We start from the raw sequence: 57,671 nt of genomic DNA on the forward strand, positions 1-57,671 counted from the left end.
AAGGGATGATCGAAAACGTCTATCGGCGGCGTCAGGCGACCGTTGCGCAGTCCGAAGGCGGCACATGAAACCACCGGCGGTCCGTCGAAATAGGATACCTTGGTGCTCAATGGCACCGGCATGAGCGGACCGTTGTGGCAGCCGCGCATGAATCCACCCACAAAGGGACCGATCGAGAAGGGTGCGACAACCTCTCCGGAGGACGGAAAGGGGTCCTGCACGCGTGCGATGGCTACCGGGTCGTCCTTGCCCATGATCTTGCCGGCGATGTTGGACATGCGAATGGTGCTTGCGGCCAAAGCCTGTTCGTCGGTGCCCCGTGATTCGATGCGACGGATGGCGTAGCGGTTCTGTTCCCTCAGCAGCGCCGCCAGGTTGTACAGATCTTCGGGCGCGTCCAGAACGATTTCCCGGTCATACTCCTTGTAGAGCACGTCCATGACGGTCAACCGGAACCCCTTGCGCATGCGCGGGGAGAGCATGAGGCCGGGGCAGTGCATGGGGTCGGTGAAGGCCAGGTAAAAGGGCAGGTTGAAGGCGCCGGGCACCGCCTTGTCCACGGCGAAAACCAGAAACGTTTCGTTGGGGCGCTCTTCGAATTCCATTTCCGCCATTGCCGGTCCCAACCCTTTGACGGCACCGGTTACTCCCGCGTCGCGGATATCCTGCCCTACACCGTAAAGCCCCTGTTCTTCGGCCGCGGCCGCTCCCTCTTCGAAACCGTTCCAGAGGTGCTTGCGAATTTCGGGGTTCTCTTTCCCCGCTTCGTGGGTGCATAAGATGGTGATGTCGTCACCGGTAAAATCGATCCAGGAGTCAATGAGAAGGTCATCCGTTTTCTCTTTGATGGTATCCCGGACGGCAGAGACGATCTTTTCGCTGGGCTGCAGATGCCCGCCCACTGCGCCGAGATCCACCCGTACAGCAGTCAGGGTAATTTTCATGGCTTGCTCCTCCATCGTTATTAATACAGAAACATGGGTTTGCCCTGGATATTGCGGATGTGCGGGCGATAATTATCGGCATCGTAGAGTTCGGCCACGTCCACCCGTTTGGCACCCGCGCTGACGACCGACAGATCCACGGCCGTGTATTGCCCCTTGGCCACGGCGACCATTTTTCCGTAGATGCGTCTGCGGATCAGATCCACCGCTGCGGTAGCATAGTTGAAGGCGACCATCAGATCCAGGGAGTCCGGTGACCCGCTGCGCATGAGATAGAGCAGGGGCTGGAAGATGATTCCGATGCCGGTCCGCTTCTTGATCATCTCGGCCGTAACGGCTCCGATGCCGCCCAGTTTCCGGTGGCCGAAGGCGTCCGCCTCGCCGGAGAGAGCCATTTCTCCCCCTTCCATGACGGCCCCCTCGCTGATGGTCATCATTGCATAGCGGCTGGGGTTGTTTTCCCGGTCCGCCACGAGAAATTGGCACAGGGTGTCGAGGTTGTACGGAACTTCCGATATGATGCAGCGCTCCACACCGGCCAGGTAGCCGGACACCAGCGACGTTTCGCCGCAGTAGCGTCCGAACAGTTCCACCACGGCGATGCGCTCGTGAGAACCGCTCGAGGTGCGCAGGGCATGGATAAAGTTTACGCTGCGGGTTATGGCCGTTGAAAACCCGATGCAGTAATCCGTTCCCGTCACGTCGTTGTCCATGGTCTTGGGAATGGCGATGACGGGAAAAGCCTCCTGATGCAGACGCAGGGCGAAGGAAAGTGTGTCGTCACCGCCGATGGCGACCAGGGCGTCGATCCCAAGGTGGGACAAATTGTCGAGAACATGGGCGGTGCAATCCTCTTTTTCCTCCGACGACCGGAAGCCGCTTCTCAAAAAATCCGGTGCGTCCTTATATTTCAGAGCGGCCGGATTGGTTCGCGAGGTGTGCAGGATCGTACCGCCCGAGCGGTCGATAGTACGGACCCGGGCAGGATCGAGGAGAATGACGTTGGCTTCCCGCGAGGTGGGATCTTCGCTGTTCAATGCCACCAGTCCGTCCCAACCGCGGTAGATGCCCAGAATCGCCATGCCTTCCCGGTGGGCGCCGACGACCAGTTGCTTGATGCAGGGGTTGAGTCCCGGAACGTCTCCGCCTCCGGTCAGGATACCGATGGTGGTTTTAGATGTCGGGGTCATTTTTTGCCTCCTTCCCTTTTTGGGGTGACGAAGGATTCTAATTTCTGCAAAACCAGACGGTGAACGCTCCGCGTGTGAAGGAAGATATGCAGGCAACAGAAAAAACAGCAGGTATGCGAAAGGTATCGACAAAGGAAACAGCAATCCCTGTGCCATTTCCCATGATGATCCTCTACGGGTAATGACTTGGAATGAAAGGATATCATAAGACAGAGGAGCGATTGCCGATTCGTCGGAAATGATCCTTTGTTGTTCCTTTTTACAAAGTGAAAACGATGTTGACAGATTTCCTTTGCCTGGCAGTTCAGGACCAATGTGGAAAGCTTCTATCAGAAGGAGGCGGTCCACCAGGGATGCATTCAGGCCAGGAACCGTGAGGGAGACATCCAGTGCTTCCCGTTGATGACCGTCAGCAGCGTAATCCTGGAGCTTCCCGAACAGATCCATCGGATCTGTTCGCCCGAAGAGATCGGAGCGCTGATCGCCAGGATGAAAAAAGCGGCCAAGCAGTCAGTGGAAAAACTGTCGGTGGCCAGCCTGGCGCATTTCAAAACCGACTCCGCCGACAATCCCGCCACCGTCTGCATGGACGCCAGTTTTCATCTGAACTGAGATAGCAGCCGGATTACCAGTTTTTCAATATTTCGGTAAAATTGCAGGCCACTTTTTTCAGGTTTTCGATCCTTTTTTATGAGCCAACCGTTTGCTTCGAATGTGGCGATCGTTTATAATCAGATAGTCTGCCTGTGGCGATGGCCCAAATCGAAAGCCTTGTCGATATGAAGCGTAATTGTTTCTGATTGTGCATGATTATAATTCTTGCCGTCTTTCCTACCGCTTCGGCAAAAGAGAAAACGGTCTTGAATATTTCGGCATATAACAAGGGCTACAAGTGGACCGATGATTGTGTGAAAGGCATTTCCTCAGTATTGGAAGACCGGTATAATCTTGTTACGATCTACATGAACACAAAGGTGTTATCGAAGGGCCAGCATCAGGAATCGGCAGATAAGTCCTGGAATGCATACAAAGAGATCAAGCCGGATTTGGTCATGCTGGGTGACGATAATGCGCTATATTTCCTTGGACCAAAATTTGCCGATTCAGATGTCCCGGTGGTCTTTTACGGGGTCAATGCCAATCCCAGAAAATATTTCAAAGATAAAAGCATCCCTAAAAATATTACCGGGATATTAGAAAGAGTTCCCATTTATGCAGTTTTGCGCATTGTCAAGCCGCTATTGAAAAATGCAAAAAATATGCTGTTGTTATTCGATGACAGTCCAACCAGTGATGCTGCCATTGAAACCATGCTCGATGGTAAAAATCACATTTCCATTGCGAATTTCGATTTATATTCGAAACGGGTTTGTACGTTTAAAGCGTGGAGAGATACAATTATACAAGCTCAACAAAAATATGACACAATCTATCTATCGACTTTATTTACAATCAAAGATGAGGATGGGCGCTGTATGAATCCTCCGGATGTCCTGGCGTGGAGTTCGAAACATACAAAAATCCCACTTTTCGGTAGTCAGGAATCCATGGTTCATAATGATGGTGTTTTGGGAGCCATTGTGATTGTTGGAGAAAAGCATGGCCAGATGGCAGCAGAAATGGCTTCGCATATTCTGGAGGGTGACAAAATACCGATTCATATCATGCATAAGGATTCTGAAATACTGCTCAATCGGCGTCAATTGGAAAAATTCAATATTGACCTGCCCGACAGCATCAGTAAATTTTCCAGATTGAATTGACCTTAAAATAACGCCATTTTCCACCGGGTACGAAAAAGAACTATTTGATGCCGGCATACATGAACGACTGGACGAACTGGCGCTGGAAGAGAAGAAATGCGATCAGCAGGGGCGCAACGGAGATCAGTGTGGCGGCGGATATGATGGACCAGTTGACGCCCGATTCCGGGGCGCCGAAGATCCCCAGCCCCACAGTCAACGGGCGGGTTTCCACCGAATTGGTGACAATCAGCGGCCAGAGAAAATTGTTCCAGTGGTGGCTGATCGACACCAGTCCGTAAGCCAGGTACGTGGGGCGTGCCAGCGGCACGTATACGCGCCACAACACCCCGAGCGTGCCGCATCCCTCCAGACGGGCGGCCTCCTCCAATTCCTTTGGCGTAGATTTAAAGGCCTGCCTGAGAAGAAAGATCCCGAAAGCACTGGCCATATAAGGCAGCCCGATGCCGAGAATGGTGTCCACCAGATTGAATTGGGCCAGGGTAACGTAATTTTCTACGATGAGAATTTCAGGCGTGATCATCAACTGGACCAGTACCAGGGCGAAGGCGACCTGATGACCGCGGAACCGATAGCGTGCGAACGCATAGGCCGCCAGGGTGCAGAGAACCAACTGCGCGGTAAGAATGGTGGTGACCAGGATGAAGGTGTTCAGGGCGTAACGGGGAAAGGGCGCCTGGGAGAGAGCTTCCCGAAAATTGGCCAGGGTGAGCGGAGCCAGCAGATCGAAATTGACGGCGTATTCTCCGGGATGAAAAGCGGCCCAGAATGCATACACCAAAGGAGAAATCCAGAGAATTGCCAGCAGCCATGCGGCTCCGGTTTCGAGGGAGGCGTAAAACACCCGGGAAAAGGTTCGGGATTCATTCATCGATAGTGCACCCGTTTATCCAGGATAAAGAATTGCAGCAGGGCCATGATCCCCAGCAGGACGAGCAGGACAACTGTGAGCGCGGCGGCGAAATGGGTTTCAAAATAGGAAAAAGCCGTCTCGAAAATATAGTAAAGCAGAAGATTGCTGGCGTTGTCCGGTCCTCCTTTGGTCAGCACGAAGAGATGATCTACCAGTTTGAAGGAGTTGAGCACCGCGTTGATGAGAACGAAAAGCGTGGTGGGCATGAGCAGGGGAAACATCACCCGGCGAAAGTAGTACCAGCGTCCGGCCCCTTCAAGCTGTGAGGCTTCCTTGAGTTCCGGCGGGATGTTCTGCATGGCCGCCAGATAGAAAATCATGAAAAAGCCGGCCTCTTTCCAGATGGTCATCACCATGATGGCCGGAAGCACCGTGGCTGGATCGCCCAGCCAGTTATGCCCGGAAAAGCCCAGCGAGGCGGCAATTTGATCGATCAGGCCGATATCCGGGGTGTAAAAGAACAGCCAGATGTTGGCCACGGCGATCATCGGCAGGATTGTCGGCGTAAAATAGGCCATGCGAACCATCGCCCGGCCGGGAATGGAGCGGTTTACCAACAAGGCCATGACAATGGCCAGGGCGATGGACGTAGGGATGGTGCCCAGTGCGAACCAGGCGTTGTTGGCCAGGACCTTCCAGAAGATCGGGTCGTCCAGCATGCGTTCGTAGTTAAAGGCGCCTACGAATCGGGACGGCCGGATGGCTGTGGCTTTGGAGAACATGCTGTCGATCACCGTCGCCACCGTGGGATAGTGGGTAAAAGCGATCAACAGAATCGCAGCGGGCATGAGCAGCAGCCAGCCCTGGACATGTCTTGATAACCGAGTTTTCATGGATTTCCCATGTGGCGAAGCGCAACAGCGGGCGTTAACAGGGCGCCCGCTGTTGCGCCGATGGAAATCAGCGATATTGTTTCAACAAACGGTCGGCCTGTTTCTGGGCTTCCTTCAACGCCGCTTCGGGCGTCTTCGATCCGGTCAACGCAGCCTGGATGGCATCATCCAGAAGTTTGCGAACCCGGCCGGTCTGGTAGGTGGAAAGCTCCGCCGTGGCGTATTGGAGCTGGTCCCGGGCCACCGCCGCATAGGGGAATCCCTTGACATATTGCTTCAGGGCATCGGTTTCGTAGGCCGCCGGGCTGACGCCCATGTAGCCGGTTTCCATGGACCACTCGGCGGAACGCTCCGGGCTGGTCATGAATTTGATCAGCCGCATGGCAGCCTTGCGTTCTTCCGGTGTCGTCTTTTTGAAAATATAGAAGTTGCCGCCCCCGGTGGGTGTTCCGCGACGCTTGCTGGCCGGCAGCATGGCGACACCGAAGTCGAACGCGGCGTTCTTTTTCACGGCCGTCAGATTGCCGGTGGAGTGCCACATAATCGCGGTTTTGCCTTCGAGAAAATTCTGCCGCAGGGTGCCCCACTCAATGGTTCCCTTGGGCATAACACCGTACTTGCTTCCCAGATCCTTCCAGAACTGCAGGGCACCGATCACCGCGGGGTCGTCAAAATAGGTGGTGTTTCCGTCTCCGTTCATCAGCACCTGGCCGTTTTGCATGGTCAGCGCGCCAAACATCCAGTAAGGATAGCCGGTTGAGGGAATCATCACACCCCACTGGGAACCATCCGGCTTGGTGAGCTTTTTGCCCATGGCCGCCATTTCGTCCCAGGTGGCCGGCGGCTTGTCAGGATCCAACCCGGCCGCCCGAAAGGCATCCTTGTTATAGTACATCACGATCGTGGAGCGCTGGAACGGAATTCCCCAGGTCTTTCCGGCCGTGCGGCCGTTTTCCATGAGGGTGGGGTAAAACGAATCCAGCCAGGCTTTCTCTTCGGCGGTTTCCACTACGTCGTCGAAGGCGACGATGGCATCCTGCTCGATCAGTTCGTAAATATCGATGGAAAACATCACCGACAGTTGGGCCGGCTGTCCGCTTTTCAGCGCCGCCAGGGCCTTGATACGGGCATCATTGTAGTTGCCGGCATAGATCGCCTTGACGGTGATATCCGGATTCGCTTTCATGAAATCGGCCACGATGCCGTCGACGATCTTGGTCAACGGCCCGCCGACGGCTACGGGGTAATACATGGTCAACTCCGTGGCCGCGCCGGTGGTGACGGCAGCCATGAAAAACATCGTCGCCATTATCGCAATACCGAAAAATTTCCATTTTTTACGCATGATACGCCTCCTTGCTTTTGTTGGGGGGTAGGGTTCTAACCGGCTAAGGGAAACTCCATCTGACTGTTGTTTCGTATCCTGTGGACAGGTCAATCGTCGATGCGGATTTCATCGACGCCAAAACGGTGGATGGCCTTTTCGGACCAACGGATGTGCGTCGCTTCCCCTGGGCGATAGTCCCTGCGTCCATCGATCCGGGCGAACAAGGCCTGACCGTCATGGGTCATGCGCAGCACCGTTTCCGCGCCCAGATAATCAACGGAAGAGATCTTAACGGGAAGTCCGGTCGGCCCCACCTGCAGATCTTCGGGGCGCACGCCGATGAAGCCTTCATCCAGGCCGTCTGCCGCCAGGGCGCCGCCGCAGGCCGCAGCCAATGCGTCGCGCTGTTCGATCAGCGCGACGTTCAGCAGGTTCATCGGGGGCGACCCCAAAAACTGGGCGGCAAAGGTCGTGTGCGGCCGTTCATAGAGTTCGTGGGGCGGCCCCGTCTGCTCGACACGGCCCTGCTTGAGCAGCACCACCTGGTCGGCCATGGTCATGGCTTCCACCTGGTCGTGGGTGACATATACCATGGTCAATCCGAGCTTTTGCTGCAGCGTACGGATTTCGTCCCGCATCTCCGCCCTGAGTTTGGCATCCAGGTTGGAGAGCGGTTCGTCCATCAGGCAGACCCGTCGCCGCGATACAATGGAACGGGCCAGAGCCACCCGCTGGCGCTGCCCGCCGGAAAGCTGGGCCGGTTTGCGATCCAGCAGGTCGGCCAAGCCCACCATGCGTGCAGCCTCGTCCAACCGGTCTTTGCGCTCGGTCGGAGAAATCCCCCTGACCTTCAACCCGAACAGAATGTTCTCGCGGACATTCAGATGAGGAAACAGGGCATAGGACTGAAACACCATGGACACACCGCGTGCTGCCGGATCCATGCGGGTCACTTCTTTTCCTCCGATGAAAATGGATCCGGAGGTGATTTTCTCCAGGCCTGCGATCAGCCGCAATATCGTCGATTTTCCGCAGCCGGAAGGACCCAGCAATACGGTCAGACTGCCTTTGGGAACCGTCAGCGACACCTTGTCTACGGCCGTGACAGCGCCCCACTGCTTGACCAGTTCCCGGATTTCGATGCTGCTCATGGCGTTGGATCTCTCCTGCAAAGGATCAGCTGCGCGCCGGATCGCCGGAGCAACTCGAGGATGGGCTCCGGCGGCGTGCGGTCGCAAAAGATTTTGGCAGCTTCGTCAATCCTGCCGCCCCGGACATGGGCGGCTCGGCCGAACTTGCTGTGGTCGAGCACCAGATAGGCTTTGCGGCTGTTCTCACGAATGATCTGCCGCGCCCGCACTTCCTCCTCGTAGAAGTCGAGCAGCGTTCCGTCTTCATCGACGCCGGCCACACCGTAGATGCCGATATCCACTTTATACGCTTCGAAGAGCGCCTCCATTCCGTTGCCCATCACATCCCGATCCTCGTTGCGCAAGCGGCCGCCGGCCACGGTGACCTCGAAGGTCTGATTGCTGCATGCCAGCATGGCGATGTTGAGGTTGTTGGTGAGGATTTTCAAATGGGTGTGCGCCAAAAGTGCTCTGGAAACGATCTCCGGTGTGGTGCCGATGCTGAAGGCAACGGATACGCCATTGGGGACATGGCGGGCCACCTCCAGGGCAATGGCCTGTTTGGCTTCGTGGTTCAGAACCTGACGCCAGGCGTAGGCCATGTTTCCGGGCGTGTTCATCTGTTGAACGCCGCCGTGCACGCGCCGGGCGATCCCCCGTTCGCACAGCAAATTCAGATCGCGGCGAATGGTCTGGGTGGTGACCTGGAATTGCTGAGCAAGATCCTCCACACGGATAAAGTCCGTCTGGCGGATCATGTCGGCAATGTGCGCCTGTCGCTCGGAGAGTGGCATGGATTGCAGCAATTTTTTAATCAATGGAGATTGATGTTCAAATGAACATTAAAACTAATTCTAAACCGATTTGTCACTAAAAATCAAACTAATTGTTGTTCGTTTGACTTTCGTTACGGTATTGTTAGAATTCAATTAGCATTCAAATGAAAATTACCGACAGTCCATTCAACGGTGACCAGGAACAGGGGAGCATCGATGGAAATGCTGTTGGTCTGAGGAGGACAAATGACATTCGACATCCTCAAAAAGCGCTTCGGTGTCGGTCGGCGGGTCGATGATTTCCTGGACAAGGTCAGCGAATCCGGTATGCTTTTCCAGCTTGGCGTTGAGGCCTATCTGAAAGCCAATCAGGAATCCTTCGCCAAGAAGATCGAAGACATCTCCACCGTGGAACATGTGGGCGATGCATTGCGCCGGGATCTGGAAGAGCTGCTCTATACGCAGACGTTGATTCCGGACTCCAGAGGAGATGTGCTGGAACTGCTGGAGAGCATGGACGGTTTGCTCGACCGGTTCAAAGGCTCGCTCTGGCGCTTCGACATCGAACAACCGGACATCTATCCCGAACTTCATGACGACATCCTGGAACTGGCTTCCTGCGCGGTAGAATGCGTGGAATCGATGGTTCGCTCGGCACGCGCTTTTTTCAAGGATCTCACCGCTGTTGCGGATCACCTGCACAAAGTTTCCTACTGGGAATCCCAGTCCGACAAAGTGTCCACCCGCCTGCAGAAGCTGGTGTTCAACAAGGATGACCTGCCCTTGAGCTATCGGATGCAGCTGCGTGATTTCATCCGGCACATGGACAAGATCTCCGACAGGGCCGAGGATGTGGCCGATAAACTTCGCATCTATGTGATCAAGCGGTCGCTCTGAGGATTTGCCGATGTTTGCCTTCTTTCTTTCGAGCGGACTTTTCCTGGGTTGGTCGCTGGGGGCCAACGATGCATCCAACGTCTTCGGCACAGCTGTGGGGACACGGATGATCCGCTTTCGGACCGCCGCAATCTGCTGCGCCGTCTTTATCGTTCTGGGGGCGGTGATCGGTGGTGCCGGCACCTCTGCAACGCTGGGCAAACTCGGCGGAATCAATGCCATCGCCGGGGCGTTTGTCGTGGCTCTGGCCGCCGGGGCAGGCGTGTACCTGATGACCAAGGCCGGCTATCCCGTTTCCACCTCCCAGACCATTGTCGGGGCCATCATCGGCTGGAACGTTTTCAGCGGGTCGCTGACGGACTACCACTCCCTGACCAAGATCGTTTCGACCTGGGTAGCCTGCCCCATATTATCGGCCGCCATCTCCATAGTACTTTACAAGCTGGTGAGCGTTAGCATCCGCACCTTCAAACCTCACATGTTTCACCTGGATGCCCTGACGCGATATGCCCTGCTCGTCGTGGGTGCTTTCGGTTCCTACAGCCTGGGGGCCAATAATATCGCCAATGTGATGGGCGTTTTCCTGCCCGTGGCACCCTTTCCCGAGATCTCCCTTTTCGGGTGGCTGGTGATCTCGCCGGCCCAACAGCTTTTTTTTATCGGCGGGCTGGCCATCGCCACGGGCGTGTTGACTTATTCCAGGCACGTGATGATGACCGTCGGTGAAGGGATTATGAGGCTTTCTCCCGTTGCGGCTTTCGTCGTTGTATCCGCTCACTCTCTGGTCCTGTTTCTCTTCTCTTCGGAGGGAGTCAACCAATGGCTTACCGGGTATGGGCTGCCCGCCATCCCTCTTGTGCCGGTATCCAGTTCCCAAGCCATTGTCGGTGCCGTGATCGGCATCGGCCTTCTGAAAGGTGGGCGTGCGGTCCAATGGCGAGTCCTGCGGGGAATCTCCATCGGATGGGTGGTCACCCCGCTGATCGCCGGCATAATCAGTTTCGTCGCCCTTTTCTTCTTCCAAAATGTTTTCAACCAGCAGACCTATCGGCAGGTGAGCTATTCTCTTACCCGTCAGGCGCTCGATCGGATCGGTCGCGCCGACATCGATGCTGGCCGATTGTCTGATATGACAAACGAAGCCTACCTCGATGCCGTAACCTTTCGTCGAGCACTTGATGCGCGGATACGCCTCGCTTGGGAGCAAAGGGATTTTGTCATGGAATCGGCCAAGGTGGATGAGCTGACCATCAGCAAGGAGAAGATCGAATCCATCACGACCGATGGCAGAATCTCCAAGGCGCAGACTGACGCCATACGGATGTTGGAAGGACGGATTTTTGTCCATCCCTGGCTTCTGGATGAAGCTTTGGCCCATCTCTCGCCTGAATGGCGCATGACCGCCGGTGATGAGGAAAGCAATCGGAAGATTGCCGAGCAGCTCACCTATCTATACAGCCTGTTCAGAGATTGAGACAAGCGCGGTGCTCACGCGGATAAGGAGAAAATGCACGGCAAGGGGGAAAGAAGATCTTGATTTTCGGAGAATTCCGCGTGGATCTCATTGACGCGCCATGAAATGAACGGTGTCGCCCACCGCATCGATCAGGCGGTGCATGTCCTTGGCGTGAACGTCGCCGATATTACCGACGCGGAAGGTCTCGCGGTCGGTCACCTTGCCCGGATAGATGACGAACCCCCGGGATTTCAAACCTTCGTAAAAACTCTGGAACTGCCAATCCACTGATCGGGGGTAGAGAAACGCCGTGATGATGGGGGACTGCCATTGCACGGGCAGCAGGGGCTGGAATCCGATTCGCTGCATGCCTTCCACCAGAATGCGGTGGTTTTCCGTATAGCGGGCATGGCGGGCTTTGATGCCGCCTTCGGCCTTCAATTCACCCAGGGCCTGAGAAAACGCCCGTACCACGTGGGTAGGGGAGGTGAACCGCCACTTGCCGCCATGGTCTTCCATGGTCCGCCATTGGTCGTAAAGGTCCAGGCTGAGGGACCGGGCCTGGCCGCGGGTTCCTTCCAATACCGATCGGCGGGCGATGATAAATCCGAAACCCGGCACGCCCTGGATGCATTTGTTGGCGCTGCTGATCAGGTAATCTGCACCCATGGCTTCCATGTCCATGGGCACACCGCCGAAACTGCTCATGGCATCCACGATAAAGCACTTTTCGGCGGCCTTGACGATCCGGCCGATTTCTTCCACCGGGTTGAGCATGCCGGTGGTGGTTTCGCAGTGCACCACGGCTACATGGGTGATGGCGGCATCGGATTGCAGGGTTGCCTCGATCCGATCCAGGTCCGGCGAAGCGCACTCATCGCCGTCTATACATTCGTGGTTGATGCCCTGGCACCGGGCGATTTCGGCAATCCGCCGTCCGTAAGCGCCGTTGGCGACGACCAGCAGTTTGCCGTCCGGTGGAACGGCCGTCGTAAGGGTCGCTTCCACGCAAAAGGTGCCGCTGCCCTGCATCAGCACGCTGGTGAAGGTTTCGTCTTCGCCGGCTAGGCAGACAAGGTCTTCTCGAATCTGCTGGACGATGGCGTTGTAGTCGCTGTCCCAGGTACACCAGTCCAGATACATGGCGGCTTTCACGGTTCTGGTGGTGCTCAAGGGGCCGGGGGTGAGTAACAGGTATGGGTTGTCGGGCATCTGTTCAGGATTCATGGTTTCTCATTGATTCGGTAAGGGTTTGAAAGGCATCCTCGATGATGTCCAGGGCGAGATCCAGATCGACCTCGTCGATGGTCAACGGCGGCGTCAGGGTGAGAAAACTGCCGTGGGATGTTTTAAAGCTGAGGCCTTTTTCCAGGCAGGCATACAGGATGCGTTCGGCCGAATCCACGGCCGGGGTCTTCGCTTCCCGGTTTTCGACCAGATCCAGACCGAAAAGCAGGCCCCGTCCGCGTACATCGCCGATAAGGTCAAACTGCTCCTTAAGGACTGAAAGCCGCTGGACGGCGCAGCGGCCCAACCGGGCCGAGCGCTCCACCAGGCCCTCTGATTGGATCACGTCGATAGTGGCCAGAGCCGCGGCGCAGGCCACCGGGTTCTTCTCATGGGTGTAATGGCCCAGGGCCTTGTCAGGGGCCATGTCCAGATCCGTACGCGCCACCATGGCCGCCAAGGGAAAGACGCCTCCACCCAGCCCCTTTCCCAAAACGAGAATGTCCGGTACGACCGCGTCATGTTCGAAGGCGAACATTCTTCCCGTTCGCCCCAGGCAGACGGCGGTTTCATCGAAAATCAGCAGGGCGCCGTGGCGGTCGCAGGCCTTGCGGACCCGCCGCCAGTACCCGGGCGGCGGCGGATTGACCGCCGTGCAGCGGATGGGTTCGGCGATGACCGCTGCCACGTCGCCCTCTTTTTCCAGGACATATTCGATGTAGCGGGCGCATTTGAGACCGCAGGTTTCACACCCCCCACTGGAATCCCACAGGCAGCGGTAGAGATCGGCCGGCGGCACATGCTCGCAACCGGGCAGCAGGGGGCCGATGCCTTGCCGGAACAGGGATTCGCCCCCTACGGAAATGGCATCCAGGGATGCGCCGTGGAAGGCATCCCACATGGAGATGGTCTTGAAGCGTCCGGTAACTGTGCGGGCCAGTTTGAGGGCCATGCCCACCGCACTGGTACCGCCGGGGGCCAGCAAAACCTTGCCCAGGGGATCGGGGGTGAGGGCCGCTAACGCCTCGGCCAGTTCGATGGCCGGGATGTTGGTGTAGCGGCGGGGACAGAACGGCATGCGCTCCAACTGCACGCGAATTGCCGCCAAAACCCGGGGATGGGCGTAGCCGATCTGATGGGCGCTGTTGCCGTGAAAGTCTAAAATCGCCCGCCCCTGAAGATCTTTCAGCCGAGACCGGCGGCATTCTGTCAGCACATTCAGGCATGGCGTGGACAGGCTCTGGCGGATGAAACCCCGATTGTCCCGTTCCAGCCAGTGACGGGTCTCATCGTCGATGTGGTGCGACTGCCATTGCCGGCGGTACGAAGTAAGGTTGCTGTCCCCTTCGACGGTCATGGATGCTCGCCGTTTTCCAACCGCCGGGCGATGTCGTCGACCACGTTCAGGCAGTCCCAGATGCCTTTGACCACATAGTGGGCTCCGGCATTCACATAGCGGGCTTCGATGGCCGCAAGCCGCCGGTTCAATTCTTCTTCGGGCAGGGCTGCCACCTGATCTTCGGGCAGCCCCAGTTCGTTTCCCGACTGGGTCAGGCCGACGGTCCACATGCCGGCATTGCGCCCTTCTTGGATGTCGCTGACGGTGTCGCCGATCTTGATCATGGCGGCAAAAGGGTAGATTTGAAGCTGGATGGCATTCTGATAGCACATCCAGGGCAACGGACGTCCGGCGGGAACATCGGACGAACAGACGGAGCAGTCGGGGCGGTATCCCATCCTGGCGGCCTCCGGCACCAGCACTTCCATCATGGGTGCCGTGTAGCCGGTACAGGAGCCGATTTTAATGCCGCGGGTGCGCATGGCATCGACAAAGGGCAGCAGCCCCGTGATGGGTTCGGCATGGTCGACAATGGCCGCCACCATCATGGGTTCGGTTTTCTCATAGAGTTTAGCTACATCGCGATTGTCGGGCAATTGGCCGTATTTTTCCTGCCACTGCCCGGCGATTTCGGGCAGTTTGCACATGCTGCGGATATGCTCTTTTTTTTCAAGGCCCATGAACTGCCTGGCCTCGGCAGTCGTTACGGTAACATCGAAGGCGGCAAACACCTTTACGAACACGTCGGCCGGTCCCATGCAGCCGTAGTCGACGGCGGTGCCGGCCCAATCGAGAACCACGGCCTGTACCGGGCCGGTATAAGAAGATTCGGGAATGGATGTGGACATGATACCCCTTTCTTTTCAAAAAAGCGTTTGATCAGCGGCTGGCCCAGGCCTGGCTGCGGTTTCTAAATTTTCGCGTCAACAGGCCGTACCCGATACGGACCACCAGGTTGGTCAGCAGAATCAGGATGGACATGGCACAGGCGGGCGCCACGTCACCGGCGTCGTCCATATTGGCGACGGCCACAGATGCCAGGGGAAGATCCGCCGAGTAGAGAAAGATGACCGCCGATACGGTAGCCATGGAGTTAACAAAGTAGTACATGCCGATCTCAAAGATGGCAGGGATGCAGACGGGCACCGTCACCCGTGCAAAGGTCTTGGTGAAGGGGACGCCCATGGATTCACTGACCGTCTCGAATTCGCGGTCGAGCTGTTTGAGGGCCGTGGTGGCAGTGAGAAAACTGACCGAGAAGAAGTGAACGATATTGCTGATCACCAGGATGGCCATGGAGGCATAAACGAAATTGAACGGGTTGGGGATATACAGGCTACCTACCTGCCAGCCCAGGGCATTGAAAAAGAAGATGTAGGCCAATCCGATGACCAGGCCGGGAAGGGCCAGCGGAAGAATGGAGAGAAAATAGGCGGTTTGGCGCAGGCTGTTCATCTGGCGCGTTTTTTCGATCAGGTAGGCCGCGCAGAAAGTAATGGCCGTGCCGAAAATGGCGGAGTACAGGCTCATTCGGATGCTGTTGAAAAAAGCGCTATACCCGCCGCCTCCCATTTTCGTAAAATTGTAGTGCCAGAATCCCAAAGTCAGTTTGTAAGGCCATACTTGAATCAGGGAAGCATAAGCCGCCGTGAGGTAAAAGCCGATAATCAAAAAGACGATCAATCCGCAGAAGCCCAGATACAGACGGTCCCGCAGCGGTTGCGGCTGGGGCACCAGGGGGACCGATTTGGCGGCGATCAGGGCCACCTGTTTTCTTTGCACGATGCGATCGACGATAAAGGCGATCACCGTAGGGATCAGCAGAACGACGCTGACTACGGCCCCCATGGTGAAGTTCTGCTGACCGATCACCTGCTTGTAGATGTCCGTCGCCAGAATGTTATAGTTGCCGCCGACAACCTTGGGTGCTCCGAAATCGGTGAACGCAAGGATGAAGCAGACAAATACGGCGCTGAGCAGTCCATAGCGGACACCCGGCAGGGTCACCGTAAAGAAAGTCCGCATCCTGCCGGCTCCCAGGGATTCGGCGGCTTCGTAAAGGCGGGCGTCGGTCATGGTCAGGGCAATGGAAAGAATCAGCACCGCCTGGGGAAAAGTGAACAGGACTTCGGAGATGATGATGCCCACCGGGCCGTACAGATCGATGTCGATGCCTGGCAGGGCGCCGAAGAAACCGCGGGTGATCAACCCCTTGCGACCGAAGAGATATACCAGGGCGATCCCGTTGAGCAGGGTCGGGGCAAACAGGGGCATCATGGCCAGCGCTTTGAAAAATCCTTTGGCCGCGATGGTGGTCCGCGTCAGGGCATAGGCGAACAGGAAGCCGATAGTGACGGAGATGGCTGTCGTAACGGTGGATACGAACAGGCTGTTGTAGAGCGAATAAAAAAGTGCCGGTGTGCTGAAGTAGGTAATGTAGTTGGCCAGACCGACGAATTGGCCATCGGCGTCGTTGAAGCTCTTGGACAGCAGTTGAAACAGCGGCAAAACAACGACGACAGCCATCCAGATGCATAAGAGCAGGATCAGCAATCGCTTGATCCACAGTTCCCGGTCCAGTGAGGACCAGATGGACAGCGGCGGCAGGGTGTCGGCGGTGGTTGCGGATGTGTTCATAAGGGTTTTGTCTGTTTGTTTTTCTCTTTAAGGCCGGTTGGTTTCGTTCGATACCGATCCCGATACCGATACCGATTTCGATTGTGGTCCTTCTTCTTCCCTCTTCACTCGTCCCTCATCCATCGGTCACGGAATACACCCGCAGCCGATCGACAGGAAGATATACGGACAACGGTTTTTCCGGGACAATATCCAACCGCCGGACAGTCTCTGCGGGTACATCCGCCGTGATGGTGGCCGCCTTATCCAGCGTGGCGGGCCATGACAGGTCGATGCGAAAAAGGGAACCGCGGTATTCCATGCCCGCCACGCGGGTCTCCAGAAGGTTGATCGCCGTGGGATCATGCCGCAGCATGACATCTTCGGGGCGGATGGCGATGGTCACCCGGCTTCCGGCCGGCAGCCGGCTGGTGCCGTTCTCGCCAGTGACCGCAAAACGCGTCTTGCCGATACCGTAGACACCGCTGTCGATTTTCTCGGCCCCTTCGATGAAATTCATGGCTCCGATAAAATTGGCCACGAAAGGGGTTGCCGGTCTGTCGTACACTTGATTCGGACTTCCGTCCTGGACCAGACGCCCCCGGTCGATCACCAGGATGCGGTCGGCCATGGTCAGAGCCTCTTCCTGGTCGTGGGTGACCATGATGGTGGTAATTCCCAGGCGCTGCTGAAGCTGCCGGATTTCGCTGCGCAGCTTGATCCTGACCTTGGCATCCAGGGCGGAAAGGGGTTCGTCCAGAAGGAGCAGATCCGGAGAGACGGCGATGGCGCGGGCCAGGGCCACACGCTGCTGCTGACCACCGGAGAGTTTGGCCGGATGCTTGCGCCCCATGCCCCGCAACCCCACAAGATCCAGCAGTCCGTCGACCTGCTGCCGGATATCCTGGCGGGATTTCCCCTGACTTCTCAAACCGTAGGCGATGTTTTCCCGGGCCGTGAGATTGGGAAACAGGGCGTAGGATTGAAAGACGATGCCGACATTGCGCTTGGATACCGGCAGTGCAGAGACATCCCGGTTTTCGATGAAGACCTTGCCCCGGGTCTGTTTCTCCAGTCCGGCCACCACCCGCAGCAAGGTGGTCTTGCCGCAGCCGCTGGGGCCGAGAATGGAGAGAAACTCACCGCGGCGGGCCTCGAAAGAGACGTCGGCCAGGGCCGTGAAATTTCCGAAGTTTTTGGAGACATCTCTCACCGTCAGGTAAACCGGGTTTGCATTCATGGTGGTTCGCTTTGGTTTCAGGTCCTTGGTTGGCTGCCGCTGATTGTGCAGGGACACGGTGTGTCATGTCCCTGCATGGTCAGCGAATTAAAGTATACGAATCAGCTTTGACGCTATTTCGCATCGCTCTTGCCGTCATACCGTTTGGTCCACTCCGCCAGGATGCGCATCCGATTTTTGGCGGCCCAATTAAAATCATTGGCGATCAACTGGCCTTCGGGATCGGCGGGGAAGCCGTCAGGAATGGCAACGCCGGTGGCATAGGCGGTGACTGGATAGACCTGGGCATAGGCTTTCATGACCGGTTCGCTGATGGCCCAGTCCAGAAAGGTTTTGGCGGCGGGCTTGATGTTGGCTTTTTTAATCAGACAGTTGGCTTCCACATCCCAGCCGGAACCTTCCTCGGGAAAGACCGTCAGAACCGGTTCGCCCTTCTGCTTCTGCATGAAACCACGATAGGCGAAGGAGATGCCGATAGCCACTTCACCGGCCCCGGCGAGCTTGCAGGGTTTGGACCCGGAGTGGGTGTAGCGGGCGATGTTCTCATGCAGTTTGTCCAGGTAAGCCCATCCTTTTTCCTCTCCCATGGTCTGCAGGATGGCGGATACGGTTAAAAAACCGGTGCCCGAAGAGGCCGGGTTGGGCATGGCCAGTTGGCCGCGGTAGACCGGGTCGAGCAGGTCGTTCAAGGATTTGGGGATCGGCAGATCCAGTGCCTTGCACTCGATGGTATTGACGCAAAATCCGGTCATCCAGGCTTTGATGCCAACCCAGTGAGGCGTCTTGTTGGTATCGCGCATTTTCGGGCGAACCTTTTCCAGTCCCTTGGGCGCGTAAGGTTCGACCATGCCGGCCTGGTCGCAGAGCATCAGACTGGTGGCGGCGGTGCCCCACACGACGTCGGCCTGGGGATTGTCTTTTTCGGCCAGCAGTTTGGCCGTGACGATGCCGGTGGAATCGCGCACGATTTTGACCTCGATGTCCGGATGGGCTTTTTTGAAAAGATCCAGGTAAATGGGAATTTCGTCATCTTCCAGGGCCGTGTAAACGAGAAGCTCTTCAGCGAATGCACTGCCGATGCCTGCCAGGACGACAAACAGAAGCAGCGAACTCAGAACGATTCCAGCTTTCAGGGGCGTTTTTTTCATCACAGTTCTCCTTAAGAATATTGGGTGGTTGAAACTTCACGGGTAAAGCGGACCTGCCGTGCGGCAGGCCGGCGAAGATAATCTTTCCACGGGTTGTGGGAACGTATTGGCCGCCGTTTTTGAAAAGAGGCGGCTGCGGTCAGACTTGATTTCCCTGACGACATCGAAAAACGCCTGGATCGGGCGCAAATGTTCGAATTCCGGCAGGCAGACCACAAACTGCCGGGCGGACAGATCCAGGTCCGTTATCCGAACTCCGGTCAGTCTCGGGTCGTGGATATACTCATCCTCAAGGGCGATGCCGAAACCGATGCCGGCGGCTACCGCTTCTTTCATGGCCTCCCACGAATCGAGTTCCATCACGACCTGCGGATGGATGTCCCGGCGGTTCAACCGCTGGTTGAATATCTGTCGGGTCATGGAACCGGCGTGACGGGCCACCATCTGCCGGCCGTTCAATTCCGCGGCCTCGATTGACGGACGCCGGGCCCAGGGGTGATCCATGGAGATAAACAATACGATAGATTGATCGCTGTAAGTGAAATTGACCAGCCGATCATCGGGAGCGACGCCGGTAATTTCAGCCAGGTCCAGGCGGCAGGCAATGACATCTTCGACAAGATTGATCGAATCGCCGATTTTGGCCTTGACCTGAATACCGGGATACCTCTCCATGAACACGGCCAACAGCTCCATGACCAGGTAATGGCAGCTCAATCCGATGGTCAGACGCCCATTGCGCAGTTCGCCGGCAGAAGTAAGGGATTCCTCAAAATCGTCGATCAGTCCCAGGATTTTTCTGGCTTTAAGCACCAATTCCTTTCCCAGGCTGCTGAATTCGAGGTGCCGCCCGCATCGCCAGAACAGTTTGACTCCGTGCTGGTCCTGGAGTTTGCGCAGTTGGATGGACACCGCCGGTTGGGTAAGACCGAGCCGGTCGGCCGCGCCCGAAAAAGAGCCGGTCTGTTCCAATGCATCCAGTGCTTTGAGCTGGTTCAAGTTCAACGAAAAACACTTCCGCTTTAAGAATGATGATGGAAGATAGATAACGCTAATAGGAGAGAGTTTACCGTCGGCGGATTGAGAATTGATTAGGAAACGGTTAGATTTCGATTAACGAAATTTAGCTTAGACTAGGGAAGGCTTAATTACATTTATAATTCATCTGTCCAGTCGTGTGACCACCGTCATTGGCGATCCCGGCGGTCCGCTGGGCCCTTCGAAGCGCTGGAAGATTCCCCGGGGCAGGGTAAACCAGTAATCGCTTTTCCAGAAAGGAGCCAGCATGCCGGTGGTCCGCAGGCGGATGTGCTGCAATTTTTTCTGGTTTTCTTCGGACGCGACGGTTTCGATTTCTTTTTTAACGGCTTTGATTTTGTGCGGGGTCAGGGTGTCGGGCCGGATGGTCCAGAATACGCGATGTGAATCGTTGGAGGCAATCAGTCCGCGTAGGGAGAGAGAAGTGGCCTGGTACCAGGGGGCGTCGTCGATGTCTAATCGTTGATGAATCGGTTCCCCCTTGAACCGGCCCTTGATCACGATGGTGTCTTCACTGCGTTCGGCGACGAAATCGGTTCCGTCGGCTGTATCGGTCACCTGCCAGCGGATGGTTCGGTAGCCGGAGCCTGTTGTTGTTACATGGCGCTCCGTGGGGGATGTGTAGGTGAGGATCAGGGTGTCGCCCCGGGTCAGGTGCCAGCAGACTTCCTCGGAGGTCGTTCCGGTCACTTCCCGGTAGTGATGGATTTCTTCATCGGTCATGGGCATGGCGGGTGCCGCCGCGGCAATCGGCACCAGAACAAAAACGGCCAGCAGGATCGGCGCCCATACCAGTATCGCGAGTCTGGAAAGGTTTTTTTGCAGCTTCATGGTGCCGCCCGTACCATATTCGCACCGTCTTTAGAAGGCTTTTGGCGTCTCCTTTGTGTTCCTAACGCAATTCTAACATGCGGCCCGTATGGTTCCATAATTACGGTTTTGAAATCGAACATGGAAAATATTAACCGCAGTTGAGAATCGACACCATGAGCGAGACGGTGAGGGCATTGACAGGCAAATGGGATGCGATGGAAATCAGCAGCGATGTGGGCAGGGACAAGCCCGGTCGGTTCATCAACCGGGAGTTGTCCTGGCTCGAATTCAATCGACGGGTGTACGAAGAGGCCATGAACCCGTCGCACCCGCTGCTCGAACGGCTGCGCTTCCTCTCCATATCGGCCAGCAATCTGGATGAATTTTTCATGGTCCGCGTGGCCGGCCTCAAAGGCCAGGTGGCTTCCCGCGTCCGGGGGGTCAACCCGGATAAGATGACACCGGCCCAGCAGTTGCGCGCCATCGCCGAAAAGGTGTCGGAGCTGGCAGCTGACCAGCACGACTGCTTCGAACAACTGCTGGTGGAAATGAGTAAAAATGGCATCCGGGTGGTGGACCCCGAGCAGCTTTCCGAATACGAAAAGAAGTGGCTGGCTACACAGTTCCGGAGAAATATTTTCCCCATATTGAGCCCCATTGCCGTGGATCCGGCGCACCCGTTCCCCTTTATCCCCAACCTGGGATTCGGCCTCGTTCTGGAACTTGAAAGCGATACGCAAGAAGAGAATCTCGTAGCCCTGGTTATACTGCCGGCCCAATTGGATCGCTTCATCCGCCTGCCCGGTAACACCATCCGCTTTATCGCCCTTGAAAAAGTCGTGCTGATGTTTCTCGACCTGTTGTTCCCGTCCTTCAAGTTGATTTCAAGCGGCATCTTTCGCGTCATCCGGGACAGCGAGATGGAGATCGACGAGGAGGCCGAAGACCTGGTGCGCACCTTCGAGAGTGCCCTTAAGCGAAGGCGGCGGGGCAGCGTGGTTCGCCTTACTGTGGACGACGCCATTTCGGACGATCTGCTTTATTTTATTCAGGCGCAGTTGGACGTTTCCAAGCATGACGTCTTCTGCTTCAAGGGCATGATCGGGCTCGCGGATATCGCCGAACTGGTGATCGACGAACGGCCCGACCTTCTTTTTCCACCCTACGAAGCGCGATTCCCCGAGCGCATCCGGGACTACGGCGGAGACTGCCTGGCGGCCATCCAGGCCAAGGATATCCTGGTTCACCATCCTTATGAGAGTTTTGACGTGGTTGTCCAGTTTCTGCGGCAGGCCAGCAAGGACAAGAATGTGGTGGCCATCCGTCAGACCCTCTACCGCACCAGTGAGGACTCGCCCATTGTCAATGCACTGGTGGAGGCGGCCGAGGCCGGTAAAAGCGTCACCGCCATGGTCGAACTCAAGGCCCGTTTCGATGAGGAGGCCAACATCGGCATCGCCAGAAAACTGGAGCGCAGCGGCGCCCAGGTGGTCTTCGGGTTCATGGAATACAAAACCCACGCCAAACTCTCCCTGGTGGTGAGAAGAGAAGGCGACACGCTCAAATCCTATGCCCACTTGGGAACCGGCAACTACCATCCCGTGACGGCCAGGATCTACACGGACCTCTCTTATTTTACCTGCGATCCGGATATCTGTGACGATGTATTGCAGATCTTCAATTTCATGACGGGCTACGCCAAGCCCCCCAACCTGAAAAAAGTGGTGATCTCGCCGCTCAACCTGCGATCCTTCCTCATGGCCAGAATCGAAGACGAGATCGAGCATGCCCGAGCCGGTCGGGCGGCGGGCATATGGGTGAAGGTCAACTCGCTGGTCGATTCGGAAATTATCGACGCCCTCTATCGGGCCTCCCAGGCCGGGGTGATCGTCAAAATCGTGGCCAGGGGAATCTGCAACTTGCGGCCCCAGGTGCCCGGCCTGTCCGACAATATCGAGGTTAAATCCATTGCGGGCCGATTCCTGGAGCATTCCCGCATCGCCTGTTTTGGCAACGGCCAGGAACTGCCGTCCCCCAAGGCCAAGGTCTACATCTCTTCCGCCGATTGGATGCCGCGCAACATCGACCGGCGGATCGAATCGCTGGTGGTCATCGACAACCCCACGGTGCATCAACAGGTGCTGAATCAGATCATGGTGGCGAACCTGCGGGACAACGAACAGAGCTGGACCCTCCAGCCGGAAGGCAGCTACCGGCGCTGCACCGTGGATGGGGAATCGTTCAACGCACACCAGTTTTTCATGACCAACCCCAGCCTTTCCGGCCGGGGGTCGGCCCTCACTCCCGGTCGCTCCAAACGCAAAAAAAAGTCCAAGGCCAAGAAATGAAAACTTTGTTCCTGGTTCGCCATGCCAAATCCAGTTGGAAAGACCCCCGGCTGAGCGATCATCAGCGCCCCTTGAACAAACGCGGCAAAAAAGCCGCTTCGGAAATGGCCCGGCGGTTGAAACGCCTGGGTGTGAAACCCGATGTCATCGTCAGCAGCGACGCCCGCCGCGCCCTTGATACGGCAGCCGCCATGGCCGAAGGACTGGGTTTGTCAAAAGAGGTCGTCCGGCCGATGCCCGAACTGTATGGCGCCGCATCGAAGGAGATCCTGGAGATCGTCCTGCGGTTCGACGACAACTGGCAGCAGGTGATGGTGGTGGGGCACAACCCCGGATTTACCGAACTGGCCAACCGGTTCTATCCCCACTTCATTGCTAACGTTCCCACCGCAGGTGTGGTTGAACTGCGATTCGACGCACCGTCCTGGCGGCATATCCGTCGGGACAACCTCGAATTCAGCCGGTTTGATTTTCCGAAAAACAAGGAATCGGGCTGAAGTGCCGGCGCTTAAAAAAACTGATCCATTGATTGCAGGGATTTTGATGGTTATTTTTCTCCTTTATAGCGATTAGCATTTTGTAAAACAATACTCGCAACAAACGGCTTTCGGCTGCCAGCAGCCGAAAGAAAGCGAGGCCTTATGGACAAGAAACTGAAAAGTAAATCCCTGTGTAAATGGAAAAAGGAAGATGTCAAACAAAACGGGGAGGAACTGATTGATATTTTGAGCCATTCCAAGTTTTTTTGCGAAAAATGCCTGCGTTCCTCCCGGTTGAAAGGCACCTTGTGCAAACCGGAAAAACTGGACCGAATGGTCGAATGAGGTTGCCCGACCTCTTCTGCCGATCGGTGTTGCCAATCCCCGTGCTTTTTTGCTGAAGGGCACTTACCCACTTAATGAAAGGATTTTTCATGCCCGCTTCTTTGCTTGAGGTGAAAGGCATCGGCCCGGCCTCCGTAGAACAACTGGAGGCTGCCGGTGTTGCCACCGTTAAACAACTGGCTGTGGCCACAATCGAACAACTGACGGCCGTTCCCGGTTTTGGCGGCATCCGGGCCAAACAGATTATCGACAATGCCCGGCAATTGACTGCAGCGGTGGCAGCCGCGGCGCCTGCCACCCAGCCGGCTGTGGGCAAAAAGGAAAAAACCTCTAAAAAGAAAGTCGTGAAAAAGAAAGCAAAGAAGACCAAAGAGAAAAAGGCCAAGTCCAAAAAGGAGAAGGAAAAAAAGGATAAAAAGGAGAAGAAGGGCAAGAAAAAAGAAGAGAAAAACAAATCGAAAAAGAAAGCCAAGAAGAAGTAAGTTCTAAAAAAGCAGGGCCAGATTTTCCATCCGCAAATAAGCGTTTGGTTCCTTTGGGAAAAATCTGTTTGGTTTTAACGGGTGTCGAGAATGACCTTTTCAGAATAGCAGATTTTATTTCAGCGTTGTGAAAATGTGGTGATAGACGTCCGATATGTAAATGACGCCAACCGGCCTCTTGTTTTCCAGTATTGGCAGACGTCGATATTTATTTTTAATCATTTTGTCCAGTATCACCATGATATGGTCATCAATGGAAGCGCCCATTACGTTCTGGCTCATCAATTGATTCACTTTCTGGCCCTTTAGTGCAGCGACCAATCCTTTCAATTGACCGGTCCACATGAAAGCATCCGCTTCAGCGCCAAAATTGTAATTCAAAAAGTCAGGCCTCAGGTGATAAAGAACATCGTACATACTGATAACGCCGGCCAATTGGCCATAATCATCCAAAGCAATGAGACTGATATTTCTATGGCCGGTCTTTCTCACCTTTCCGTTAAGAATCCTGTCGATGGCATCTTCGATGGGTGCATTTTCATGGATCGTTTCAAAATCGGTCGACATCACATCTTTTGCATAAATGGTCATAAAATGGATCTCCTATTTTAAATTGAAATCCGAACAGAAGGGCATTAATTTCAAGATGACCTAATCGTAGGAATAGACCCTGTACTCGGTCGGCACACCCAAAACAGAATCGATCTTTCCTTCGATCTCTTTTCGTTCCGGCTTGGCAAACCAGCGCTCCCAATCTTCGATTGATTTCCAAGTGCTGATCACCAGGTATTCATACGGGTCTGCCACGTTGCGCATGGTTTCCCCTGAAATATACCCGGGCTGTCGAAATGCTAACTCTCTGGCATCTTCCAGCAGGGGCACCAACTGGGGTAACAAATCCGCTTCCATGCCGCCAAACAAGCGGGGCATTTTTCGAACCATGAGCACGCGTATGGTCATTTTTTTTCTCCGATATTCCTGATTGTCGAGGTTAACGAATGGTTGTCCATTCGTATAGCAAAAATGGGCGCGCTCAGACCACTAAATTTTTCAAGGTGAGCAACACGCCGGCAGCCACCGCCGATCCGATCACACCGGCAACGTTTGGCCCCATGGCAAACATCAGCAGCATATTTTCGGGATCTTCTTCAATCCCTACTTTCTGGCTGACCCTTGCTGCCATTGGCACCGCCGATACACCCGCGGAGCCAATCAACGGGTTGATTTTGTTACTCGAAAACTGATTCATGAGCTTGACCATCAATATCCCGGATGCCGTTCCGATACTGAAGGCAATTATCCCAAGCAGCAGAATTCCTATCGTTTCCAAACGAATGAAGTTCTCTGCGGACAACTGCGAGCCCACGCCCAGACCAAGGAAAATAGTCACGATATTGATCAGGGCGTTTTGCGTTGTTTTGGACAGGCGATCGACCACGCCGCATTCGCGCATCAAGTTGCCAAACATGAAAAAGCCGATCAGCGGTGCGGCCGAGGGCAGCAGCAGTATGCACAACCCAAGGACGATCAGTGGGAAAACGATTTTTTCAACTTTTCCCACGTAACGCAGTTGGTCCATGCGTATTTTGCGCTCGGCCGGCGTGGTGAGGGCGCGCATGATCGGTGGCTGAATGATGGGAACCAGGGCCATGTAAGAATAAGCTGCCACGGCAATAGCGCCCAAAAGGTTGGGAGAGAGTTGGCTGGCCAGAAAGATCGCCGTGGGACCGTCGGCGCCGCCGATGATACCGATAGATGCCGCATCGAAAAGATCGAAATGAATTCCGGGCACGATCTCTGTCAGAATCAACGCACCGATGAGTGTGCTGAAAATGCCGAACTGGGCGGCGGCACCCAGAAGGGCGGTTTTGGGGTTGGCGATCATGGGGCCGAAATCGGTCATAGCGCCGACGCCCATGAACACGACCAGGGGGAAGACGCCGGTCGTGATGCCGATTTTGTAGATATAGTAGATAATCCCACCTGGTTCGGTGATGCCCGCCAGGGGGATATTGGCCAGTATGCATCCAAAGCCCATCGGGACCAGCAGCAACGGCTCAAATCCTTTGCGGATGGCTAAAAATAGCATTAGCAAACCCACGCCGATCATCAACAGGCTGCCGAACCCTTGGCTCCATTGGCCATAAGCCGGGTTAAAAAAGCCATACAGCCCGGTTGATCTGGCAAATTCGGAGATCATGGTTCCCATGGGAGGCAGCTCTTGATGCAATGGTGCCGCTTGCGCCGTTTGACCTCCTGCAATGGCTGAGACGGGGATCACCAGCAGAAAGGCAACCATTACGAGACGGACGACCCAATTGATTTTGTGCATGCGATTTCTCCCGAACAGGTGTACTAAGCGATGGTCGCCACCAGTTGGTTGGGTTTGACGACATCGTCTTTTGCCACCTCGATGGACGCCACATTGCCATCGCAAGGGGCTACCACCGGCGTTTCCATTTTCATGGCCTCCAGTAACACCAGCGTGTCGCCGCGGTTTACGCGATCGCCGACGGCCACGTAAATTTCGCTCACAATCCCCTGCAGTTTGACCTTGACTTCAACCGCATTGTCCGGTTTTGCGGATGGCGCCGGTGAAACCGTTTTAACTTCTCCGGTAGTTGGCTCTACCGTGACCCGGTAAGCCTTACCATCCACGGTTACCGTGTAGTCGGCCGGTTCGTTGGCTGCAGCCGGCGCCACGGCTGACGCTTGGTTCTGTGCCGGCACCTCGGTCTCGGTGCCGATCTTGCGGACATTGATGGGCTTTTTGCCTTTCAAAAAATCCAGCCCCTTGTTGCCGCCCGGCGTCGCCAATGCGCCTACGATAAAGATATTTTCGTCTGTAAGCGGCAGGCCTTCTTTTTCAAGGATTTGCCTGGCTTTTGGAATGCCGGGTTCGATTACATCCAGCGGATCGCCCTTGAACACCGGTTTGCCCATCTGTTCTTCGGCAAGCCTGACAATTTCCGGGTCCGGTGCAACGGGTGTGCGACCGAAGTAGCCCAACACCATTTTACCATAGCCGTCGGTTATTTTTTTCCATGCGCCCTGGGTGACGTTGGCATAGGCCTGTTGAAAATAAAACTGGGAAACGGGGGTGACCGAGGTGCCAAACCCGCCACGGGCTACGCATTCGGACATGGCTTCAATAACATCCGGGTAGAGATCAAGCGTTCCGGTATCCCGCATCATCATGGTGTTCGCCGTCAGTGCGCCGCCCGGCATGGGCGAAAGAATGACTTCAGATGACACTTTCTGGGATTCGGGGGGGAAGAAATAGTCCTGCAGGCAATCCTGGAGCACACGGTTAGCGGACATGATTTTAGAAACATCGATATCCAGGGTGTAATCCGTGTCTTTCAAGGCGTGCCACAGCGATAGTATGTCCGGCTGACAGGTTCCTCCGGAAAGGGGGGAACGGGCCAGGTCTACGCCGTCGCAACCGGCCTCGATGGCTGCCTTATATTGAGTGATGCCAACGCCGGCGGTCTCATGGGTATGTGCCCATAGAATTGTGTCCTCACCGACGATTGCACGCGCGGCTTTGATCGTATCATAGAACTTTTTGGGATTGGATGTCCCTGACGCATCCTTGAAACAGATGGAATCGAACGGCAGCCCCGAATCCAGGATTTTCCTGAGTGTTTTGATGTAAAACTCCGCATCATGCGCTCCCGAGCATCCAGGTGGAAGCTCCATCATGCTGATTACCACCTGGTGGTGCAGCCCGGCATTGGTGATACACTGCCCCGAATAAATAAGGTTGCGAATATCATTCAGCGCATCGAAATTACGGATGTGGGTCATGCCGTGTTTCTTGAACATCTTGGCATGAAGGTCGATCATATCTTTCGGTTGCGCCGAAAGCGCAACCACATTAATGCCCCTGGCCAGGGTCTGAAGGTGAGTTTCTGGCCCGGCCGCCGCACGGAAGCGGTCCATCATGTCAAAAGCCGACTCGCCGCAATACATAAAGAGCGCTTGAAAACGAGCGCCACCGCCGGCTTCCATGTGCTTGATCCCTGCATGAACGCCCGCTTCAACGGCAGGAATAAAATCATCGGTCAACGCACGGGCGCCGAATACCGACTGAAATCCATCACGCAGTGAGGTGTCCATAAAACGGATTTTTTTCATGATAACTCACTATCTCCCCAAAATATCATAAATGAAAATTCGAACGGTTTCACCTGACCCGCATGGTGCGAGAGCGATGCGCGGCGATCGCCGCACTGATCACAGCAACCAGCACAGCGTCGTCCGTTTTTACAACCGGTCGTCTCTTTTTCTTCAATGCAGCGGCTTCAACCTCGGCGAGTTCCGTGGCGCTTTTTGCTGAAAGGAAGCGAAAGGAAAGTTTGACGGCCAGAACCAGAACGATCAGAAACAAGAAGACTACCGTCATCCCCAAAAGCGTCAGTTTGACTCCGGCAAGAATCATCGTTCATCCTGAATGTGCATTCCCAATACAGCCATCAAGGCAATATTGAGATGATTGTAATCACAATTACAAATCAAGGTAGGGCGATATGATGCGCCGAATGATCAACCTGTCTAGGCAGGCCGAGCCAATCGATCCGCAACGTTTCGGTTCAGTCATACAAATATTTTTTTACACACGCCAGCGAGATCAAGTTGATCTCGTTGATTCGCTGAACTGTGATCTGCACTTTTTTGCCAGACTTCTGAACTCTCCCATCCAGCATGGGATTTCCCTGTAATTGCTGAAGGGAACGCCAAATACGTATAGCATCGGGATCAATTTTGCGCAGTGCACTTTTCAATATAATTGTAAGCGCTTAGAATAAGGAAAGAGGAACGGTTAACGATTCCCGCAAGTTGTAAATAGACCGGATTGGATGTGTGGTCAAGTGATGATCGGCTTTAAAAATTTATCGCCGAATTCCAGCGAGATAGAATGCCGGTAACCGGTGGTTCCCGGATGTAACCTAAATTTTAACAAATGTATCCAGAATCGCCAAAAGCCCGTTTGGTACTTTTATCCGGACTGCGGCCGGTTGAGAAAGGCCGGCAGCTTCAAAATCAGATCCCCGAGGTCGGAATGCTTGACCCGCCGGGCGGCCTTGCGGTAGTCGTACCAGAACCGACGGCGCACGGACCTCTCGGGCCAGACAGCCAGTTGCCGGTTGACCGCCATGACAAAAACGTCCACCTGGCACCTCCCGCCCCATTTCTCGAATCCGTAGACGCCGATGGGCGGCGTCATCAGACGGCCTTTGATGCCTGCTTCCTCGTAGGCTTCGTTCACAGCGGTTTCGGTGGCGCTGTAGCCGGGGTCGATCAATCCCTTGGGAATGGTGAGATTTTTGCCGCTGCTGGTGGAAATCAGAAGCACCTCGATGGCGTCATCCGAGATTTGATAGGGGATCGCGCCGGCCTGGTCGAACCGTTTCCTCATGCCGCTCAACTCCCGGGAATGCCGTGAACCGCCAGGTGTTTGTTCTTATAGCGCTTGTCCTCGGTTACATCGCGGCCGAACCAGTCCGGCGGTGCAAAGTCCCCTGCAGCGTCCACGGATGCGAACTCCACCTCCACCATCAGCAATCCCTCCAGGTTCCCCTCGAAACGGTCCAGTTCGGCAGTATGGCCGCCCACCGGGAAGGTGTAGCGGGTTTTACTCACCCGGCGGCCGACGGTGTAAGGCCAGAGCTGGTCAAACTGATCCGGCGACAACTCGATTTCGATCTCCGTCCTGGAAAGCCCCTCGCCCATCTTGACAGTCTGATAGCAGGCGGTCTGTTTCTGTCGGACCCGCAGTTCGATGCCCCCGGCAGCGTCGATGACGTACCCCTGGCGGATGGTCTTGCCGGTGAGATTTTCAAAATCGGGCGGCAGGCGATCGACGAGAAATTTGCGTTCGATTTCAGTTCCCATGGTTCGTTTCCTATTTCAGCCGGGTTTTTACATCCCGCCACAGATTGGCAAATGCCTTGGCGCCGGCGCAGCCGGGTCGGTAGTGGACCAGGGGCGCACGGTGGAAGCCCATCTGTTCCACCTCGGCATTGTAAGGGATAAAAGCATTCATCAGGTTGACCCCGTTGGCCATCATTTCCCGAACCGTGTCGCGGTGCATGCGCTTGCGGGGTTCCACCATGGAGAGGAAAGGATGCAGTTTGCCCGTATCCAGTCCGCTCTCTTCGAAAAAGGAGAACAGTTTCCGGTAGGTCAGCATGGAAAGAGTCGTGGGAATCATGGGAAGCAAAATGATGTCCGCCGCCTCGAAGATATTTTCGCTCACCAGGGTGATGTTGGGCGGGCAGTCCAGAAAGATATACGTATACTCCCCATCGAAGCGGGACAGCAGGCGCTTCAATCGCCGGCGCGAATGGGAAAAACCGTTCAACTCGATGTCCAGGTTGCGGTAGGAGAGGTCCGCCGGAAGCAGGTCCAGGTTCGGATAGTCGGTGCCGCGAATGGCCTTGTCGATGCGCTTGCCGCCCTTCAGGAATTTGCGGCTGCTGTGCTTTGGTTTGGGTTGAATCCGAAAGTAGAACGTGGATGCCCCCTGGGGGTCCAGGTCGCACAGCAGCGTCGGTGTCTGTTCCCGGGATGCCGCCAGATAGGCCAGGTTGACGCTGGCGGCTGTCTTACCGACACCGCCCTTGATGCTGTATAAGGCTATGGTTTTCACAATGCGTTCCTGTCAGGCAAATAGCGATTTAAAACGGTTGCGATTTTCCGCGTCGTCAAAGCGGGCGAACACGCTCAGAAATTGGGAGCGGACCCGCTGGTGTTCGATTCCCAACCGGGTGACCAGGCCGCCGACGGCCGCCGCCAGAAGGATTTCCCGGGGTGACTTGGGGGCGATCCCCTGAAGATAGTCGACGAGAAATTCCTGCTGAACGGAAAGGTCGTTGAAGTCGCCCAGATTCTCCTGAAGCTGTTTGAGCTGCTTGATCAGGATTTTCATCTGATCTTTAGGAAACAGGGAAGTGAAAAATTCGAGCAGGTAACGCAATTTCTTGCAGTCGATGCGCAGTCGATGCAGCTCTTCATCGGGCGTCGCGGCCGTAATCTTGCGGCCTTTTTTGACGATCCGGCGATAGCGCTTGTGGATCACCGCCCGGGCCAGTTCGCCGATGGGGCGGTTGCCTTCAGGCGCGTCGGATTTGGCCGGGCGATCCGATCGGACAAATGCGTCCAGGACGTCCATGTCCGAGGCGAACGCATCGGTGGCCATGCGTTTGATCATGCGGGCTTTCGCGTAGCGGCGCTTGCGCGCAAGGGCGCTGAAGAGCTGGGCAATCCCGGGTTTGAGCACGTCGGCGACCATGGCGGTGTATTCGGCTTTTTTCAGCAGGTAGACGTCCAGGTCACGCAGGTTGCCGGTAATATCGCCCATATTCTTCAGCCGGGTCGTCAGGTCGGCCGTCGTGCGGGCATCCAGGACGCCTTTCATCTGGCCGAGCAGAGAGCGGGCCCGCCGCACGGATACGCGAAAGTCGTGCAAAAACTCGCTGTCGATATCCTCGCGCACGCCGGAAAGATTCTGGTGCATCACCGTGACCAGTTGCTCCATGATGCGCCGGACCGCTTCGGTGGCGGGGATGTCGGGCTGCAGTTCGATATCGACTTTGGAGCTGTTGGTTCCGGGAGAAAATCCGTTTCTCTCCAGCAAGGTCAGCACCGGCGACTGTCGGGCCGGTTCCAGTCCCATCTCCTGCAGACCGGCCACGGCCAGCTTCGCGGCCTTGGCATAGCCGCGCACCGGTTCGATGCGGCAGTGTTCGACGGCATTCTCCCCGGTGTCGAGGCGATAGGTTTCCAGCACCAGGCGGGCAACGATTTTCTCGTCGCTGTTGAGCAGCTCGTGCTGGACGCACTGACATTCGACCTTGCCCAGGGAGATCAGGGCCCGCATTTCCATGACCGGCTCGAGCGCATCGGCCATCTCCGATTCGGTAAAATCCCAGGCAAAGACAATCCGCTTTTCCGATTGCAATACCAGTTTGTCGATGGGTTGGCCGGTGTGGATATCGATGGTCCGATATGCATCCGTGGACCTGAGCATCAGCCAGCCCGTTTTGAACAGCCGCCAGTCGAAGGTGTCCATGACTTCGAACGAATCGGCGGATGACGTTTCGCGGATGCCGGTAAACCGGTCCGCCAACTCCTTGACCATCGCATCGCGGGCGTTTGGTTCAGGCAGGATATATCTGTGATCGGCCATGAGCGTTCCTTTCACAAGCGGCATGCATCGGGTGCGGACCGGTTTTTCGTAGATCGTGTCCGGCGTTTTCTGGATGGGGAAGCCGGGGATTTTTTCCCGGCTCGGTCCATGCGGTTCGTCCGTGATCGGATGTAGTCGCGGTACATGATGCGCACCAGGCCGTCGGCCAGGCCGATCTGCGGCACGGAGATGCCGCGAATCCCACCCCATTTCATCACGGACATATAGATTTTCATGGCGGGCATGATGACGTCCACGCGGTCGGGCTTCAGTCCAAGCTTGGTGATGCGGTCATCGAACGAGAAAAAATTCAGGTTGGTGCGGACTTTTTTCATTTTGGCCAGGGTAATGGTTTTGTCGTCCGAACATTTGGCCAGCTTAATGATCTTGTTGATGTTGCCGCCGCTGCCGATGGCGTCGATATTGAAAAAAGAACGCGTATGGCGCTGAATCCATGATTTCATCTCCTTCCAATGATCTTTTTTAACCAGGTCCTCAAGCAATCGAATGGTGCCGATCTCAAAGGATCTGGAAACCGTTTTGCCGCTGGAGTGGATGGTGATTTCCGTGCTGCCGCCGCCGACGTCGATAAACAGCCAGGCCCGGCCATCGACCAGGTGGCTCCAGGGATTGTTCGCAAAGATGATTTTGGCCTCTTCCTTACCGCTGATAATTTGGATGTCCACCCCGGTCTGTTCCCTGATTCGCTTTTTGATCTTCGATCCGTTGCTGGATTCGCGCATGGCCGAGGTGGCGCAGGCGCGAAAATTCAGGGGGCGGTAGGCGTTGACCAGGGATTTGAACCCCTGAATCGTATTGAGCAGTCGCTCGGCGTTGTCCTTGGAGATTTTTTTGTGGATAAAGGCGTCCCTTCCCATGCGGATGGGCATGCGGATCAGGGAGATTTTCCGGAAATAGGGTCCGTTTTGTGTTTCAAACACTTCGGAAAGCAACAGGCGGACGGCGTTGGATCCGATGTCGATGGCTGCGAAGCGGTTGCTGGTCAACATGCGGGTCAAACCCTTTCGGTTGGAATGCCGATAGATTCACGTGGAAGGGAAGCAAAGCACATATGGACAGGTGCGGACAATATAAAATCAGGAGGCACCGCCGGGGATTGAACCCTTGCGAAAGGTCAAACGAATGGTTCCCGGCGGGTCCGGGAGTGGTACGGCAAAACGCTGCTGGAATCAGTTTATGGATTGCATGGCGCGATCCATTGGCTGTCCCGCCAGCACGGACGGATGCAATTCCCGGGCGGAGCCCCAGTGCTGCATGTACAGCCGATAGGCCATGTCCCGCGGACGTCGGGGGGTAACCGAATACCGCAGATAACCGATCAACCGCTTCAACTGGCGTGAATAGGTTTGGAAATCCGTCTTGCGTTCGGAGCGGTACGCCATGCGGTCGGCCCGGTTGGCTTCTTCCACGGCCAGGGAGAGCGCTTCCCAGGAGGTTTTATTTTTAACCGTTTCCACAAACTCATCGATTCTGCAGTTTTCGGAAATCATGCGAACTCCTTTGTATGGCAGCGATATTTTCTGGACTGGCAAAATGAATATTGAAACGATTTTTAGTCAACTCTAAGTTCGGTTAATGATCCATTTTTGGTAGTTACCCGCAAAATGTTAGGGAATTGTTAGGAAAGTCATTTTCCAATATTGAAAAACCTTCTTTTTTCACAACATTCTAATTTAATTGTATTTTTTCACAAAGATTTAAATATTTTATAAAATCATAGGGTTGTAGCTTGATTTAAGGGCGCTGCCCCATATGACGGCGGTCTATGAAGGGATGATATTTTTCGATTTTAAAAAACGGCGTTTTGCTAATCATTTGCTAACATTAACGTGAAAAAGTGATCATACGATATGCAGATGAAAGAATAAAATTGAATTACGGAGCCGTTTCAGCCAACATGGATTCTCTTTTCCCCATTGTTTTCCCCATAGCCGGATTGATTGTCCTTATCGGATCGGTCGCCTTCCTCAAATTGTTCGATCATCTTGCCGCCCAGAGCGTCAAACGCCTGCTTGATATGGCGGGTTCGGTTAAAAACAGATAAATAATCGAAAAAAAATTTACGTGTGGTCGTCCTGTTTCAAATTGTCCACAGAAAGCGTCTGTGCTATGAAAGCGATCCCGGTGATATTTTTAAAAGATAGAAAACGGGAGCGGCGCAATGGAACGGATGACGTCAAAAGCGAAGCGATGGATTGAACAGGAAAACAAAGACCCGAGAAGTGCCCGGTGGCAGGCCGCCATAGAAGAGATCATGACCCTTTTCATTCCGCGGTTGGAAAAGGGAAAGTTAACGCCTGTCAGCCCTCTGGAAGAGCAGGACCTCCCAATATTCAAGTCTGCACTGGCCAGCATAGACTTGAGTCCCGGGCTGTGGGCCGCCTTCCTACCCCCTTCTGCAGCCGCTCTGATCCTTCCCCCTGCCGATTCCATGGAAGAATTGGTAAGAATCGACAAAGATAAGCCGTCTTATAAAATCATCATCCAAAGACCAGGAAAAGAAAGCCGTATCCTGTGTGCGGAAATTTCAGAACATGCGCATCGAATCGGCATCGATATTTTCCAGGAAGGCGCTTTACTGGGCAGTTTCAACTACGAGACGGTTCAAATCTGCATGGAGGAGATGACAAAGGCAATCCGTGCCCATGCCTGGGAAAAGAATGAGTGGTCCAGGGAAGCCACCATCGCCTACACCGTGAACTGGTTTGAAAAGGTATTGTGTCTTGAACGGGCCGACGTAAACGTAGAGGAGAAACGTTCCTTTTTCCATTCCCCCACCCTGATCCGGACGAACCGTGTGGATGCGTTGTTTCGTCTCCTGACGGCAGTCCTGAACCTTCGTTTTCAAGCCGATCCGGAAAAATTCGCAGCTTCCCTGCCCGCAAAAACCGGAAACAGGGAAGACCGGATGTCAGCCTGCAGTTCCCTTGCGGAATCTTATCTTCTGGACCTGCTGAACATCGTCCGCTCCCTGGCTCTGCTTGATTTCAAAGAATTCACCGACCAGGAAGAGAAGCAATTCAAGACCGAATTCACCCGATCTGTCCGAAAGCTTTCATCGGACCTCGATAAATTGGCTTCGTAGTCCCGGTTGACCGTTTACAAAAAACAGTCACCGAGGACCCGCGTAGCCGGTGGTTAAGCCGGGAATCTGTGAACGCTTACCCGCATCTGCTTTGTTCTCTAATCAGTTTCTAATCTTCCGCTAATTTAAACCAAACCTTCGATGTGCGACAATACACCGGAAGCGATGCATGTTTTGCAGATCGCCCCACGGCAAAATTGTTTTGCGTTTTTAAAACATGGAGGGAGAGTTAACGGTGGATCGACTCGGTGAATTAATTGGAGCGTTGTCCGACGATGCGGTTGTTGCCAGAAGCGTTTGCGCCAAAACTGAAGGAACCTGCAAGCTTTGCGGCAGGCCAGCCACATTTTTCCGAACGCAATTTTCTAAACTGGAATACAACCTTTCCTCTATTTGTCAGGCCTGCCAGGATTACTACTTCCTGGGTGAAGAGTAGCCCCTGTCGTCGTCTTTTCAGGCTTTGATCAGCGCCTTGAAATCAATGGTATCTTCCGGCGGGTACTGCAGCCAATCCTTGATGCTGTCCCGGATACGGCGCACTGCAGCCAGCTTTTCGGCATCGGTGCCTTCTACCGTGGCCGGATCGGGGAAGGGCCAGTGCCAGCGTTTTGTCACCCCGGGGAAGAGTGGGCATTTGTTTTCCGAATCGTTGCAGACCGTGATGACATGATCGTAGAGTTTGCCGGCCTTGAACAGCTCGAAAACGCTTTGGGGTTTCTTGGCCCCAAGATAGAAGCCATCCTCGCGCATCACCTGAACCACCAGCGGGTTGACGCGGCCCGCCGGCTCCAGCCCGGCGCTTTCCATTTCAAAGTTGTCCCCGAACAATTCCCTCAGATAGGTCTCGGCGATCTGACTGCGACCACTGTTGTGCTGGCAGATGAACAGGATCCTCATTTTTTGGGTCATGGTAACCTCTGTCGATTCAAGTTGTCGATTCATTCTATTTTAGATGGAAATTGTTAGCATCGTGTTAGGCGATAGCAATAGAACCCATTATCTGTTTCCATGAGTATGCCATCTCTATCGTTCGATTTTTTAGCAACACCCTCCACGCTAATCGTATTTTAACAACCCTCCAATATTGCCTTAACACCCAAGGCATATTTCTCTACCAAACCGGTTGTCGTTTGATTCTATCCGGCTTCCAGTCCCGCCGCATCTTTCGGTTTCATCGAAAAACAATTTATTGAAGACTTTGAATTTGGGCATTCGCGGGGTTGTTTCCCGCAATGGGTTCAATTAAACTGAAGAAGGAGGAAAAAATGAGTAGAAGGGTATCGGTCTGGAAAATTTGTATCATGGCCCTCGCGGCCGCCTCTTTGTGCATGGGAACTGCCAGTGCAGGCTCAAAATGGAAAAATCAGTGGTCATGGGGGAATCACTGGGGAAATCATGGTGGCCATCAGTGCTCTTCCGGCCCCAAATACGTTTTCTATTTTATCGGTGACGGAATGGCCAGTCCGCAGATTCATGCCACCGAGGCCTATCTGGCCGCATTGACGGAGGACGACACGGTAGCCGGCGGCGTCAAGGCTAACAAGCTGATCATGAGCGAGTTCCCCGTCCAGGGCATGCAGATGAGCTTCGCCAACAACCGTTTCATCACCGGATCGGCGGCTGCCGGAACGGCCCTGGCCTGCGGCAAGAAAACCAACATCGGCGTCATCTCCATGGATCCGGACGCTACGGAGAACTACACCAGTTTGGCCGAGGCGGCCAAAGCCAGGGGAATGAAGGTGGGCATCGTTTCCAGCGTCTCCATCGACCACGCCACCCCGGCCGTTTTTTATGCCCATGAAGCCAGCCGCAACAACTACGAACAGATCGGCGAATGGCTGCTGAACAGCGATTTCGATTATTTCGGCGGCGGCGGTTTCCGAGTCAACAAATACAGCAGCGATACGTATGACGATCTTTCCAACGACGAACGCTATGCCTTGGTTGAAACTACTGCTGTGAAAAATGGCTTCACATTCGCCAACACCCGCGAGGAATTCGATGCCTTGAACCGTCGCACCGGCCGGGCCATTGCCGTCAATCCCGATTTGGACAGTTCCAATGCCATTCCTTATGCCCTGAACCGCATGGCTGCCGATGGCCCCGGAGAAGACTATGAAGACTCCATCAGCCTGGCAGAGTTCACCGAAAAAGGCATCGAACTGATGCAAAAGAACCGCTGCGGGTTTTTCATGATGGTGGAAGGCGGCAAGATCGACTGGGCCTGCCATGCCAACGACGCCCGGGCCGCCATCGAAGACACCATCGCCTTTGACGATGCCATCGGCGTAGCCGTGGCTTTTGCCAAAAAACATCCTTCCGATACTCTCATCGTCGTCACCGGCGACCACGAGTGCGGTGGCATGACTCTGGGTTTTGCCGGCACGGTCTATGAAACCTACTACGAAAAAATGGCCGCTCAGACTATTGCTTACGACGATTTCGGTCTTAAAACACTGGCCAACTATGTCGCTGCCCATCAGCCGCTGCCGGAGGATATCGATGGTGACATGTGGCAGATCATCCTGGCTACCTACGGTATGGATGGCGCCGGTCTGACCCCCGATTCTGAAGACGACCTCACCGAGTATGAGATCAGCCTGCTGGAAGATGCCTTCGATAAAACCATGAGTGATGAAAACGAGAACACCGGTGAGGAGAACGACCTTCTTTACGGTACCTACGATCCCCTGTCCGTCACCCTGACCCATCTGCTCAACCGCAAATCCGGTCTGGCCTGGACCTCATACTCCCACACGGCCGTGCCGGTGCCGGTGCTGGCCATGGGTGCCGGATCAGAAATCTTCGACGGCTATTACGACAACACCGATGTGGCAAAGAAGATCGCCAAAATCATGAAGGTAAGGATTGGCGACTGATTCTTGTTGCTGCGATAAACAGATCCTAATCCCGACGTGGGTAAAAAGCGGCTTGCTTTTTACCCACGTTTTTATTTAGACCCTTCCTTCCGTATGTCGTTTTTCTTTAAACACATAAGAATTCCAATGGAAAAGGGCGGCGTTAGACTGCCCTGTGGACACCTATGCTGAAAAATAACATCGTTTCCCTTTTTTTTGTATTTTGTTGCGTATTTTTATCTTTTCTGCCGACCGGTTTCGAAGGCAGCAGAGCTAAGGATGCGTATCTGGTAAAAGCGGTCGTGCTTTCCGTGGACAATGCCGACTTGCGTCAGAACCTGATCGTGCGCACCGGCACGCAGGATGTCCAGGTGGAAATTGTGCAGGGTCCCCACAAGGGGCAGCGGACCCGCGTCGTGAATCCATTGGCAGGGAAAATGGAGTTCGACGAGATTTATGTCACGGGAGACACCATCCTGGTGGAGTACAAAATCCATGACGGTAAAATCCACATGGCTTTCACTCGCGGGTATTACCGGCTCAACCATGAACTTTTTTTAATTGCCCTGTTTGGCATCTTCATTGTCGCCGTTGCCGGGTTTACAGGCCTCAAGGCGCTGCTGTCCTTCCTTTTCGCGGCGCTCATGATTTGGAAGGTGCTGATTCCGCTTTTCCTCAAAGATTTCAGCCCTATACCGATTTCACTGGCCGTCGTGGCTGCCTTGACGGCCTCGGTCAGTTTTCTCGTTGGCGGATGGACCCGCAAAGGGTTGACCGCTTTTGTAGGTTCTTTCGCCGGCCTGGTGCTGGCCTGTATCCTGGCCAAGCTATTCGCCCCGGGGTTTCACCTTAACGGCGCAGTCAGGCCCTATGCCGAAAACCTGCTTTACGCCGGCTTTCCGCATCTGGATCTGACGGAAATTTTTCTGGCCGGAATTTTCCTTTCCTGCTCCGGTGCGGTCATGGACCTGTCCATGGACATTGCCGCATCCATCGACGAGGTCAAAAGCAAAAAGCCGGAAATCGGATTCGGTGAACTCTTCGGCTCCGGCATGGCCGTGGGGCGCTCCGTGATCGGCACCATGACCACTACGCTGCTGTTGGCCTATTCGGGAGGGTACACGGCCATGCTGATGAATTTCATGGGGCAGGGGTGGAAAGTTCAGCAGATTCTCAACGTCAATTTCGTGGCGTCGGAGATTCTCAATGTTTTCGTGGGCAGCTTCGGGTTGGTAGCTGTGGCGCCGCTCACGGCCATCGCCGGGGCAGTGATGTACAGCCGGAAAAATCTATAAATAAAGAAAATATTCCTTGAAAATCAGCAAAAAAGGCAGGGCCCGTCCGGACCCTGCCTTTTGGATAGAAGTAGAAGAAAGCCGCTGCTATTTCCAGAAAAAATAGCGATGATGCCCGCCCCGGCAATGGGGCCAGCGCTTTTTCACGTCAATTTTGTAAACGGTCGTGGTGCCGCTGACCTCGTTGGTCACTGCCAGCAGGTTGTCGCCGGTGGGGCTTTTACGGGCAGGAATGAAGGTCAACCCCTCGGGCGCCAGGTCGCCGGCGGTGCCTGCCTCGGCATCACCGCTGAAATCACGGTTGTTGATGTACTGGACAAATTCAGGGTCGCGGGGATCAGTGATGTCGTAGACCATGATGCCGCCGACGCGCTCGAGGCCAAGGAACAGGTAGGTCCGGCCGTCGATCTCGCCCAGGGTCAGACCCTCGGGCTCGGGACCCTTGTCGTCGCTGCGGTTGTCGAAGGAGTCGTTCTCGTCGTTGGTGCTGTTGAAGTTGAAGGGCAGAGCCGCGGCAGTTAGCTGTTCTAGTTGGTCGCCGCTGTCGAATACCAGGCGCAGGCCTTTTTTAGTTGGGGTGAAGATGCTGAAAGACCGGGCGCCGAAGGAGTAGCGTTCGTCATAGTCGCCGTCCCCATCCAGGTCGCCCTGGGCGGTGGTGACGGTCAGGCGCCCTAATACTTCATTTTCCTGAAGCGTCTCGGCATCGGGAAACATGTCCGGATCCAGATCCAGATTTTTCACCCGTTCTTCTTCGGCAAAGGTATCGTAATCGCGGGCATCGCCCTCATTGGCCGTCACCCGGTACCGGCGGCATCGGCTGCCTTAGGCTGCAATGGCATCCGGCTGAAACATGCCGAATACACCGTTATAATTGGCAATGTTGATAACATCGTCCTTGTTTGAGGCGTCGATACCGTTTCCGGTCATGCCGTGGTCCTTGACGCCCAGGGGCAGGATGTCCACGATGCGCCCGCTGTAAATGTTCAGAACGGCTACGGCATTATTCTCCTGGAGGGTCACCCAGGCTTGGGAAGAGTCATCGGCTACGGCAATGTACTCTGGCTCCAGGTCCTGAGCCACGGTGGCATTTGGGCCGAAGATGCGCACGCCGTCGGTCACCAGCTTGTCTTTGCATTTGTTGAATTTCTCGAAGCCGGCGGTTTTGACCCGGGCCCGCCAAACACCGCGGGAGATGTCGATGATGGAAACCGAGCCCTCAGGGTCCACGGTGTAGTCGTCGTTGGGCTCGCCTTCATTGGCCACCAGGACCTTGCGGCCGTCGGGGGTGAAGGTCAGCATGTCCGGCAGGGCGCCGACCGTGATCTGGTTGAGAAAATGGCCGTCGGTATCAAAGAAGGCAACCGTGCCAGAATCCTGCTTGACGTCCGCCTCCACGGCCACGGCTACGATGCGGCCATTCACGGCCACGCTGTTGACTCCGCCTCCGTATGGTGACAGGTCGATGGTGAACGCCTTAATCGGTTCGACCGGGTTGGTGATGTCCAGCGCATCGACAGTGTTCTCATTGGCGTTGGAGACGAACAGGCGTCGGGTTTTGGGATCGAAGGCCACAATTTCGGCGGCGCCTTCGTCAAACACGTTGCTGGCATAGGTGCCCAGCACGCTCAGCTCTACCTTGGGATCGAGGGAGATTAGGGCGCGGTTGTCCGTGGGAGCAAGGTCGGTCCACAGGGCGTAGAGCATCTGCCCCAGATATTGGGTGGTAGCATCCGTACTGCTCAAAAATCCGTTGATCAGGTTTAATGTTTCGTCGTCCGCCTGCTCGTCGCCGGCGTAATGGGCGACGAAGGCTTTGGCCACATAGGGCGCCAGGTCGCCGGCAGTAGCTGCATCCAGCCCGTATTGATAAACCAGCGAATACTGGGCGATACCCAATAGCCCTTCATACAGAAAAGCCTGGGCGTACTCCTGAAAGTCCTCCCCACCGGTGTAAGATGCTTCGATCTCGGTGATATAGCGGGTTTCCACCTGGGCAGCATTATCGCCATGCAGCGTGACGATGCGATAGGGGCAGGGGGCCGTTACCAGGCTACCGGTTTCGATATCGTAGAGTTTTGCGTTTTCAAATTCTTTTTCAGTGATGTCGTTGGCGTGGTAGTGTCCGGTGAAGGCCAAATTCAGTCCGGCGTCGGCCAGGGCTTCGGAGACGTTTTCCCAGTCGTCGATGACATATTCGGGGAATGATAGAGGATCGGCCTGGCCGGTGTAGTGCTCCACCAGTCCATGATGCTGAAATTGAAAACCATCCGGCGCTTGGACGCGCGGTCGTCACATTGTAACCATGCATGTTTTTATGAATACGGATGAAGCTGGTCGTAACGGTTCGTCCTTTCGGAAGGCATGATGCCGGGGAACTGTTTGATTGTTATCAGCGAAGGAGGGATGACATTTTATTGTAAAACGAATCAACGGCCGATGAGAGTCATCAATTACCCGTCTTCTCTTCGCCCCCCTCTTTTGACATAATGGGTGTGGTTAACGCCATAAAAGATAGCATCGCCGTAAGTAGAAACCATAGATTTACAGCTTCCACAATATTTGCGTGGCACACCCCGGCCGGTCCATAGCATGTACACGCTGTGATCTGCAGCGCACTTCGGGCAAATACAGCGAACGAACCGTTTATCATGCTTAAATTGTAGACGATCCTCTTCGTTAAGCCATTTATTGTTCAGCCATTGATCCGAAGACTCCAAACTGAGACTCTCAACTTCTAAATCCATTTTCCATTCCTTCTTAATGGCGGATTAGCTGTTTACGAAATTATAGAAAGATCGGTTCTTATGGGAGGATCCATTGGAAAGATTTATGGGATTGGTTGGGGACTATCCGGCAACAGCCACCTTATTCGCATTGAGCGTCCCGAACATTTTCCAGGTTTCGTCGAAGGCGGCCTCGAAAGACCGGTTTTGCATGTATTTGCGTGCTTCCTGGCCCATGGCCGAGCGCCGTTCGTGATCGGAGATCACTGATCGCACGGCGTCGAGAATCGCCTGTTCGCTGTCCGCCTCTACAATCAACCCGGTTTTGCCCGGCAGGATGTTCTCCATGGGGCCGCCCTGATCGGTAACGATAACCGGGATACCCGAGGCCTGGGCTTCCAGGACGACGTTGCCGAAGGTGTCCGTGGTGCTGGGGAAAACGAATAGATCGCTGGAGGCATAGGCTTCGGCCAGATCCTCGCCTTCCAGGCGGCCCGTAAAAATACAGGGCAGATCGGCCATGTACGACTGCATCTCCTCCAAGTAGGGACCCTCGCCGACGATGGTGAGCACCACATTCCGACTGTTCCGAGCCAGCTTCCGATAGGCCTGGGCCAGCAGGTGGAGGTTTTTCTCCTTGGAAACCCGCCCCACATAGAGCAGTTTGACCTGCTGTTCGCTGCAGTTCCACTTTCCGAAAAAGCCGTTGCGTTTTGACGGATTGAAGCGATGGATATCGATGCCGCGGGGGTAAATTTTTATTTTATCGGCGCTGATGCCTTTATCCACCAGTTCGTCCTTGGTGCTTTTGGACGGCGCATAGATCAGATCCAACTGATCATAATACCAGAGAACGAACTTCCAGGCCAGCTCTTCCATGAAGGCGCTGCCCGTGAGAATTTGAACATACTGGGGAATGGCCGTATGATAGGTCCCGGAGATCGGCACCCGCAAAAAGCGGGCGACGGCCAGGGCCGCCAACCCGATGGGTCCCGGCGTGGCCGTGTGGATGTGATTGAATCCTTCCCGGTGGCAGTAGTCGAGCATTTCAAGCAGCGGCGGGTAGAAGATTTTCTGCTGTTCGTATTCCGGCAGGTCGTAGGTGCCGATGGGTGCGAAATTCTTGACCCCTTTCCGAGGCGGCCGGTTTTCGTCGTCGCAGGTGATCAGGGTGTAGTGGTGGTTGGCGGCGGTGGCCAGATGAACTTGCTGCTGCAGAGTCAGGGCCACGCCGTTGATTTCGTAGAATGTGTCCGTGAAATGGGCCACGTGGGTGTCATCAACCAAGTTGATACCGGCAGGCGCCTTTTGGATACCGAACGCCTCACGAATCTGAATGCCCAGGTCGCGCCCCATGGTGAACTGGGAAAAAGCCACGAAATAAGGTGCCAACAGGGTGTACAGACCGCCCGCCGAGCCGATGGATTGGAAGATATTGAACACATTGGCGCCGGAGAGGTGGTCCAACAGGTGGTTGCCGAAATGGACCGTTACACGGTTGGAAAGCGTATCGACAAAAGAGAACCAATGATCTTCGGGCGCCTGCTCATTCTCTTTGCCGGGGTCCGCCAGATAGGGATTCTCTTCGATCAGTTTCTGGGTTTCATGGCGCAAAAGTGTGGCCAGCGAATCCGATAACGGATGCTTGACCCGTTTGCGCTTGTGGGCACGGAAGAAGAAATAGACCCGCGAAAGCATACCGGGCTGGGTTTCGTTTTCCATGGTCAGCGACCGGTCCAGAAAGCGGACCAGCGGATCTTTGCCGGCATAGCGTCCGAGATTGAATTTATGGCGGAAAAACTGCCAGGCAATGCCGTAGAGGTTGTGGGCCATGGTCTGGGGAGTGGGGGCATCGGCGTGAACGACCGCCGGGTTGGCCCGCATGGCGGCAAGAGAGACCGATGTGTCGTGGCTTCCTATAAATTCGGTGTAGGTCCTGGCGATGTTCAGGGAACTGTGGTCATCCGATCCGCCGAAAAGGCGTTTCTGATGAGGATTCTCAAACGCCGGTTCAATGCCGTGTTTGTCCGCCAGGCGCTCTATGTCTTTCGGGGTGAGGTTGTTGAGAACAGTTCTGATCGTCTGATTTTCGCGACTGTTACGGGCGCCGTTCAACTCGAAGTTCCGGAAAAGCAGGAGCAGTTGTTCGAAGTGCTCGAGGGTCATCCGGTCGTTGACCGCATACAGGGGATGGGCGATGATGTTGAAGATGTTCTCCCGGCGAAAATAGGCCGTGAGATCGTAGATGCTGGGCCGCAGCTTCTGGATCTCCTCATGCTGGTCCTCAGTGATATCCAGGGCCAGCACATGCAACTTGCAGCCGTCTTCGGGAAAATAACTGGTCACTTCCTCGCTGACGAAGGTTCCCGGCAGATGGGCGATTTCCAGGGCTCCGCCGATGCTGTTGTGGTCGGTGATGGTCACATGAGTCATGCCCCGCCGTTTGGCAATGTCATACAATTGCAGCGGTTCGGTGAAACTCTCGGGGGTGCCGATTTTTTTCAGGATCCACTGGGATGGTCGTTTGGAATACTTGGAATGCACATGGAGATCGATCCGCATCGCGTTTCCTTTCTTTTTCTTCGTTCCCCGGTCAAGGACTGCTTTTATCTCATTCGACAACGTGCAAAAATTCCTTTTCTTCTGAATAGGACTACTTTTTTGGCTGCCTTATGCTCACCGGTTTATTAAAAAAAGATTAAGGAAAAGATAGATTATGGTTAAATTGGTTCAAACGGTAGGGCGGATGGTCGATGGCATTTATTCCTCTTCTAAGAAAGCGACCATTGTTTCCCTGGCGTTAGCAAAACGTTTGTTTTCGGTTACGATTTTTTAACCAATTTCTAATCGCCCGGTAACATAAGGCTAATTCATTGCTTTTAATTTATGGCCAACGAAACTATCGGACTGCCCTAATCCGAAACGGAAGCAAATAGGGTCGCAACGTTCAGAAGGAGATTTTACCGCTCCACGAGGAAATGATTATGCCCGATCAAGCCATCAACATCATTGTGTTGTTCGGTTCCATTGCCTGCATCGTATCGAGTGTTCTCTTTACTTTTTTTTGATCCCTGTTTAACGGATCAAGGGAGAACACGGAAGGTGATATGGTAGAATTCGCGCCTCGAACGGACCTTCTCCGGAAACAGCCCGGCAACACGCCCCGCCCTGAACCGGCTGCCAAGGCGGCCAATTTGTTCCGAACGATTCATATCCTCGGCATCGAAACCGTCACTGCGGACGGCCTTGCGCGCACCCTGCCGTTTACTCCGACCGACACCACCGCAGGATCGGAAAACGAATATCAGACAGCCGTGTCCGGCAGCCGCAGCCAGGTGGATCTGGCCCGTGAAATCGAAGACTCTGGATTTTTCAGGAATCTCAAGAAGCGGACCCTGCGTGGGGATGCGCCCCGTTCAAGCCTGACGGCCCTGGAACGCTTTCTGGAAGCCAACGAAGAGGGCGTGTGGGAAAATAGCTGGGTACGGCTGCCCGTGGATACCCTCACCCCTTTTGCACGGTCGATCCTGGAGATCGATCTGCGATCCGACAAAGGCTGTGCCAAAAGTCCCCGGCGCGGCGATGCCTGCCGGTTTCATCTTTGCGAGAACGGTCAGGAAATCCTGCGAATCCCCATCAGTTACCTGCTCAAACTGGCGCTGGCCGATGCTGTCGGGGAAGGTTGCCCGCATCCGACCATACAGGCGGCCGGTCGCAGCGCCATGGACCATTTTCTCTCGGACAACACCTCTCCGGAGACCTTTTCCTTTCATCCGGTCGGTCTGACCCAGGATTCGGGTCCGGGAAAGGCCGTCGCCCGGGAGACGGCACTTCGTTTCATGCTTTCCCAGCTTCTCATCCAGTACGCCAACCGGCAGTTCGGCCTGACGGAAAGCGGACAGAAAGCCGAACTCTATTTCGCTCCCCATCCACCAATCCGGCAGAAGCGTCTGAACAACCTGATTTCAGACAGCTTTTACCGTGCGCTGTTCATGAGTCCCTGCCTTTCCGGCTGGAATGACGGGGAAGCCAAACACCGGTATATGCACCTGTGCCACGAGGTGCTTTCGCGCAGCCAGCTCAATGCGGTCCGCAAACTGCGCGAGGCGGGCATCGTGGCCAACAATCTGGTGGTGCTGCCCAACACCTCCAACATCTCCCTGGCCAACAACGGCACCCACATCAGCCTGGGAAGCCGCAAGCTCACCCGAATGTTGAAAGACCCTGATTCGGGTTTCGGTCCCCAGGAAGAGAAACATTACGGCGATCTGGCCATCAAAATTGTGGAGCATTTTCTGCCGCTTTTCGTGGGCACCTATTCGGCGGCGCCGTACCGGATCGATTTCATGGACTTTCATCCGGAGCGCGTGCTGGGTTTTCTGCCCCACGAAATGGACTTCACCCACTTGCGGATGTTCTGGAGGCGATGGAAGAAAAAGGCCAGCCTGAAGATCCTGGGACGCAGCATCACTCCCTTCGGGCCGGAATGGCTGGACCGCAGTCTGGCGCGCTGTTTTCGGCTCAAGGGCGATCATGTCCCGGATTTCAGGCTCATCGATTATCTGGTGGCCCTGATGGCCACCGACGAAAGCCCCGCACTGGACGGCTGTTTGGGAAACGATCTGCGCCTGAAACAGGACCTGGGAGACATGGGCGTATTCGATCCCTGCATGCCGCTGTACATGCTATATCGGGCCCGCTGTTTCAAAACCATGGGCTTCACCGGTTTCGAAGGGCGTCATTACAGCCTTTTTGAGAACCTGACCCGCGACATGGGGCATGCCGCCAACCTGCAGATGCTGGTGACGGCCCTGGCGTACAAATATATTTTCACCGGGCAGATTTCCCACGGCGACATTCCTGACTCCCCCTTTGTCGAAAGCGAACGCCGGCAGATCTTTTTCGGAGCAGCCGTAGGTATCCCGACCTTTTATGTCCGCTCGGACACGCCCAACCGGCTTTTGGCCCGCATGGCCAAACGAACGCCCAACATCCGCGCCAGCCGTCGTTACGGAGGCTACACCCGTGTGCGGGCCGTGGATTTCAAAAAGACCCTTGTCGCCATATTAAGAGAAGATGCCCCGGAACTGGTCGAGATGGGTGATTTCGGGCAGACGTTGGGTGACCTGGACCTGCGAATCGAAAACCCGGGCCATCACGCGGCGGCCGATCGATTGACCCGCCGCATCTGCGACCGGGCCGGAGCCAAATCATCAACCGACCTGAGTGCGGATGAATTCAATGCAGCGGCGGAATCTTTCTACCGCAAGAAGTTGAAAACGGAACAGCTCGAAGAATCCCTGGATGTGTGGTGCGATCAGGTCGGCCGGCTGGACGGTCTTTCCTCCTGGCGCAGCGGTACCTACAACCAGGCCCTGTTCTCCATTCTCAAAGGCAGGGACGCCGCATCCTTCGTCAATGCACTCCGGCCGGCCCTTTTGTCCGAAGAGCTGTCGGTTCAGGCCATCACCCGACTGATTCACCTGCTGCTGCTGACGTTGACCCAAATGAAAACGCAAGAGGCAGCCGCTTGCCCGGAGGGCTGAGATTCGTGACCCATTTGCCAGGCAGACACCAGTATGTCGATCGGGATTCCGCCCGGGTGGTAACGGAGCGGTTGATCGCCGATTCACTGATCAACCAGCTCTATGCGCGTTCGCGGGAAGATTCATCGCTGCTTTTCAAGGCGGTGACATCCCTGCGCATGTCTGCCGTTCTCGGTTTTCTCAATTTCGACCTGCCCCTGCCCGGCCGGCAGCGGGGGATTCGCAGCCGGATTCGGGCCATGGGCATCGACGTCGACGAATGCCTGGCGGAACCGGAAAGCCTGAACACGCCTCGTAAACTCTTCGAACGCCAAATCCGTTACTGGCAATGCAGGCCCATGCCCACGGCGGTTGACCGCATCGTTTCACCGGCCGACGCCCGGATGATCGCAGGCTCTTTTGACCGGCACAGCAGCCTGTTTCTCAAGGAGAAATTTTTCTCTTTCCCCGAACTGCTCGGTGAAGACAAACCGCAATGGCTGCGGACCTTCGATGGCGGCGATTTTGCCATTTTCAGGCTGACACCCGACAAATACCATTACAACCATCTGCCCGTATCCGGACAGGTAGCGGATATCTACGAAATTTCGGGGCGCTGCCACTCCTGCAATCCCGGTGCGGTGGTTTCTCAAGTTACTCCTTATTCCAAGAACCGGCGAGTGGTCACCATCATCGATACGGATGTTCCCGGCGGTACGGGAGTAGGACTGGTCGCCATGATCGAGATCGTGGCCATGATGATCGGCGACATCGTGCAGTGCTACAGCACCCGTGGTTATGACGATCCTCTGGACATCGGTACCGGCATGTTTCTGGAACGAGGCTGCCCCAAGAGCCTCTATCGGCCGGGGAGCAGCGTCGACGTGCTGATTTTTCAGCCCCACCGTGTGGTGTTTTCCGAAGACATTCTGGCCAATATGCGGCGGCAGGATGTGACCAGCCGGTTTACGCGGCACTTTCGTTCTCCTCTGGTGGAGACGGATGTTAGGGTTAGATCGGAGGTGGGGAAAAAGAGAAATAGAGCGCTTCCGTAAAAAGGCCGATATCTGCGTTACGCTTCGTCCTTCGTCTCTGTGGAGTATTGTTTATACGCCTCGTTCCTCAGGACTCGCAAGCCTTGATCTCGACCTTTTTACAAAGTTGTCTGGTGGACGGTTGAACTGAGGTCACCACATTTTTTACCTTTATCGCGGTTGAATCTTTAATAGGAGTCTGACCCATGCACAACTGGCTGTTTGTTCTCTTCATGACTCTTTTTCTCGTTCCGCTTTTCATCTGGGGCTTTTCCACCCTACAGCGGGAGCGTTGGCAGATCCTTTGTACCGTTCCCGTCAGAAAAATGGCCGATGGTTCCTGGCAAGGCCAGAATCTGACCTACTACGGCCTGTTCAACGCCCTGGCATTGTGCGCCGCCGTTGCCCTGGTGCTGATCCTTACCGGTGCCGCCGGTGTACCTGTTATGGTTTTTGCTGCCATCACCTGCGCGATTTTAGGGATCTGCCTGCCGGCTTCAAGCGTTATTGCCCGCTGGGTAGAGAAAAAGCCCAGCACCTTCAGTGTGGGAGCGGCTTCGTTTTTGGGCATCGTTCTGGGTCCCTGGCTGGTGGTGCCGCTGGAAATGATCGCCCGGCGTTTCACCGGGACCGGGTTCGATCCCATGGCCGTTTTGTCGGCGATGATAGTGGCCTATGCTCTTGGAGAAGGCATCGGCAGGCTGGCCTGTATCAGTTTCGGGTGCTGCTACGGCAAACCCATGGACCAAATGCCGCAAGCGGTTCAGCGCTATCTTTCGTGGGCTGCGTTCACCTATACCGGCTGCACCAAGAAGATCGCTTACGCCCATCACCTGGAAGGACAGAAGATTTTCGCGGTTCCGGCCGTTACGGCGGTACTGTACAGCGCCAGTGCACTGGCCGGTACCCTGCTTTACCTTTCCGGCAGCTATGCATGGGCCTTTTTTCTTTGCCTGTTCGTTACCCAGATCTGGCGTTTTTTCTCCGAATTTCTAAGGGCCGACTATCGCGGGGATCGTAAGATCAGCGTATACCAGATCATGAGTCTGTCGACCGTCCCTTACGGTTTGTTGCTGCCGTTTTTCTTCCCGGCCGCAGGTCCTGCCGGAGACATTGCAGCAGGGCTCCGACAGTTCTGGAATCCCGCGACGATCCTCTCTCTCCAGACGATCGGGATCATCATGTTCCTGAGAACCGGCCGGAGCCAGGTGACCGGATCGGGGGTATCTTTTTTTGTGAAAGAAGATCGGATCTGAACGGTCGCGAGCATCGATATCCATGGCCCACCAATCCTTGTCGAAATACGTCCGCCGAATTTACGACCGCTTCATCAAGCTGAAGGAGGCGCCGCAGGAAATTGCCCTCGGATTCGCCCTGGGGCTCATGATCGGCATGACGCCTTTTCTCGGGGCCCATTTCGCTGCCTGCATCGCGCTGGCGTCTATACTGGGGTGGAGCAAAATCGCTGCCATGGTGGGCGTGAACATCACCAATGTGTTCACGGCGCCGTTGATCTATCCGGTCAACTACTGGGTGGGTGCCAGGTTGGTGGGAGTTTCCAATGGGGTCCGGTGGCCGGCGGCATTCACGGCCGAAGAGATGATCAACCTGATCAAGCAGTCGCCCCTGGTCCTGGTCGACCTGTGTGCCGGAGGGTTGATTCTCGGACTTCCCCTGGCCTTTGCGGGATATATGGTGGCGCTGCGGGCGGTCCGATTGTACCGCAGGCGCCGTTCACCAGATTCTAATGGGTCAGAATTTTGCTGATGAACTGCGCCGCGCGGTCGGTTTGCGGGCTGTCGAAAAAATCATGGGGGTTGCCGGTTTCTACAAGGCTGCCATCATCCATGAAAATCACCCGGTGGGCCACCTGGCGGGCAAATCCCATTTCGTGGGTCACCACGCACATGGTCATGCCTTCGCTAGTCAGTTTGACCATGACGTCCAACACCTCGCCGATCATTTCGGGATCCAGGGCGCTGGTGGGTTCGTCAAAGAGCATGATTTTGGGGGCCATGGCCAGCCCACGGGCGATGGCCACGCGCTGCTGCTGGCCACCGGACAACTGGCTGGGGTAAGAATCGGCCTTGTCTGCAAGGCCCACGCGGGCCAGCTTCTCGCGGCCCAGTTCTTCGGCAGCAGCGCGTTTCAGCTTTCGGACGTTGATCGGCGCCAGGACGACGTTCTGCAGGGCGGTCATGTGGGGGTAGAGGTGGAACTGCTGAAAGACGAATCCGATTTCGGCGCGCAGTTTGGTCAGATTGGTGGAATGATCGTGAAGCGGCGTGCCGTCCACGAACAGCTCCCCTTTCTGGAATTTCTCCAAACGGTTGATGCAGCGGATCAGGGTGGACTTGCCCGAGCCGCTGGGGCCGCAGATCACCACCACTTCTCCGGCAGCGACATTTAAATCGATATCCTTGAGGACATGCAGCTTGCCGAACCACTTGTTGACGCCTTTGAATTGAATCATAACATGACTTTCTGGGTGGCCATCTTCTCCTCGAGTCGGTTGGAAAGCCGGATCAGCGGGTAGGAGATGACAAAATAGAGAATACCCACCAGCGAAAAGACCATCAGCCCTTCAGGGATACGCACCACGGTGACCCAACCTACGCGGGTCAACTCCACCACGCCGATCACCGATACTACCGACGAGTCCTTGATCAGAAGCACATACTGGCCCACCAGCGGCGGAAGGATGGTCTGCATGCTCTGAGGGACGATGACATGGCGCAGTTGCTGAAACAGGGTCAAACCCGACGAGGTGGCTGCTTCCCATTGCCCTCTGGGGACGGCTTTGATTCCTCCGGCCACGATCTCGCAGATGAACGCCGTGCCTAAATTGGTCAACGCGAGAATTGCAGCCGGGAATGCATCCAACTGGATACCCCATTCCGGCAGGATGAAAAAGACGATAAAAATCTGAACCACGAAGGGCGTACCCCGGATCAAGGCCACGTAAGCGCCGATCAATCCCACCAGAATCTTGTTGTTCGAGGTTCGCAGGATGCCCAGTACAAGACCGCAAATCGTTCCCAGCACCAGGCTGATGCCCGACACCGCCACGGTCATCCACAGCCCCTTGAGAAAAAACGGCAGGATTTCGATCAGCCGCTGGAAGTAAAAGAGCATCATGGTCAGTAGGCCTCCCTGAAGATGAGCTTTTTCTGCGACCAGTCGGCCAGGGGTTTGAGTACGAAGTAGATGCACAGGTAAAAGAAGGCCACGGTGAAAAAAGCCTCGGTGGGCATAAATCGCTCGGAGGTGAGCGTTTGCCCGCAGCGCGTCAATTCCATGACCGAGATCAAAGAGAGCAGGGCGGTGTCCTTGACCAGAACGATGGCCTGCCCCAGCAAGGGCGGCACGGTGATCCCCAGGGCCTGGGGCAGGACGATAAAGCGCATGCGTTGGAAGTAGTTGAGGCCGGAGGATACGCCCGCTTCGATCTGGCCGTTGGGCACCGAGGTAATGCCGGCCCGTACGATTTCGGCAATGTAGGCGCCGCTGTTGAGCATCAGGGCCAGGATGCCCGTCTGGATCTCCGGTACCCGCAATCCAAGGGTCGGCAGTCCGAAATAGAAAAAGTAGATCTGGACCAGGAGCGGCGTCGAACGGATGGATTCGATGTAGACGATGGAAAGGCCCCGAAGCAGCCGCCAGGGAGAAAGCCGGCAGGCGCAGGCGATAATGCCGGCGATGAGGGCCAGGAAGATCGAGACAATGGAGATCAGAAAGGTGTTGCGCAGCCCCTCCAGAAAAAACGGCATGTACTCCCAAATGATGCGGAAATTGAAGCCTTCGAGCATAGCCGAGCCTTAATTGAGGGATTCGCAAAAAGTCGAGTTGGTTCCATGGATGTCATCCCCGCGTAGGCGGGGATCCAGTTTCTTCATATCGTTATGGATTCCCGCCTTCGCGGGAATGACATGTCGAGCGACTTTTTGTGAATCTGCCAAAATCGCATTCACAATTTTGGGGAGAGAAGAAGCCTATACGCTTCTTCTCTCCGAAGCTTCTATTAGTGGTCTTTCTTCCAGTCGGTGGACTCCATCCAGTACTTGACGTTTTTATCGTAGCTGCCGTCGCTGCGGGCAAATTTGAAATAGAGATTGATCCATTGCCACAGGTTCACCGACTCGTGGCGCACGGCAAAGGCCAGGGGATCCTTGCCCTGCCCCAGGCGTTCGGGGAGAACCCTGACGGAGTTGGGCGGAAAATCCGGTAGAACGGTCAGCACGGCCAGGTCGTCATTGACGCCGGCATCCACATGGCCGGCCAGCAGGGCCTGGACGATCATGCGGCCGCCGCCCTTGTAGGTCTTAATCTTGGCTTTGGGCAGGTATTTTTTGGCGATGGTCTCTCCGGTAGAACCCAGGAGAACACCCACGGTCACGTCCGGGTTGTTGGCATCTTCCGGTTTCTGGAAAGAGGCGCCGGTGGTGGTGAAGACACAGGGCTGTACATAGTACCACGGATCGCAGAAAGTAATCTTGAGGTGGCGCTTGAGGGTGGGGGTCATGTCCGCTGCCAGGATATCGGCCTTTCCGGAGAGCAGTGCGGGAATCAGACCATCCCAGTCGAAATCCAAAATCTTGAGCTTGACGCCCATGCGGTCGGCCATGTCCTGGGCAAAGTCCACCATGGAGCCGGCAGGCTTGCCGTCCTTGTCCACGAAAGCATAGGGCGCCGCGCCGGACTGCACGGCCACCCGCAGTTCTCCGCGCTTGACGATGTCGGTAAGGGTGCCGGCCATTGCGGTTCCCGCGGCCACCATCATCAGAGCCAGCAGTACTGCCAAAATCCTTGTCTTCATGTTCTCCTCCTTGTTTGAAATGGTTCTGTCCTATTCCTTCTCAATGGAATCCATGAATCCCGGTTCGCTTGGATTCCGGTGAGACGGTTCTGCTTCAGCAAGAGGCCCTTTCGGCTGCATTCCAGAAAGGCAGGCCTTTCCGGGTCGGTGTCATTCCAGGACGCGCTCCTCTTCCTCGACATCGATTCCACGGTCGCGCAGGGCTTTGGTAAATGCCGGGTAGGGAATATGCTTCATTGGCGACAGCACACCCGAATCCCGGATTTCGCCGGCGGCAATCATCCGGGCCACGATGCTGGCCGGGCAGCTCACACCCTTGGCCATGGCCATGATGCCGGTATCCAGGTCCCGTTCGATGAGCAGACGGCTGACCAGGCGGACCCGCCGGCCGCCCTTGATGCCTTCGAAGACATTGAGCATGACTACCAGGTCCTTTTCGTTGCGCTTGTACTGCAATTGGGGGCCTAGCAGTTTGTTCATCATCTGGTAAGGGGAGACCGCGCAGGGAAGGCCGGGTACCGGATCTTCACTCAAAAAACCAAGTTTTTTCAAAGGATGCCACAGGGCGCTCCAGCCGGGCCAGCGCAGCGAATAGCGGCCGGTTTCCCGGATGGTTGCGGTAACCCCCAAGGCATCGGTAAAAAATATGGCATCCCCGTTGGGAATGGCTTCCAGGGTGCCCAGTCCCGGAAAATCCACCTGACGAACATTCCGGGGGTCGTGCTGGTCGGCTCCGGGAATATCGACGGCCTTGCCTTCATCGATCATGCGGCTGTCCCGCTTGGTGGAGGCCAGGACCCCTTCGAAAACCCAGGAAATCTTGTAGTTGAAGGGGTTGTCGCAGGCGGACCGTTCGGGAAGTCCGCCGCAATAGGAATTGACTACGTGAAGTTCGTCGAAGCGGCGGCCGGCTTCGCCGTAAATCACCAGGTCAATGCCCGGATCCAGGCCGCATTCGGGCATAATGGCGACGCCTGCGTTTCGGGCCGCTTCTTCCAGATGGGCGATGGGATAGGCGTAATTGGAATTGACAGCGCTGACACCGGTCCGGATAGCTGACTGGCAGACCGTTTCCACGAACTGCCTGGGGAGCAGGTCAATGGCCACATCCGCCTGCCGGAAAAGACGGTCCAGATTCTCCGGGTTATTGGCATCCAGGGATTCGGTGCGGACCTTGGCCATATCGACAAAGGCCGAGATTTCATCCATGGCTTCGAAGTTCGCGTCGGCACAGATCACCTCTTGCACATCCGGATTTTTGGCCAGATCGAAAACGGCGGCCCTGCCCTGAATTCCGCAACCGCCCAATACCAGCACTCGCATGGGATAGATACTCCTGATTTTTGGGGAAAGCGAATCGCCGTGCTTCGCTCGGCGGTCTTTTTCAGAAATGATCGTTCAAATTAACCGTTTAGTCAAAAGCCTGTCAACGCTTTTTAAATCAATGAACCGGTTCCACCCGGATGAACACTTGCCGTCGTTTTGCCGTCCGGCCGGACTGGCCGTGGGTCAACCCGGTATCGGTTCCTTGGGCGGTGGTCAGGATGCCGCCGATTTCAATCCATTCGTTCAGGCTCCCCCGGACCCGGGTCCGGATCTGCTGAGTTTGCACCTCCCCGGAAAGATTCCCCGCCGGTCGATCCCGGTGGGTTTCGATTTCAAGGATCACCCGCTGCCCCGAAACCCGCGGGGAGACCTGCATGCCGGTAAACATTTCCCGGTAGCCCACCACCTCACGATGGCGAACGCCCCCATGAACGGGGCTGCCCAGGACCACCGGTACGGACAGCCCCACATAAACCGTGGCGGCCGCGCCGTCCTCGACGAGGACCCGCTGCACATCGGTGCTGCGCTGCGTCGAAAGGCTGCTTTGGGCATCCACGGCGACCGTGTTCGGCGGTTGGTCCCGGCGACCGCCCGCTCCGATCTTCACATGGTCGCCGATGGCAACGTTTCCGGATGCGGATATACGGCTCAGGTTGTCCAGGGCATTTTCGCCCTGAACCAGGGTAATGGCCAACTGTTGCGAGGCCCGGTCCAGATGGGCGATGACTTCCCGGATCCGGATCAGGTTTTCCGGGGAAGTGGTCAAGAAAAGGCGAAAACCATCGCCGCTGAGGGTATTGCCCGGTTCGAGCAGCGGCGAGATGATCGGAATGACCTCGTCCGCCGTTCGGTGTTTGAGTTCGATTACGGCCAGCCGGTCGGTTGACGCCAGAGCCAGGACCGACACCAGCAGACATAAAATCGTCATGCCGATCAAGATGGGGCGTTTCGTTAAACGGAGGTACATGGCAGGACCCCTTGTCCTCGCAGCCTGAAAAGGCCACTGTTCATCGTCGGCCGGAGACAACCTGTGGTGAAGCGGCATCCCTTTTCGACAGGCAGGTTCGGGATGCTGGCCGGTGTGGAACGTTTCGGGAAGTTTTTTTTATCCCAATTCGGGCCGATCTGCAAGGTGTTCGCCCGACATCCAGTCGGGCTGCTGCGATAGCGCGTATTCCACATTGACAATAGTTTTACCTGAATTCGCCCTTTGGTCCTTGTGATTTGGCCATCGATGCTTTAGTTTTCATGAACTAAAAAATTAAGGAGCAGGAGGATCATGCCCAGTTCGATCATTATATCCACGGGAAGCCATATTCCATCGGAAACGATTCCCAACAGCCATTTCCTCGGGAATACGTTTTATACTCAGGATGACACCCTCGTGGAAAAACCCAATCCGCAGATCGTCGAGACCCTGCACAATATTACCGGCATCAGCGAGCGGCGATATGTCAACGAAGGGCTGACTACCACCGACATTGCCTTTATGGCGGGCCAAAACGCCCTCGAAGGTATGGACCGGGAAAGCCTGGACTACATTATCGTGGCCCAGAATTTCGGGGATGTACAGGCCGGCAACCTGCGAACGGACATGGTGCCGACCATCGCCTCGCGGGTCAAACACCGGCTGAAGATCGAAAATCCTTACACCGTGGCCTACGACATCCCTTTCGGCTGCCCCGGATGGATTCAGGGCATGATCATGGCCGACTATTACATTCGCTCCGGAGACGCCCGGCGGGTTATGGTGATCGGTGCCGAGATTCTATCGCGCGTGTCGGATCCCCACGACGTGGATTGCATGATTTTCGCCGATGGCGCCGGGGCGACCGTTGTGGAGGCCGGCGATACGGATGGAGGCATTCTCGCCCACGTGGCGCGTACGGATGCTCTGGACAATGCCTGGTTGCTGCGGTTGGGTCCCTCCTACAATCCGAACCATCGCGGAGACGAGCTGTATATCAAGATGGACGGCCATGACATTTACAAATATGCGCTGAAAACGGTTCCCCTGGTGGTCAAGCAGGCCCTGGACAAGGCCGGACTGGACCTTGGCAATGTCAAAAAAATCCTGATGCACCAGGCCAACGCCAAGATGGATGACGCCATCCTGGCCCGCCTGTTCAAGCTTTACGGCGTTTCCCATATTCCTGACGATATTATGCCCATGATCATCCATTGGGCCGGCAACAGCTCGGTGGCCACCATTCCCACCATGCTGGACCTGATGATGAGGGAAAAACTGGAGGGACACCGGCTTTCCTCCGGGGATGTTGTCGTATTTACCTCGGTCGGGGCGGGCATGAACATCAATGCCATGGTCTATCGTCTGCCCTGACTCAAGACGCTGCTAAATCTCCAACGCCGCCAGAAACCCACCATGGATGGCGTCGTTCAGCTTGCCGGGGGCCACGGCATCGCCAACCACAGTGTGGGGGATGTCCGCATCGGCCAGAAGATCGGACAGATGGCGTTCGGACTTGG

The 57,671-nt window shown here is 55.4% G+C and carries 53 protein-coding genes and 1 pseudogene (2 of these 54 running past the window's edge); 18 read left to right on the forward strand and 36 right to left on the reverse strand.

Annotated features, from left to right (window positions below):
* On the reverse strand, positions 1-944 hold the 5' portion of the coding sequence (locus tag GN111_RS28440; protein ID WP_155306986.1) for a fructose 1,6-bisphosphatase. The gene continues 169 nt to the left of window position 1, outside the view; 944 of the gene's 1,113 nt are visible here — the first part of the coding sequence; its start codon is at positions 942-944; its stop codon lies beyond the left edge, outside the window.
* 20 nt (positions 945-964) lie between these two features.
* Complete coding sequence (locus GN111_RS28445) at positions 965-2,134, reverse strand: 6-phosphofructokinase (RefSeq protein ID WP_155306987.1); 1,170 nt, start codon at positions 2,132-2,134, stop codon at positions 965-967.
* A 315-nt stretch (positions 2,135-2,449) separates the two neighbouring features.
* Here GN111_RS28445 and GN111_RS28450 point away from each other — a divergent pair, with 315 nt between their 5' ends.
* The gene (locus GN111_RS28450; RefSeq protein ID WP_155306988.1) at positions 2,450-2,746 is read left to right on the forward strand and encodes a hypothetical protein; all 297 of its coding nucleotides are present in this window, start codon (positions 2,450-2,452) and stop codon (positions 2,744-2,746) included.
* A 194-nt stretch (positions 2,747-2,940) separates the two neighbouring features.
* Positions 2,941-3,897 (forward strand): ABC transporter substrate-binding protein, encoded by a 957-nt coding sequence (locus GN111_RS28455; RefSeq protein WP_155306989.1) that lies wholly within the window; start codon positions 2,941-2,943, stop codon positions 3,895-3,897.
* A 40-nt stretch (positions 3,898-3,937) separates the two neighbouring features.
* Here the strand turns inward: GN111_RS28455 and GN111_RS28460 are convergent, their stop codons facing one another.
* From GN111_RS28460 to GN111_RS28480, 5 genes are all read right to left on the reverse strand, one after another.
* On the reverse strand, positions 3,938-4,768 hold the full coding sequence (locus GN111_RS28460) for a carbohydrate ABC transporter permease (RefSeq protein ID WP_155306990.1): 831 nt from the start codon (positions 4,766-4,768) through the stop codon (positions 3,938-3,940).
* Positions 4,765-5,643 carry a carbohydrate ABC transporter permease gene (locus GN111_RS28465; protein ID WP_155306991.1) on the reverse strand — a complete coding sequence of 293 codons (879 nt, stop codon included), beginning with the start codon at positions 5,641-5,643 and terminating at the stop codon, positions 4,765-4,767. The genes GN111_RS28460 and GN111_RS28465 overlap by 4 nt, the downstream gene beginning before the upstream one ends.
* A gap of 67 nt (positions 5,644-5,710) precedes the next feature.
* Entirely contained in the window at positions 5,711-6,988 is a 1,278-nt protein-coding gene (locus GN111_RS28470; RefSeq protein WP_155306992.1) for an ABC transporter substrate-binding protein, read from the reverse strand.
* A gap of 89 nt (positions 6,989-7,077) precedes the next feature.
* The gene (locus GN111_RS28475; RefSeq protein ID WP_155306993.1) at positions 7,078-8,121 is read right to left on the reverse strand and encodes an ABC transporter ATP-binding protein; all 1,044 of its coding nucleotides are present in this window, start codon (positions 8,119-8,121) and stop codon (positions 7,078-7,080) included.
* Positions 8,118-8,894 (reverse strand): DeoR/GlpR family DNA-binding transcription regulator, encoded by a 777-nt coding sequence (locus GN111_RS28480; protein WP_155306994.1) that lies wholly within the window; start codon positions 8,892-8,894, stop codon positions 8,118-8,120. Before GN111_RS28480 ends, GN111_RS28475 begins: the two co-directional genes overlap by 4 nt.
* A gap of 228 nt (positions 8,895-9,122) precedes the next feature.
* On the opposite strand from GN111_RS28480, the gene GN111_RS28485 reads away from it, so the two are divergent.
* Positions 9,123-9,773 carry a DUF47 domain-containing protein gene (locus GN111_RS28485; protein ID WP_155306995.1) on the forward strand — a complete coding sequence of 217 codons (651 nt, stop codon included), beginning with the start codon at positions 9,123-9,125 and terminating at the stop codon, positions 9,771-9,773.
* Positions 9,774-9,783: 10 nt separating this feature from the next.
* Entirely contained in the window at positions 9,784-11,247 is a 1,464-nt protein-coding gene (locus GN111_RS28490) for an inorganic phosphate transporter (RefSeq protein ID WP_155306996.1), read from the forward strand.
* Between the two features lie 87 nt (positions 11,248-11,334).
* Here the strand turns inward: GN111_RS28490 and phnW are convergent, their stop codons facing one another.
* The 8 genes from phnW to GN111_RS28530 all read right to left on the reverse strand — a co-directional run bounded on the left by phnW (position 11,335) and on the right by GN111_RS28530 (position 20,668).
* Complete coding sequence (gene phnW, locus GN111_RS28495) at positions 11,335-12,456, reverse strand: 2-aminoethylphosphonate--pyruvate transaminase (protein ID WP_155306997.1); 1,122 nt, start codon at positions 12,454-12,456, stop codon at positions 11,335-11,337.
* Positions 12,446-13,813: a (R)-1-hydroxy-2-aminoethylphosphonate ammonia-lyase gene (gene pbfA / locus GN111_RS28500; RefSeq protein WP_155306998.1), complete on the reverse strand. Its 1,368-nt coding sequence runs from the start codon at positions 13,811-13,813 to the stop codon at positions 12,446-12,448. The genes phnW and pbfA overlap by 11 nt, the downstream gene beginning before the upstream one ends.
* Positions 13,810-14,643, reverse strand: coding sequence for a phosphonoacetaldehyde hydrolase (gene phnX, locus GN111_RS28505; protein WP_155306999.1), 834 nt, complete (start codon positions 14,641-14,643; stop codon positions 13,810-13,812). Before phnX ends, pbfA begins: the two co-directional genes overlap by 4 nt.
* A gap of 31 nt (positions 14,644-14,674) precedes the next feature.
* Complete coding sequence (locus GN111_RS28510; RefSeq protein WP_155307000.1) at positions 14,675-16,432, reverse strand: putative 2-aminoethylphosphonate ABC transporter permease subunit; 1,758 nt, start codon at positions 16,430-16,432, stop codon at positions 14,675-14,677.
* Between the two features lie 115 nt (positions 16,433-16,547).
* On the reverse strand, positions 16,548-17,651 hold the full coding sequence (locus GN111_RS28515; RefSeq protein ID WP_155307001.1) for a putative 2-aminoethylphosphonate ABC transporter ATP-binding protein: 1,104 nt from the start codon (positions 17,649-17,651) through the stop codon (positions 16,548-16,550).
* Between the two features lie 113 nt (positions 17,652-17,764).
* The gene (locus GN111_RS28520; protein WP_155307002.1) at positions 17,765-18,799 is read right to left on the reverse strand and encodes a putative 2-aminoethylphosphonate ABC transporter substrate-binding protein; all 1,035 of its coding nucleotides are present in this window, start codon (positions 18,797-18,799) and stop codon (positions 17,765-17,767) included.
* Between the two features lie 36 nt (positions 18,800-18,835).
* Positions 18,836-19,804 carry a LysR substrate-binding domain-containing protein gene (locus GN111_RS28525; protein WP_155307003.1) on the reverse strand — a complete coding sequence of 323 codons (969 nt, stop codon included), beginning with the start codon at positions 19,802-19,804 and terminating at the stop codon, positions 18,836-18,838.
* 156 nt (positions 19,805-19,960) lie between these two features.
* Positions 19,961-20,668: a hypothetical protein gene (locus tag GN111_RS28530; RefSeq protein ID WP_155307004.1), complete on the reverse strand. Its 708-nt coding sequence runs from the start codon at positions 20,666-20,668 to the stop codon at positions 19,961-19,963.
* A gap of 155 nt (positions 20,669-20,823) precedes the next feature.
* Between GN111_RS28530 and GN111_RS28535 the strand changes: the two genes are divergently transcribed.
* The 4 genes from GN111_RS28535 to GN111_RS28550 all read left to right on the forward strand — a co-directional run bounded on the left by GN111_RS28535 (position 20,824) and on the right by GN111_RS28550 (position 24,304).
* A complete protein-coding gene (locus GN111_RS28535; protein WP_155307005.1) occupies positions 20,824-22,998 on the forward strand; it encodes an RNA degradosome polyphosphate kinase in 2,175 nt (724 codons plus the stop codon).
* Positions 22,995-23,495: a SixA phosphatase family protein gene (locus tag GN111_RS28540; RefSeq protein ID WP_155307006.1), complete on the forward strand. Its 501-nt coding sequence runs from the start codon at positions 22,995-22,997 to the stop codon at positions 23,493-23,495. Before GN111_RS28535 ends, GN111_RS28540 begins: the two co-directional genes overlap by 4 nt.
* Before the next feature lie 144 nt (positions 23,496-23,639).
* Positions 23,640-23,822 (forward strand): hypothetical protein, encoded by a 183-nt coding sequence (locus GN111_RS28545; protein ID WP_155307007.1) that lies wholly within the window; start codon positions 23,640-23,642, stop codon positions 23,820-23,822.
* 89 nt (positions 23,823-23,911) lie between these two features.
* Positions 23,912-24,304 carry a helix-hairpin-helix domain-containing protein gene (locus tag GN111_RS28550; protein WP_170302499.1) on the forward strand — a complete coding sequence of 131 codons (393 nt, stop codon included), beginning with the start codon at positions 23,912-23,914 and terminating at the stop codon, positions 24,302-24,304.
* A 114-nt stretch (positions 24,305-24,418) separates the two neighbouring features.
* Here the strand turns inward: GN111_RS28550 and GN111_RS28555 are convergent, their stop codons facing one another.
* From GN111_RS28555 to GN111_RS28605, 11 genes are all read right to left on the reverse strand, one after another.
* Positions 24,419-24,895 (reverse strand): CBS domain-containing protein, encoded by a 477-nt coding sequence (locus tag GN111_RS28555; protein ID WP_155307009.1) that lies wholly within the window; start codon positions 24,893-24,895, stop codon positions 24,419-24,421.
* A gap of 60 nt (positions 24,896-24,955) precedes the next feature.
* Positions 24,956-25,264, reverse strand: a complete 309-nt coding sequence (locus GN111_RS28560) for an antibiotic biosynthesis monooxygenase family protein (RefSeq protein ID WP_155307010.1) — start codon at positions 25,262-25,264, stop codon at positions 24,956-24,958.
* Between the two features lie 73 nt (positions 25,265-25,337).
* A complete protein-coding gene (locus tag GN111_RS28565; RefSeq protein WP_155307011.1) occupies positions 25,338-26,636 on the reverse strand; it encodes a sodium ion-translocating decarboxylase subunit beta in 1,299 nt (432 codons plus the stop codon).
* A gap of 23 nt (positions 26,637-26,659) precedes the next feature.
* A complete protein-coding gene (locus GN111_RS28570; protein WP_176603303.1) occupies positions 26,660-28,444 on the reverse strand; it encodes a biotin/lipoyl-containing protein in 1,785 nt (594 codons plus the stop codon).
* Positions 28,445-28,493: 49 nt separating this feature from the next.
* Positions 28,494-28,748 (reverse strand): OadG family protein, encoded by a 255-nt coding sequence (locus tag GN111_RS28575; protein ID WP_155307013.1) that lies wholly within the window; start codon positions 28,746-28,748, stop codon positions 28,494-28,496.
* A 558-nt stretch (positions 28,749-29,306) separates the two neighbouring features.
* The gene (locus GN111_RS28580) at positions 29,307-29,726 is read right to left on the reverse strand and encodes an NUDIX hydrolase (protein WP_155307014.1); all 420 of its coding nucleotides are present in this window, start codon (positions 29,724-29,726) and stop codon (positions 29,307-29,309) included.
* 5 nt (positions 29,727-29,731) lie between these two features.
* On the reverse strand, positions 29,732-30,202 hold the full coding sequence (locus GN111_RS28585) for a CYTH domain-containing protein (protein ID WP_155307015.1): 471 nt from the start codon (positions 30,200-30,202) through the stop codon (positions 29,732-29,734).
* Positions 30,203-30,212: 10 nt separating this feature from the next.
* A complete protein-coding gene (locus GN111_RS28590; protein WP_155307016.1) occupies positions 30,213-30,959 on the reverse strand; it encodes a ParA family protein in 747 nt (248 codons plus the stop codon).
* A gap of 12 nt (positions 30,960-30,971) precedes the next feature.
* Positions 30,972-32,498, reverse strand: coding sequence for a CHAD domain-containing protein (locus GN111_RS28595; RefSeq protein ID WP_170302500.1), 1,527 nt, complete (start codon positions 32,496-32,498; stop codon positions 30,972-30,974).
* Between the two features lie 11 nt (positions 32,499-32,509).
* Positions 32,510-33,508 (reverse strand): Ppx/GppA phosphatase family protein, encoded by a 999-nt coding sequence (locus GN111_RS28600; RefSeq protein WP_155307018.1) that lies wholly within the window; start codon positions 33,506-33,508, stop codon positions 32,510-32,512.
* A gap of 180 nt (positions 33,509-33,688) precedes the next feature.
* On the reverse strand, positions 33,689-34,009 hold the full coding sequence (locus tag GN111_RS28605; protein WP_155307019.1) for a hypothetical protein: 321 nt from the start codon (positions 34,007-34,009) through the stop codon (positions 33,689-33,691).
* A 407-nt stretch (positions 34,010-34,416) separates the two neighbouring features.
* Between GN111_RS28605 and GN111_RS28610 the strand changes: the two genes are divergently transcribed.
* From GN111_RS28610 to GN111_RS28620, 3 genes are all read left to right on the forward strand, one after another.
* Entirely contained in the window at positions 34,417-34,563 is a 147-nt protein-coding gene (locus GN111_RS28610) for a hypothetical protein (RefSeq protein ID WP_155307020.1), read from the forward strand.
* A 117-nt stretch (positions 34,564-34,680) separates the two neighbouring features.
* Positions 34,681-35,604 (forward strand): hypothetical protein, encoded by a 924-nt coding sequence (locus GN111_RS28615; protein WP_155307021.1) that lies wholly within the window; start codon positions 34,681-34,683, stop codon positions 35,602-35,604.
* Between the two features lie 235 nt (positions 35,605-35,839).
* Positions 35,840-36,040 carry a hypothetical protein gene (locus GN111_RS28620; protein WP_155307022.1) on the forward strand — a complete coding sequence of 67 codons (201 nt, stop codon included), beginning with the start codon at positions 35,840-35,842 and terminating at the stop codon, positions 36,038-36,040.
* A gap of 17 nt (positions 36,041-36,057) precedes the next feature.
* On the opposite strand, the gene GN111_RS28625 is transcribed toward GN111_RS28620, so the two are convergent.
* On the reverse strand, positions 36,058-36,513 hold the full coding sequence (locus GN111_RS28625) for an arsenate reductase ArsC (protein ID WP_197740446.1): 456 nt from the start codon (positions 36,511-36,513) through the stop codon (positions 36,058-36,060).
* Positions 36,514-36,869: 356 nt separating this feature from the next.
* On the opposite strand from GN111_RS28625, the gene GN111_RS28630 reads away from it, so the two are divergent.
* Together GN111_RS28630 and GN111_RS28635 are read left to right on the forward strand one after the other, a co-directional pair.
* Positions 36,870-38,483, forward strand: a complete 1,614-nt coding sequence (locus GN111_RS28630) for an alkaline phosphatase (protein ID WP_197740447.1) — start codon at positions 36,870-36,872, stop codon at positions 38,481-38,483.
* 164 nt (positions 38,484-38,647) lie between these two features.
* The gene (locus GN111_RS28635) at positions 38,648-39,757 is read left to right on the forward strand and encodes a YibE/F family protein (protein ID WP_155307023.1); all 1,110 of its coding nucleotides are present in this window, start codon (positions 38,648-38,650) and stop codon (positions 39,755-39,757) included.
* Positions 39,758-39,844: 87 nt separating this feature from the next.
* Here GN111_RS28635 and GN111_RS34640 read toward each other — a convergent pair.
* Together GN111_RS34640 and GN111_RS28650 are read right to left on the reverse strand one after the other, a co-directional pair.
* Positions 39,845-41,464, reverse strand: a pseudogene (locus GN111_RS34640) (choice-of-anchor I family protein).
* Between the two features lie 1,142 nt (positions 41,465-42,606).
* A complete protein-coding gene (locus tag GN111_RS28650; RefSeq protein ID WP_155307026.1) occupies positions 42,607-45,045 on the reverse strand; it encodes a glycosyltransferase in 2,439 nt (812 codons plus the stop codon).
* A 545-nt stretch (positions 45,046-45,590) separates the two neighbouring features.
* Here GN111_RS28650 and GN111_RS28655 point away from each other — a divergent pair.
* The 4 genes from GN111_RS28655 to GN111_RS28670 all read left to right on the forward strand — a co-directional run bounded on the left by GN111_RS28655 (position 45,591) and on the right by GN111_RS28670 (position 50,809).
* The gene (locus GN111_RS28655) at positions 45,591-48,029 is read left to right on the forward strand and encodes a hypothetical protein (protein WP_155307027.1); all 2,439 of its coding nucleotides are present in this window, start codon (positions 45,591-45,593) and stop codon (positions 48,027-48,029) included.
* Positions 48,030-48,034: 5 nt separating this feature from the next.
* Complete coding sequence (locus tag GN111_RS28660; RefSeq protein WP_231715592.1) at positions 48,035-49,063, forward strand: phosphatidylserine decarboxylase; 1,029 nt, start codon at positions 48,035-48,037, stop codon at positions 49,061-49,063.
* 185 nt (positions 49,064-49,248) lie between these two features.
* Positions 49,249-50,298 (forward strand): prolipoprotein diacylglyceryl transferase family protein, encoded by a 1,050-nt coding sequence (locus GN111_RS28665; protein WP_155307028.1) that lies wholly within the window; start codon positions 49,249-49,251, stop codon positions 50,296-50,298.
* A gap of 22 nt (positions 50,299-50,320) precedes the next feature.
* On the forward strand, positions 50,321-50,809 hold the full coding sequence (locus GN111_RS28670; protein ID WP_155307029.1) for a DUF2062 domain-containing protein: 489 nt from the start codon (positions 50,321-50,323) through the stop codon (positions 50,807-50,809).
* Here the strand turns inward: GN111_RS28670 and GN111_RS28675 are convergent.
* The 6 genes from GN111_RS28675 to GN111_RS28700 all read right to left on the reverse strand — a co-directional run bounded on the left by GN111_RS28675 (position 50,787) and on the right by GN111_RS28700 (position 56,151).
* Positions 50,787-51,515, reverse strand: a complete 729-nt coding sequence (locus GN111_RS28675) for an amino acid ABC transporter ATP-binding protein (RefSeq protein ID WP_155307030.1) — start codon at positions 51,513-51,515, stop codon at positions 50,787-50,789. The genes GN111_RS28670 and GN111_RS28675 overlap by 23 nt on opposite strands.
* A complete protein-coding gene (locus GN111_RS28680; protein ID WP_155307031.1) occupies positions 51,512-52,180 on the reverse strand; it encodes an amino acid ABC transporter permease in 669 nt (222 codons plus the stop codon). Before GN111_RS28680 ends, GN111_RS28675 begins: the two co-directional genes overlap by 4 nt.
* Before the next feature lie 2 nt (positions 52,181-52,182).
* Positions 52,183-52,851 (reverse strand): amino acid ABC transporter permease, encoded by a 669-nt coding sequence (locus GN111_RS28685; RefSeq protein ID WP_155307032.1) that lies wholly within the window; start codon positions 52,849-52,851, stop codon positions 52,183-52,185.
* A gap of 212 nt (positions 52,852-53,063) precedes the next feature.
* The gene (locus GN111_RS28690; RefSeq protein WP_155307033.1) at positions 53,064-53,858 is read right to left on the reverse strand and encodes an ABC transporter substrate-binding protein; all 795 of its coding nucleotides are present in this window, start codon (positions 53,856-53,858) and stop codon (positions 53,064-53,066) included.
* Between the two features lie 150 nt (positions 53,859-54,008).
* Entirely contained in the window at positions 54,009-55,181 is a 1,173-nt protein-coding gene (locus tag GN111_RS28695) for a saccharopine dehydrogenase family protein (RefSeq protein WP_155307034.1), read from the reverse strand.
* A 118-nt stretch (positions 55,182-55,299) separates the two neighbouring features.
* Positions 55,300-56,151: a secretin GspD/PilQ domain-containing protein gene (locus tag GN111_RS28700; protein ID WP_170302501.1), complete on the reverse strand. Its 852-nt coding sequence runs from the start codon at positions 56,149-56,151 to the stop codon at positions 55,300-55,302.
* A gap of 312 nt (positions 56,152-56,463) precedes the next feature.
* Between GN111_RS28700 and GN111_RS28705 the strand changes: the two genes are divergently transcribed.
* Positions 56,464-57,525 carry a 3-oxoacyl-ACP synthase III family protein gene (locus GN111_RS28705; protein ID WP_155307036.1) on the forward strand — a complete coding sequence of 354 codons (1,062 nt, stop codon included), beginning with the start codon at positions 56,464-56,466 and terminating at the stop codon, positions 57,523-57,525.
* Between the two features lie 12 nt (positions 57,526-57,537).
* On the opposite strand, the gene GN111_RS28710 is transcribed toward GN111_RS28705, so the two are convergent.
* Positions 57,538-57,671: the 3' portion of an oxidoreductase gene (locus tag GN111_RS28710; RefSeq protein WP_155307037.1), read on the reverse strand. 1,867 nt of this gene lie beyond the right edge of the window; 134 of the gene's 2,001 nt are visible here — the last part of the coding sequence; its start codon lies beyond the right edge, outside the window — the gene reads right to left on this strand; it ends in the stop codon at positions 57,538-57,540.

The sequence above is a fragment of the Desulfosarcina widdelii genome, from assembly GCF_009688965.1.
GTDB classification, from domain to species: Bacteria; Desulfobacterota; Desulfobacteria; order Desulfobacterales; family Desulfosarcinaceae; genus Desulfosarcina; species Desulfosarcina widdelii.

Coding starts and splice junctions, on each gene's coding strand:
- GN111_RS28445 (WP_155306987.1), bottom strand. CDS start 2,134: ATGACCCCGACATCTAAAACCACCATCGGTATCCTGACCGGAGGCGGA.
- GN111_RS28455 (WP_155306989.1), top strand. CDS start 2,941: ATGATTATAATTCTTGCCGTCTTTCCTACCGCTTCGGCAAAAGAGAAA.
- GN111_RS28460 (WP_155306990.1), bottom strand. CDS start 4,768: ATGAATGAATCCCGAACCTTTTCCCGGGTGTTTTACGCCTCCCTCGAA.
- GN111_RS28465 (WP_155306991.1), bottom strand. CDS start 5,643: ATGAAAACTCGGTTATCAAGACATGTCCAGGGCTGGCTGCTGCTCATG.
- GN111_RS28470 (WP_155306992.1), bottom strand. CDS start 6,988: ATGCGTAAAAAATGGAAATTTTTCGGTATTGCGATAATGGCGACGATG.
- GN111_RS28475 (WP_155306993.1), bottom strand. CDS start 8,121: ATGAGCAGCATCGAAATCCGGGAACTGGTCAAGCAGTGGGGCGCTGTC.
- GN111_RS28480 (WP_155306994.1), bottom strand. CDS start 8,894: ATGCCACTCTCCGAGCGACAGGCGCACATTGCCGACATGATCCGCCAG.
- GN111_RS28485 (WP_155306995.1), top strand. CDS start 9,123: ATGACATTCGACATCCTCAAAAAGCGCTTCGGTGTCGGTCGGCGGGTC.
- GN111_RS28490 (WP_155306996.1), top strand. CDS start 9,784: ATGTTTGCCTTCTTTCTTTCGAGCGGACTTTTCCTGGGTTGGTCGCTG.
- phnW (WP_155306997.1), bottom strand. CDS start 12,456: ATGAATCCTGAACAGATGCCCGACAACCCATACCTGTTACTCACCCCC.
- pbfA (WP_155306998.1), bottom strand. CDS start 13,813: ATGACCGTCGAAGGGGACAGCAACCTTACTTCGTACCGCCGGCAATGG.
- phnX (WP_155306999.1), bottom strand. CDS start 14,643: ATGTCCACATCCATTCCCGAATCTTCTTATACCGGCCCGGTACAGGCC.
- GN111_RS28510 (WP_155307000.1), bottom strand. CDS start 16,432: ATGAACACATCCGCAACCACCGCCGACACCCTGCCGCCGCTGTCCATC.
- GN111_RS28515 (WP_155307001.1), bottom strand. CDS start 17,651: ATGAATGCAAACCCGGTTTACCTGACGGTGAGAGATGTCTCCAAAAAC.
- GN111_RS28520 (WP_155307002.1), bottom strand. CDS start 18,799: ATGAAAAAAACGCCCCTGAAAGCTGGAATCGTTCTGAGTTCGCTGCTT.
- GN111_RS28530 (WP_155307004.1), bottom strand. CDS start 20,668: ATGAAGCTGCAAAAAAACCTTTCCAGACTCGCGATACTGGTATGGGCG.
- GN111_RS28535 (WP_155307005.1), top strand. CDS start 20,824: ATGAGCGAGACGGTGAGGGCATTGACAGGCAAATGGGATGCGATGGAA.
- GN111_RS28540 (WP_155307006.1), top strand. CDS start 22,995: ATGAAAACTTTGTTCCTGGTTCGCCATGCCAAATCCAGTTGGAAAGAC.
- GN111_RS28545 (WP_155307007.1), top strand. CDS start 23,640: ATGGACAAGAAACTGAAAAGTAAATCCCTGTGTAAATGGAAAAAGGAA.
- GN111_RS28550 (WP_170302499.1), top strand. CDS start 23,912: ATGCCCGCTTCTTTGCTTGAGGTGAAAGGCATCGGCCCGGCCTCCGTA.
- GN111_RS28555 (WP_155307009.1), bottom strand. CDS start 24,895: ATGACCATTTATGCAAAAGATGTGATGTCGACCGATTTTGAAACGATC.
- GN111_RS28560 (WP_155307010.1), bottom strand. CDS start 25,264: ATGACCATACGCGTGCTCATGGTTCGAAAAATGCCCCGCTTGTTTGGC.
- GN111_RS28565 (WP_155307011.1), bottom strand. CDS start 26,636: ATGCACAAAATCAATTGGGTCGTCCGTCTCGTAATGGTTGCCTTTCTG.
- GN111_RS28570 (WP_176603303.1), bottom strand. CDS start 28,444: ATGAAAAAAATCCGTTTTATGGACACCTCACTGCGTGATGGATTTCAG.
- GN111_RS28575 (WP_155307013.1), bottom strand. CDS start 28,748: ATGATTCTTGCCGGAGTCAAACTGACGCTTTTGGGGATGACGGTAGTC.
- GN111_RS28580 (WP_155307014.1), bottom strand. CDS start 29,726: ATGAGGAAACGGTTCGACCAGGCCGGCGCGATCCCCTATCAAATCTCG.
- GN111_RS28585 (WP_155307015.1), bottom strand. CDS start 30,202: ATGGGAACTGAAATCGAACGCAAATTTCTCGTCGATCGCCTGCCGCCC.
- GN111_RS28595 (WP_170302500.1), bottom strand. CDS start 32,498: ATGGCCGATCACAGATATATCCTGCCTGAACCAAACGCCCGCGATGCG.
- GN111_RS28600 (WP_155307018.1), bottom strand. CDS start 33,508: ATGTTGACCAGCAACCGCTTCGCAGCCATCGACATCGGATCCAACGCC.
- GN111_RS28605 (WP_155307019.1), bottom strand. CDS start 34,009: ATGATTTCCGAAAACTGCAGAATCGATGAGTTTGTGGAAACGGTTAAA.
- GN111_RS28610 (WP_155307020.1), top strand. CDS start 34,417: ATGGATTCTCTTTTCCCCATTGTTTTCCCCATAGCCGGATTGATTGTC.
- GN111_RS28615 (WP_155307021.1), top strand. CDS start 34,681: ATGGAACGGATGACGTCAAAAGCGAAGCGATGGATTGAACAGGAAAAC.
- GN111_RS28625 (WP_197740446.1), bottom strand. CDS start 36,513: ATGACCCAAAAAATGAGGATCCTGTTCATCTGCCAGCACAACAGTGGT.
- GN111_RS28630 (WP_197740447.1), top strand. CDS start 36,870: ATGAGTAGAAGGGTATCGGTCTGGAAAATTTGTATCATGGCCCTCGCG.
- GN111_RS28635 (WP_155307023.1), top strand. CDS start 38,648: ATGCTGAAAAATAACATCGTTTCCCTTTTTTTTGTATTTTGTTGCGTA.
- GN111_RS28650 (WP_155307026.1), bottom strand. CDS start 45,045: ATGCGGATCGATCTCCATGTGCATTCCAAGTATTCCAAACGACCATCC.
- GN111_RS28655 (WP_155307027.1), top strand. CDS start 45,591: ATGGTAGAATTCGCGCCTCGAACGGACCTTCTCCGGAAACAGCCCGGC.
- GN111_RS28665 (WP_155307028.1), top strand. CDS start 49,249: ATGCACAACTGGCTGTTTGTTCTCTTCATGACTCTTTTTCTCGTTCCG.
- GN111_RS28670 (WP_155307029.1), top strand. CDS start 50,321: ATGGCCCACCAATCCTTGTCGAAATACGTCCGCCGAATTTACGACCGC.
- GN111_RS28675 (WP_155307030.1), bottom strand. CDS start 51,515: ATGATTCAATTCAAAGGCGTCAACAAGTGGTTCGGCAAGCTGCATGTC.
- GN111_RS28680 (WP_155307031.1), bottom strand. CDS start 52,180: ATGATGCTCTTTTACTTCCAGCGGCTGATCGAAATCCTGCCGTTTTTT.
- GN111_RS28685 (WP_155307032.1), bottom strand. CDS start 52,851: ATGCTCGAAGGCTTCAATTTCCGCATCATTTGGGAGTACATGCCGTTT.
- GN111_RS28690 (WP_155307033.1), bottom strand. CDS start 53,858: ATGAAGACAAGGATTTTGGCAGTACTGCTGGCTCTGATGATGGTGGCC.
- GN111_RS28695 (WP_155307034.1), bottom strand. CDS start 55,181: ATGCGAGTGCTGGTATTGGGCGGTTGCGGAATTCAGGGCAGGGCCGCC.
- GN111_RS28700 (WP_170302501.1), bottom strand. CDS start 56,151: ATGTACCTCCGTTTAACGAAACGCCCCATCTTGATCGGCATGACGATT.
- GN111_RS28705 (WP_155307036.1), top strand. CDS start 56,464: ATGCCCAGTTCGATCATTATATCCACGGGAAGCCATATTCCATCGGAA.